Genomic DNA, 57,671 nt, shown 5'->3' with positions numbered 1-57,671 from the left:
TTCGGCGCTCGATTTCAAGACCGATTCGAAATTGCGCGCAGCGCTCGATAAAGAAACCGCAGAGGCGACCGTGCTGCTCATCGGCCAGCGCGTCAGTTCGCTGATGGACGCCGACCGCATCATCGTCCTTGAAAAAGGCCGGATCGCCGGCATGGGAACCCACGACGAACTTTTGCGGACGAATAAAGTCTATAGGGAAATCGCCGAATCCCAGCTGTCAGAGGAGGAAATCGCATGAGCGACATCAAGAAACGACCTCAGCGCGGCGGGCCAGGCTTCGGGCCTCCCGGTGCGAACATGATGATGGCAGGCGAAAAGCCGAAGAATTTCAAAGCGACACTCAAGCGGCTGCTGGCATATTTGAAGCCGCGGCGCGCACGACTGACAGTGGTCTTCGTGGCGGCAATCCTCAGCACGGTCTTCACAATCATCGGACCGATGATCATGGGGATGGCAATTACGGAATTATTCGAAGGCGCATACGGTGAAATCCGCGGTGTGCCGGGCGCCTCGATTGACTTCGATGCGATTGGCCAGCTTTTATTGTTATTGGCAGGGCTGTACGTTTTCAGCAGTGCGTTCATGTACTTGCAGCAATACCTGATGTCAACGGTGGCGCAGGACACGGTCTACGATTTGCGCGAAGACGTCAGCGCCAAGCTCGAACGGCTGCCGCTCAATTATTACGACCAAACGGCAAAAGGCGAAACGCTGAGCCGCGTAACAAACGACATCGACACGATCGGCACAACACTGCAGCAAAGTTTGACGCTGTTCATCACGTCGTTCGTGACAATCATCGGCATCACGGCGATGATGCTGGTCATCAGCCCGATATTGACGGCAATTGCGATTTCCAGCCTTTTGCTGTCGGTGTTCGTCATCCGGCCGATTCTCAAGCGTTCACAGACCCAATTCGCCGACCAGCAGCGCACGCTTGGTGAATTGAACGGCCACATCGAAGAAATGTACACCGGCCACCCGGTCGTCAAAGCGTTCGGACACGAAAAGAAAGCGATCCATAAATTCAATGAAACAAATGAGCAATTATACGAAGCCGGGCGCAAAGCCCAGTTTATGTCCGGCATCATCATGCCGCTCATGCAATTTATCGGTAACTTCAGCTATGTGCTGATCAGCGTCGCGGGCGGCATCCTGGTGACGCAAGGGCGCATCTCGATCGGCGACATCCAGGCGTTCATCACGTATTCACGGCAATTCACGCAGCCAGTGACGCAGACGGCGAACATCGCGAACATTATCCAGTCGACCGTCGCTGCAGCAGAGCGCGTCTTCGAGTTGCTCGATGAACGGGAACAAAGCCAGGAAGCGAAAGATGAGTCATTAGTACGTGCGAACGGAGCAGTCGCGTTCGAGCATGTTGACTTTGGCTACGGCGGCAATCCGTTGATCGAAAACATGAACATCCAAGTCCGGCCCGGGCAGACAGTCGCCATCGTCGGCCCGACCGGCGCAGGCAAAACGACGCTCATCAATCTCTTGATGCGCTTTTACGAATTGGACGCCGGCCGCATCACGATCGATGGCATCGACACCCGGGACTTGCCGCGCGGCGAACTGCGCCGCAATTTCGGTATGGTGCTGCAGGATACATGGCTGTTCAACGGCACGATCAAGGACAATATTGCCTATGGCAAAACGGGTGCGACCGAAGAAGAAATCGTCGCAGCGGCAACAGCGGCGCACGCCGACCATTTCATTCGCACGCTGCCCGACGGCTATGACACGGTATTGAACGAAGAAGCGTCGAACATCTCGCAAGGCCAAAAGCAGCTGTTGACGATTGCACGCGCCATCCTTTCTGACCCGCCGATCATGATTCTCGATGAAGCGACGTCGAGCGTCGACACGCGGACCGAAATCCTCATCCAGAAAGCGATGAATTTATTGATGAAAGGCCGCACCAGTTTTGTCATCGCTCACAGGCTGTCGACGATCCGCGAAGCCGACTTGATCCTCGTCATGGACAAAGGCCGCGTCATCGAACAAGGCACGCACAGCGAGCTGCTCGACCGCAACGGCTTCTACGCCGACCTTTACAACAGCCAATTCGCGAAAACTGCAGCGAGCTGAGCGGAAGTTCAAGAGCATACAATGGAAAAGCCGTTCGCTGATGCGAACGGCTCTTTTTAATGAAATGCCTCCATCTTTGGTTTGAGGCAACAGATTCATCCGTCAACATGAACTAAATCGAAGTTAACATGACTTAGCCAGCCGTTAACATGAAGTGCGGGGAATTCAACATGACCTAGCGTGACGTTAACATGAACTGTTTCGAATTTAACCGGCACTAGCTGAGAAGCATCTTTCCACAACCCAAGTTCAAGTGCATAAAAGGAGCCGTTCGCCTCAGCGAACGGCTCCTTTTAATGAAATGAAAGGACACATTTCGCCGGTGCGAAATGCCAACATCTTAGGATTTTATGAAAAGTTTATTATCGCCTCAAATACCTGGAATGCCGAGAAGGTTGCCAAGAAGAAAACCCGCTACGACGATGCCGAAAGCGATGGTCACATACGTAAGTATGGACCGCTCCCGGTCTTTGCGTATAGCAAGCAGGGCCATGATCGCCCCCGTGATGGCTGCGGCCATGCCGATCAGGCCGAATAAGGTGATGAGCAGCTCCGTGGTGATCACATTGTACAATTCAGCAAAGAAATAAAGTGCAATGAATTCCAGCAGTGCCAGAGCCGCAAGCATCGTGCCGATGCGGCCGCGCAGCGTTGTCGGTAGAAAGTGGATGTCCATACTTTGCACCTCCCTGAGTATTTATTCCGAAAAGATCCGGTCTTCTTTTAACTTGCCTTCCAAGCCTTTGGCCATCCGGGAGATGATAAACAGCAGCAGCGCCAGGCTAGCGAGCAGCACGATGAGGTTCGGCATACTTTTCGTGTAGAGGTCGTTGATGCTGGTCACCATCAGCCATTGCGGGAAAGACGGATTGACGAAACTTTGGTAGACGGCAACGGTGTTGTTGACGATGTGGAGCATAATGGGAATGAGCAAATTGCCGGTCTTCAAATACAAGAGCGAGGCGATGACCGCGAACAGGAATGCACCGAAAAAGTCGATGTGGAACACTCCGAAAATGGCACTCGACAAGCCGAGCCCGTTCCAGAAGCCGAATTTTGAAATCAGCCGGTTCAGGATGAGCCCGCGGAATACGAACTCTTCCGCAATCGGTCCGATAACGGCGACGATAAAGCCGGTCGTGATCAAATACCATAATTCGTCCGGGAGGGGCTGCGGAGAGAGCACGAAATCGACAGCGGCGGGGGCAATCGGCATGAGCGCCCGCAAAAGCAGCCAAATCATGCCGATGGAAAACGCCAACGACAAAACGGTAAGCCCGAAAACAGGAAGCAGCCAGCGTACGGTGCCGCGGAAGAACACGACTTGGCGCAGTTTCACGCCGCGCTTTTTGAAGTGGTAGCTGAAAAACCACGCCGGCACGACGACGTAAAACACAAGCTGGAGCGCGACGTCGATGATGAGCGGATTTTGTGTGACCTGCAGCAGGATGAAAATCGACACGATCGATGCGCCAAACATCCAGCCGAATAAATGCCGTGATTTCATTTCCTCGAACATCCTCAGCACCGCCTTTCGTTTTAGACTAGAGCGTATTGGATCTTTCCTACATGATAACCTAAATTATGAGTTCAAACTATTCAGAAAACTGATAAACTAAGAAGAAAAGGGGTGACGGAATGGAAAAAAAGATGAGAGCCATCATTTTACTTTTATTCGTCCTAATCCTGTCCGCCTGCCAAGACGAGCCGCAGCCCGCGCCAGAAGCGGAGCCGGAAGAAGAAACGGTGCAGGTGTCAGAAGAGCAGATTGCTGCAGAAACGCGGCTCACCGAATTCATCGAGCTGTGGCAGCAAAAAGATTTCGCGCGGATGTACGATGCGTATTTGAATGAAGGCACGAAAGCGGCGTTCGGCAAAGAGCTTTTTGTCGATTGGCAGCAAGAGCTCCATAGCGAGCTGGCCATCCAGAATCTTGCTGTGAATGTTAGCGAGCCTGCGGCAGACGCCGAATGGAGCCGGGAGCTGCCGGCTGATTTCAAGCTGCAATTGGCGATGGACAGCGCAGGCGGTCCGGTCGAGTTCACGAAAACGATGAGCTTGCTGTATGAAAACAGCGATTGGTTCATCGAATGGGACCCGTCATTCATTTTGCCGGGGCTCGAGCGGGGCGATACGGTTTCGGCAGTGAAAGAATTGGCGCCGCGGGCTGATATTGTCGACCGCAACGGCAAAGGCATCGCCGTCAACGCGGTCGGCTATGAAGTGGGCGTCATCCCGGAGAAATTCGATGAGCAACGCATCGCCGACGTTGCCGCATTGCTCGACATCACGCCGGCTGAAATCAACGACAAGCTCGGAAAAAGCTGGGTGCAGCCGAATTTCTATGTGCCGCTTGCCATTATCCGCGAAGACCAGGCTGTGCTGGACCAGCTGTTCGCCATCCCTGGCACGGTGCGCAATAAACTGACCTTGCGCAGCTATCCATATGGCGAGCCGCTGTCGCACATCTCCGGCTTTGTCGGACCGATTACGGCGGAGCAATTGGCCGAGCGCAAAGGCACGGGCTACGAAACCGATGACGTCATCGGCCGCCGCGGCTTGGAGGAAAGCTTCGAAGACGAATTGCGCGGCGTCACCGCCGGCCGTATCCTGATCAAAAAAGCGAACGGCGGCGAAACCGTCACAGCGTCGGAACGGGAAGCGGCGCAAGGCGAAGCCTTGAAGCTGAGCCTCGATGCCGTTCTGCAAAACCGCATTTATAACGCGATGGATGGAAAGTCGGGCGCAGCCGCAGCGATTGATCCGAAAACCGGCGAAGTACTAGCACTCGTCAGCTCGCCGGGCTTCGATCCGAACCTGTTCATTCCGAATATCGCCCAGAGCCGCTACCGGGAGCTCGCGAACGATCCGCGCCTCGTGTTCTTCAACCGTTTCGCCGCGGCCTATACGCCTGGCGCTGCATTGAATCCGCTCCTCACGGCAGCTGGATTAGAAGCGGGCACCGTAGAGCCTGATGCGACGAATAAAACCTTGCGCGCCACCGCGAATAATCTATACGACTCGCAATTGCAGGCGCAAGGGAGCGAAGCATTCGCCAAACGTTTAACGGATTTCGGTTTCGGCGAAGCGATGCCGTTCACCATCGAACTGACACCGTCGACGCTGTCCCTAAACGGCGCGCCAGGTTCTGCAGGCCAGGTGCAGGCAAACATCCTGCATCTCGCAGCTTTGTATACAGCGTTCCAAAATGGCGGTGCTGTCTATGAGCCGACACTCCTTGCAGGCGAAACGCCTAAAGTCTGGATAGATAGCGTCATCAGCGAAGCGAACATCGAGCCGCTTCAAGCCGCAATGCGCGAATCGCTCGACGGCTTCACCGGATCGCTCAGCCTCATCAAAGCGCAAGGCAACGAAAACGGCCTCTTCATCGGCTACCCGACAGAAGAACCGCCATATGTCCTCGCGTTGCTGATTGAAGATGTTGAAAATGAAGATGCTGTAGCACAGAAAGTGGAAGAGATCTTCAACAAGTGATGTCCGTTTAAAGCGCGCGCCTGGAGGGCGCGCTTCTTTTGTGCAAATAGGTTTTCAAACGCGTTGGAAGCGTATTTCTCCGCTAATGGGGCGTATTTCCGCCGTTGCGGAGCGTATTTCTTCTCTATCAGAGCGTATTTTCAATACAATGGGGCGTATTCGGCAAAGATCATAAGAAAAGAAGAAAACGCTGAAGTGTTAGCTGGAGATTTTAATCGCGCGCCTATAAGGCGCGCTTCTTTTGTGCAAATAGGTTTTCAACCGCGCTGGAAGCGTATTTCACCGCTAATGGGGCGTATTTCCGCCGTTGCAGAGCGTATTTCTTCTCTATCAGAGCGTATTCAACTTGCTATGGGGCGTATTCGGCAAACTTCATAAGAAAAGAAGAAAACTCTTAAGGGATAGCTAGAGATTTTAATCGCGCGCCTGCAGGGCGCGCTTCTTTTGTGCAAATAGGTTTTTAACCGCGGTAGAAGCGTATTTCTCCGTTAATGGGGCGTATTTCCTCCGTTGCAGAGCGTATTTCATCCCTATCAGAGCGTATTTCCAACGCAATGGGGCGTATTCCAGCCGCACGCTTAATCGCACGCCCGAAAACCTCAGAATGCCAAAACAAAAACCCGCTCTCGGCACAAAATGCCGAGAGCGGGTTTGCTGTAAAGCTATTCTTTTTCCGTCAGGAACGTGATCACTGCGAACAGCAGGAACGCCAGCAGCAATAGCGTACCGCCGACGATGAACAGCACGAGGACGAGCGTATCGCTCAGATTGAACGGGTTCAAATTGTACATCCACATGCCGGCGGTCAGGCCGACTGCGCCGACCATCGCGAGGATGCTGTGGAAGGCGACGAGCTTTTTGTATTTGATCGTGTAGACGCGGTAGAAAATGCCCCAGGCGAAAACCGAAAGCCAGCCGACCAGTAGAATATGCGCATGGATCGGGCGCAAGGCATAATCCATCTGCCCCGCCATGTGCGATCCAAGATAAGTGCCCAGAAAGCCGAAGATGGCTGAGAACTGGATCAAACGTAAACTCCAAACTTTTTCCATAATTTAAATCCTCCAATTATCTTTTTAAAGGTGTCTGCGGCAAACGTAGCGTGAATACGCTGCCTTCGCCGAGTGTGCTTTCGGCTTCGATCGTGCCGTGGTGCAGCTCGGCGATTTGCTGGACAATCGATAAGCCGAGCCCGGTGCCGTCTTTTTTGCGTGCAGCATCTCCCCGGTAAAAGCGGTCGAATAGCTGCGGCAGGGCGTCTTGTGCAATGCCGGCGCCTGTGTCTTTGAACGACACCACGGCGCCGGACTCGTCCGAACGCAACGAAATCTCGATGCTGCCCCCGGGTTTATTGTATTTAATGGCATTGGTCAATAAATTATCCCAGACGTTTTCCAGCAATTCGGGATCGCCGCGGAAAAGGGTGGGAGCGAGGTGGTAAGATAGGTTGATGTCTTGTTCCTCAAGGCGCCATCGGTATTTCTGGACGGCGCTCTTCAATTGCTCATCGAGACTGAATTTCTTCGTTTTCATGGGATACGCGCCTTGGTCGAGCGATGTCAGCAGCAATAATTGCCGCGTCAGACTCGACAGCCGCTTCGCTTCCTGGTCGATGATCGATGTATAGGACAGGCGATCGGAGTCCGGCAAATCGGGTGATTTCAAGAGATCAGCGTAGCCTTGGATGTTCATGAGCGGCGACTGGAAATCGTGCGATACGTTGCTGATGAACGATTTGCGTGCCAGGTCATTGTGCTTGAGCTGGTTCTGCATCAAGTTGAAGCTTTCCGACAGCTGGCCGATTTCGTCGTTGCGCCGGATGTCCAAAGGATAGCTGTAGTTCTCGCGCGCGATATGCTTCGTCGCTTCGGTCAGCTGGACAATCGGCCGCGTCAATTGGCGCGCCATCCACAGCATGCCGATGATGATGACGAGCGCAATCGCTGCGACAAAGCCGATCAGCACCGAATGGATATCGGTTGCCACGAGCTTCGTGTCCGGCCGGATGAACAAACCGTATTGCTCGCCGCCGAGTTCGAAGGGGACGCCGACCGTGTTGTGCAATTCATTGGTGAAATGGCCGATCATGAAAATCTGGTCCGTGAAATTATCCAAGCCGGTGTAGATGGACCGGTCCGTCAGCACGCGGTTCGCTTCATCTGGAAACGCCGTGTCATCGAATGGTTCGCCGAAGAAGGTCTTGTTGCCGGAGCTGTCGACGAGCGCAATCTGGTAGCCGAGTTTTGCGACAGCTTCCAAATAGCTGTCGAAGCCTGCTTCCGAGTACGGCACCATTTGGAGCGTGCCAACGATTTCTTCAGCGATGGCGACGTTCTGCTTGATGGTTTCGTTTTTCGTCACCGTCAAATAAAAGAAATTCGCCATGGTGAAGCCGACCAGAATGCTGATGAACAGAATAAACAGCGTTGCGACGGTGAATTGCCGGTATAAGGTCTTCATTTCGGGGCCTCGAGCTTATAGCCGATGCCGCGCAGCGTATGGATTTCGACGTTGGCGCCGTAGCGTTTCAGCCGGTCGCGGATGCGGTTGATGTGGGTGTTGAGCGTCATTTCATTGCCTTCGTGCTCTTCGCCCCACACATAATCCATGAGCAGGCTGCGCGGAGTGGCCTGGTTGGCGCGCGACACCAGAAGCGACAGCAATTCGAATTCCTTCAGCGGCAAGATCAGGATTTCATCGCCGATCGCCACTTCGAAGTTCCGGCGGTTGATCGACAAATTGCCAGCTTGCAGGTGCTCCTGGACCGAACGCTCGGAGCGCCGCAGCACCACTTTGACGCGGAACAATAATTCCTTCGGCTCGAACGGCTTGATGACGTAATCCTCGGTGCCCGACAAGAAGCCTTTTTCCTTGTCTTCAAGCTGGTCTTTGGCCGTCAAGAGAATGACCGGGATGCCGAGCTCGCGCGTCAGGACCCGGGTCAGCTCGAAGCCGTCCATGCCGGGCATCATGACGTCGACGATGGCGAGATCGACCATTTCTTCTTCGAGCAGCAGCAGCGCAGCATCCGCGTCGCTTGCCCGCAGCACCTTATAGCCTTCATTTCCTAAATGGATCGCCACCAATTGCTGGATATACAGATCGTCGTCCACGACAAGAATTTTCATGCGGTTTCCTCCCCATCAAAAGGAAGCCTTGAAATGCGGCTTCCCGTTGTCTTTAGTATGCAGGGTTTACTGATCTTTTTCAAAAAACAATATCAACGCCGGCAGCAGCAAGCCGCGCACCAGGAACGTATCGATCAGGATGCCGATCGACACCATGAAACCGAAAATGAACAAATCGGCGATCGGCATCGTCGTCAGCGCCGCAAACGTCGCAGCGAGGATGATGCCGGCGCTTGAAATCACGCCGCCTGTATTGCGGATGGCAATTTCGAGCGCGTCCTTGACCCGCCGCGTTTTCCGTTCTTCGATAAAGCGCGACACCAGAATGATGTTGTAATCGATGCCGAGTGCGACCAGGAAGATGAACGCGTAAACCGGTACGCGGGTGCTGATCGCCTCAAAGCCGAACAACACATCGACCAGGAAAATGCCTAGGCCAAGCGCTGACAAATAGGAGAATAAAATCGTCGCCATCATATAAAATGGCATTTTCCACGAACGCGTCAGTGCAAACAGCAGCACAAGGATCAATAACGTCTCAAGCGCCACAATCTTGTAAATGTCGCTGTTGTTAACGGCGCGTTCATCGGCAAGCTTCGGTGTGATGCCGCCGAAATGCGCTTCACCGTCAATGTCCGCAGCTTGGAGCAGCGAACCGCTGTCGGCGCGCAAGTCTTCCATGAAATCGAGTGCTTCCACTGAATACGGATTGAGCGACAGCGCAATGCTGTATGTCACCGCTTCGCCGTTTTCAGTTTGGTCCGACAAGCGTGCAGAGGCTATTTCGTCATATGCGGTCAGCTCTTCACTTAGAGCCGCAGCCGCTTCTTCTGTAATTGGCTCATCGCTTTCGACGAGTAGGGTGGAAGGGGCGAGTTCGCCTTTGTCGAATTTCGATTCGACGATTTCATAGCCGACGCGGGAAGGCAAATCTTCCGGGAAGGATTTCACCGTATCGAATTCAAATTCCAAGTTGATGATGTTGATGGCCGAAACCAGCAGCAGAATGGCGACAAGGCCACCCGATAACAACGGCTTGTTGACGACGAATTTCGCCACCGGCCCCCAGATGCCGTGCTTCATTTCTTTGGCCTCGCCATATTTCGGGACTTTCGGCCAGAACGCTTTGCGGCCAAAAAGGGTGAACAACGCCGGAATCAGCGTGATGGACGCAATCATGATGACGAAAACAGCTGTGCCGAAAATCGGCGCGAAATTCGAGTAGTCACGGAAATCCGCAAAAAACAGCACGAGCATCGCGGCCAGCACGGTGCCGCCGGCGAAGAATACCGGTTCACCGGTAGCGCGCATGGCGTATTTCATTGCTTCAAATTTGCTTTCGTAATGGTTCAATTCCTCGCGGAAGCGCGAGAACACGAACAACGAATAATCGATGACCGCTGCGAACAGCAGAATGCTCATAATCGATGTCGTCTGGCTCGTCAGCTCCAATCCGCCAGCCCCCATGAAAGCGAGCGTCTGGTTGACGACCTGGTAGACGATAATTGTTGCCAGCAGTGGAATGACCGCCAAGAGCGGCGAGCGATAAATAACAATCAGCAGCACCAAAATGATCAGCACAGTTGCGATCAACAGCACAAAATCCGCTTGCTCGAATAATTTCACGGTGTCGCCCGCAATGCCTGCGGGGCCGGTGATGTAGAATTCCATTCCATCAAAATCAGCGGCGATATCGCGGCCGATTTCCGACGCTTCGTCGTTGATTTCCGCGAAGTCGGCACTGCCGAGCCCTGCTTCGAGCGCCATCGGCACAATCATCGTTGTGCCGTCTTCCGAATAAAAGCCTTCCAAAGCAGGCGGCGGCAATTGGCTGATGTCGACAATCGACTCGACGCCATCAAGCTCAGCTGCCGTGATACCAGCCAGAATTTCCTGGACAGCTTCTAACTGCACATCGCCTTCGGGGTTATGGAACACGAGGATGCCCGGAGTCCCTTGGTCGTTCGGGAAATATTCCTCCAGTTTTTGATCCGCGATGATCGACTGGGCGTCATCCGGCAGCGACTGGAAGTTCGCCACTTTATAATCGTTTAAGGTCGGGCCCATGCTGAGGCCGATCATCAAGACGAACCAGACGATGATCGTAATCCACATGCCCCGTTTCGTGGAGACCCAATCGGTGATCGGGTTTAAGAATTTGTTCATGCGTGACACTCCTTTTTCTCTATTGCTATCGAAATCATCATAGCGGACGAATATAAATTGAATATCAATTTTCAGTGGCGAAGACATTGGCCGAAGTATGCGAGGCCAAGTCTTTGCGACGAAGCAGCGAAGCGATGCAGGAGCAGTAGAATTTACTCGCAGTTTTGCGGCTCAGATTGCGTCCCCGAGCGTATTTCGGCGCTAATGGGGCGTATTTCAGCTCTTGCCGAGCGTATTTCGACCCTTATCGAGCGTATTTCACACGCAATGGGGCGTATTCGTCAGCGCGTGCCTAAAAGGCGCGCTTCTTTTAGGCAAATAAGCTTTTCCGCCCTTAGAAGCTTATTTCAATAGGAGCAAAATGCTATAATGCGAAGTAAATAGAAGATTCAGCCAGAAGAAGATTGAATTTAGTGAAAAGGGGATGTTCGGATGAAGTTGGAGGAAGTTTTGTTTGTCGTATTGGATGAGTATGCGGATTGGGAAGCGGCTTCGCTTGCGGCGGCGTTGAACGAGAAGCCGGAACAAGGCGAGCAGCGCTATTGTGTGAAGACGGTGTCGCTCAGCAAAGAACCGGTGCGTTCGATCGGCGGCTTCCGTACGCTGCCGGATTATGCGCTCGACGAAATCGGCGACGATTTTGCAGGCGTCGTGCTGATCGGCGGCAATTCGTGGCGCAAAGAGGAAAGCAAAGCGGTGATGGAACTCGTGCAAAAAGCGCTCGATGCCAATAAAGTCGTCGGCGCGATTTGCGACGCGTCCGTTTTTCTTGGCATGAACGGCGTGTTGAACGATGTTCGCCATACGAGCAACCAGTTGGCGGAACTGAAAGAGGCATCGGCGGAAAACTATACGGGCGAGTCTGATTACGCGGAGCAGCAAGCGGTGCGCGACGGCAAGATCGTCACGGCGAACGGATCAGCATTTCTCGAGTTCGGCAAAGAGATGATGGAAGCGCTCGAGTCAGCGCCACAAGCAGAAATTGATGAATGGTACGAGTTTTTCAAGAGCGGATATCATGAATTCATGAAAAAGCGTTAAAGAAAAAAACCGCAGTCGAGTGACTGCGGTTTTTGTGTGGGCAAATTAATTGAAGTGGCAGCGGTGCCGGTCTTCTTTTTTTACATAGAAATCGTATTGAACTTTGCTGGCAGAAGAGTTGCTTGCCAAAGGGATGTTGCTTTGCCCGGTAGCACCGAAGCTTGTGTCATTCATCTTCTGCACAAGGTCGTATGGAATTTCTTGTGCATCGAATTGGCTGACAGCCCGGTCGCGCATTTCCTGGCCGAATGCAGTGTGGACCAAATACTTCTTTTTGAGAAACAAAAATCGGAACAACCCCATGTCGGACCAAGCCCCTTTCTAAAACTATTTCCTGCGCAGCTCTTCAGCAATTTCTTTCAAAAGAGCATTGCGTTCTTTCCCTTGTTTCAAAAAAGCGAAAACGATATAAACCCCGACGCCAATAAAAATAAAATTAAATAAGAGCGGAAATAACATTAAAAAATCTCCAGCCATGAATAAACCCCCTTTTCCTGTAATACGGAACAGTAGGGGAAACGTTTCAAAACAGTTTCTATTGCGCCAGCCTATCACCTCGTTTCTTTTGGATTGAATCGCGGAGGGGAGTATTTCAATAGGATTTATTCGTGAACGCACCTGACACCCGAAGTTTCGCACCTCAGGTCGAATAAACGCACCTCGCGAAGGAAGTTTCGCACCTCAGCATCAAAAAAACGCACCTCAAACCAGAAGTTCCGCACCTCGCCCCGGAAGCCACATGACTTCGCCGCCTATAATCCGTTTGCAATTTCTGTAAAAACATTCCCTTTTTTGAAACATTTAGACAAGTCATCCGTATACATACTATAGGCCACAATCTCACACGCAAAGCAGTACATAGCAAGAACCGAGGAGTGGCGTATTGGGGGAACGGCAACTATTCGATCAAAGGGGAGTGGAAGCACGATGGAATCATTAGGCATCATTTCAGTCATTATCGCGTTGCTGATCATTGCAGCGATTGCAGGCGTGGGGTATTTCTTCTGGATGAAAATCCGGTACCGCACCGCCAAATCCAATGAAGCATTGATCATCACGGGACCAAAATTGGGAGACCCGACGAAAGACACGAACATCTTCACAGACGACGAAGGGCGCTCGATGAAAATCATCCGGGGCGGAGGCTATCTGCTGAGACGCTTCCAGACTTCGACGCCTGTCAGCTTGACGTCTTTCCAGCTGAAGCTTGCAACTCCGCGCGTCTACACGAACGCCGGTGTGCCAATCGTTGCGGACGCCGTAGCGATGGTGAAAGTGGCGGATACGCTGAACGGCATCGCCAATTACGCCGAGCAGTTTTTGGGCAAAAAGCAGGAAGAGATCGAGACTGAAATCATCGAAGTGCTCGGTTCCAATTTGCGTGCGATCTTGTCGAAGATGACTGTTGAAGACATCAACAGCGACCGCGAAAAATTCAATACGGATGTCCAGGATATCGCCCAGAAGCAGCTTGACTTGATGGGCTTCAAGATCACCTCACTCGGCTTGACCGATTTGCGCGACGCCGATGAAAACAACGGCTATCTTGAGAATCTGGGACGGCCGCGGATAGCGGAAGTGCGCAAGCTCGCTGAAATCGCCGAGGCGAACACCGAGCGCGAGACACGGATTCACCGTGCGCAAACTGACCAAGAAGCGAAAGAGGAAGAATACAAGCGCCAGATTTCCACGGCGGAATCGAGAAAAGAGAAAGACTTGAAAGACGCTGCTTTCATGGAAGAAACCGAGCGGGCGCGTGCGAAATCCGAGCAATCGTATGAACTGGAAAAAGCCAAGCTCGCGATGGAAATCCAGGAAGAAGAATTGAACATGCAGTTCATGGCGCGGGAACGTGCCGTTAAACTCGAAGAAGAAGAAAGCAAAGTGCGTAAAACAAAAGCCGATGCGACGTTTTACGAAACGACGCGTTCCGCTGAAGGGGATGCCCGCCGAGCGGTCATCGACGGCGAAGCGAAAGCGAAGATCAAGCGCGAAGAAGGTGCGGCAGAGGCCGAAGTCATCCGTGAGCGCGGTAAAGCGGAAGCTGAATCCCGTAAATTGCTTGCAGAAGCGATGGAAGAGCATGGCGATGTCATCATCACTGAAAAACTGATCGATATGCTGCCGGTCTTTGCAGAGAAAGTCGCATTGCCGCTGAGCAACATCGAGTCCGTGAAAATCATTGATTCCGGCAATGGCCAAGGCATTCCGTCGTTCGGCCGGAGCGTTACGAAAACGATGGTCGACATGCAGGAACCGCTGAAGGAAATGACCGGCATCGACATCGGCGATTTGCTGAAGTCCTACGTCAACCGCAACAACCAGCCGGCTGCTCAAGCACCGGTGGCGACAATGCCGGCTGTGCAGGAAGAAGTCGTTTCTTCGAGTGAAGGCGAGTTCACAGAAGACGGGGTTGCTAACACCGAGCGTTAAGAATCTTATGAAGAAAATAAAACCAAAGGCTGCTGCTTGCTAGTAGTTGCCTTTGGTTTTTTTGCTTGCAGTTTCCACTTTTCGGACGCAATTCCCATCATTTTCAAAAACAGTTCACGCAGCCACGTAATTTGCACTAGAGCGTTTCAGCAAACTCCTATAAACTGAAGATACAGAGAAAAATTCTTTGGGTGACCGGATTGATGCTTTAAGAACGGGATTGTCTTTATTGGAAATACGAAGGGGAAGGGGATTTCTGATGTTAGATGAAAAGTACTTGAATTTATTAGCGGAAAAATACGACTGCGAAGAAAAAGTGGCGACTGAAATCATTAACCTGGAAGCGATACTGGATTTGCCGAAAGGGACGGAGCATTTTGTCAGTGACTTGCACGGCGAGTATCAGGCGTTCCAGCATGTGCTGCGCAACGGTTCCGGCAATGTGAAAGTGAAAATCCGGGATCTCTTTGAAGGGGAAATGCCGGAAGAAGAGCTCAACGAATTCGCGACATTGGTGTATTACCCGGAAGAGAAATTGCAATTGATCAAAAGCGAATTCACCAGCAAAACGAAATTGCGGGAATGGTACGTCGAAACCATCGAGCGCCTGTTGAAACTGGTTGCTTATGCATCTTCGAAATACACCCGTTCGAAATTGCGCAAAGCGCTGCCGAATCAATTCTCCTACATCATTGAAGAGCTGCTGTACAAGACGGACGAGTTCACGAACAAGAAGGAATACTACGAGAAAATGGTCGAGCAAATCATCGCCCTGAACCAAACCGATAAGCTGATCATCGGCCTGGCGTATACGACACAGCGATTGGTTGTGGATCATCTTCACGTTGTCGGCGATATTTACGACCGCGGCCCAGATCCGCATAAGATTGTCGATACGCTCATCGATTACCATTCGGTGGACGTCCAGTGGGGGAACCACGACGCCCTGTGGCTTGGTGCTTATGCCGGATCGAAAGTGTGCCTCGCGAACATCGTCCGGATCTGCGCGCGCTACAACAATCTGGACATTATCGAAGACGCCTATGGCATCAACTTGCGGCCGCTTGTGAACCTGGCTGAGAAATACTACGAGGACAATCCGGTTTTTCGTCCGAAGCGGATTTCCGATGAGCCATTGACGGATCAGGAACAGCTGCAGATTACCAAGATCCACCAAGCGATTTCCATCATCCAGTTCAAACTGGAAAGCCCGATCATCAAACGCCGAGCATGCTTTGATATGGAAGACCGCTTGCTGCTGGAGAAGGTTGATTATGCGAATGAAGAAGTCACGCTCAACGGCACCACGTACAAGCTGGAAAACACGTGCTTTGCAACGGTCAACCCGGAGCGGCCGGAAGAATTGTTGGAAGAAGAAGCACAAGTGATGGACAAGCTGCTATTTTCGATTCAGCATTCGGAAAAACTGGCGCGCCATATGAATTTCCTCATGAAAAAAGGCAGCTTGTATACGCGCTATAACGGCAATCTGCTGATCCACGGCTGCATTCCGCTGGAAGAAAACGGCGACATGAAAGAAATGGAGATCGAAGGCAAAACTTACGCGGGCCGCGAGCTGCTCGATGTTTTCGAACATTACCTGCGCTATGCCTTCGCCCATCCGGAAGAAACCGATGATTTTGCGACTGATATGGTGTGGTACCTGTGGACAGGCGAAAATTCCTCGCTCTTCGGCAAACGGGAAATGACAACGTTCGAGCGTTACTTTATCAAAGAAAAAGAAACGCATAAAGAACGGAAAAATCCGTATTACCATTTGCGGGAAGACGAGGGAATGTGCCGCAAGATGCTTGCGGAATTCGATTTGAATCCCGATTACGGACGCATCATTAACGGCCATACACCGGTAAAAGAAATCGACGGTGAAAATCCGATTAAAGCGAACGGCAAAATGATCGTCATCGACGGCGGTTTTTCCAAAGCCTATCAATCCACTACTGGAATCGCGGGCTACACTTTGCTCTATAATTCCTTCGGCATGCAGCTCGTCGCGCACCAGCACTTCAGTTCGAAAAAAGAAGTGTTGAGCAATGAAACCGACGTATTGTCAGTAAAACGGCTGGTTGACGAAGAATTGGAACGGAAAAAAGTGCGGGAAACGAATATCGGGGAAAAGTTATTGCAGGAAATTGCTGACTTAAGAAACTTGAGAAAGCACCGGTATATGAAGTGAATATATAGGAAGTAAAAAGCACAGTCGGCGATTCTTAGCCGACTGTGCTTTTGGTTTGGAATGTTTTTCTGATTCGATGACTGGACAGTAAAGAGCATGGGAAGTTGAATAATGGGTTTATTGGGTAGCTGCGGTGTAAAATATGAATTGTTGGAAATGATCCGAAGCATTTAGATTTTTTTATTTCCCCAAAATAGAAATTCCGCATACGGAAGCGGAACATGAAAGCGAAAGGAGTGGGAACCGTGGACAATCCTGTTATTATTATCGGCGCTGGGCTGAGTGGACTTTATGCAGCCTCGCTGCTGATTGAGCGCGGCATTACATGCAAAGTGCTGGAGGCAAGAGACCGTGTGGGCGGCCGTGTATTGACCGCGCAGGCTGCCGGCAAAGAAGAGCTGGGCCAATTCGATTTGGGCCCGACCTGGTTCTGGCCTCAATACGAGAAAACCATTGCCCGATTAATTGAAAGCCTGAAGCTGGAGACGTTTGACCAGTACGCGGCCGGCGCAATGCTTTCCGAGCGGAACGAGCACGGTCCGCCGGCGCGCTATGTCTTGCCGGAAGGCGCGGCTGAAAAATCTATGCGAATCAAGGGCGGTGTTCAGTCGCTGATTACAGCCATTGAGTCTGCGCTTCCGCCAGGTACGGTTGAGCTGGAAACACGCGCAACAGCTATTCGTATGAATGAAACAGGCTCGATTACAGTTGAAGCAAGTTTCGGTGACGGAGAGCGAAAAGAAATTCCGGCAAGCCAGGTCATATTGGCATTGCCGCCGCGGATTGCCGCGAAGCACATTGAATTCTCCCCTGCACTCCCTGCAGATCTGATGAGGGAGCTCGCCGAAACGCCGACATGGATGGCCGGGCAGGCGAAAGTCATTGCGGTCTATGAGCGTCCTTTTTGGAGAGAATCCGGTCTTTCCGGCTTTGCGACGAGTTGGGTCGGACCTCTGCAGGAAATTCACGATGCTTCTCCTTCCCAAGGAGCCGGCGCGTTATTCGGCTTTTTCGGCATGCCGGCAGAAACGCGGCGCGGACTGGAAGAAGAGCAGCTCTTGGAAATGGTCACGGATCAGCTGGCCCGATTATTTGGTCCGGCTGCCAAAAATGCGACTTCCATCTTGTACAAGGATTGGTCCAGCGACGCGGAAACGGCTGTGAAGGCTGACAGCATTCCACTCCGGGAGTTTCCGGCATATGGAAAGCTGCTGGCGGACGGGGCGTGGAAAAAGAAGCTGATTTTTGCCGGTACGGAAACGAGCGAGCAATTCGGGGGCCATCTTGAAGGTGCACTGCAAGCAGCGGAGCAGGCAGTTTCGGAAATCCAGGAAGAAAAAAGAACGTAGTACATTCGTGAAACATGATGCCGGATAAAATCGGAACAGTGCATGTTGATTTCCCATTAGTGCACGATGAATGTCGCGCAGTGCATGTTGATTTTTCCCGAAGTCATGTTAACTTCAAAATAGCGCTTGTTAACGAAAAATCTGACTATCCAAACCTGCATAACCATTTCCCTATTCAGAAATTCTTTGTACCAGCATCCTGGTGAACCAACCACTCCCTCAACATCCGATTAAACAACTGCTCTTGCTGCACAGGCCAATCATGGTGAGCGCCGGGGATTAGCTTCCCGACGGCAGTTGGCATGAAATGCGGAGCGAGTTCAACGGATTCCAGAATGCCGCGCGATTCTTTATCGCCCGCAGCAAAAAGACAGGGAGCGGCAATATCCGCGTAGGATTCATTCAGGCGAAACTGCATGATTTCTTTCCAGATCGTTTCATAGGTTTTGGGGGTCAATAGCTGGTAATTCGTGATGAAATCAGCGATTTTATCCGGAGGCAAATGGTAATGCTCACGGGCTAGTTTAGCGAGATACCGCTCATTTTGAATGCCTCGCTGAACAAGCCGGGATTGCATTTTCAGCAAGAATTGAAAATGCATGGGTTTGGCGGTGATGCCGCTGATGAAGAGACTGAGGACCTTTTCAGGGTATCGCTTCGCTATTTCCAAAGCCACATGGCCGCCGAGCGAAATTCCGACAATGTGGACCTTTCGGTTTTTAATCACGTGCTTGGCAATTAAATCGGTGGTATCCGCTACACTTTTCCATGGAGTTGAAACACTTTTCCCGTGTCCCGGCAAATCGGCCAGGATGACTTGATAATCCGGGAATGCGGCAACTTGCTGCCACCACATCCAGCGGCTCGCCCCAAGTCCGTGGAGAAAGAGAATGGCATCGGTTCCGTTAAATTCCGTCTCTGTAAAATCAATCATGGCAAAGAACCCCCTAATATGCGTCATCGAAGAACCCTCTGTATTGAATGCGGAGAAGATCTGTATACCAAAAAGCACTGTTTCCGAAAGGGGAAACAGTGCTTTGTTTACATCACGCCGACACTTTCCGTTTTAATGTCCGTGATGAACATATGGCCCGGTGCATGGGTGATCATGAATGGCGGTTTGACATGGGCTGCGACTGCTTGCGGCGTGACGCCGCACGCCCAGAACACAGGAACTTCTCCTTCTTTGACCGTGACGCTGTCGCCGTAATCCGGCTGATCCAGATCGGTGATGCCAATGCTGCTGGGATGGCCGATATGGAGCGGAGCACCGTGGACAGTCGGGAAGCGGCTCGTCACCTGGACTGCGCGCACCAGATCTTTTTCCGCCACCGGCCGCATGCTGACAACCGTCGGCCCTTCGAAGCGGCCGGCTTTCACGGTCGGAATTGAGGTTTTGTACATCGGGACATTGCGGCCTTCCTCATTATGGCGCATGGGGATGCCGTTTTTCACCAGCGCTTCTTCAAACGTGAAGCTGCAGCCAATCAGAAAAGCGACCATGTCATCCTGCCAGAGTTCGGTGATGTCGGTCGGCTTCTCAGTCAATTCCCCGTTCCGGTACACATGGTAGCGGGGGATATCGCTGCGCAGATCGGCAGAAGGCGCGGACAGCGACGGGGTATAGGAACCGGGATCTGTGACATCGATCAGCGGACAGGATTTCGGATTGCGCTGGCAGAACAGCAGAAACTCGAACGCCATGTCTTTTGGAAGGATGACAAGATTCGTTTGAAGAAAGCCGTTTGCCAAGCCGGATGTCGGTTTGTCCCAATTGCCTTGGCGGATTGCCTGGCGGATTTCATCCGTTGTGGCGTTCATCATATCATTCATCATTTATCCTCTCCCATCTCAAAAATTGTCGGTGGAGTACGGCTATCCAGCCCCTACATTACAAGTCCTTAACCATGCTAACTCCATTGGCTGAATATAGTGACAGTTTAACATCTTCTCTTTGCTCTGCCTAGTCTGTGCACGCCAATAGATGTAAGGCGTTTATTGTGCAAAATAATGGACTAGAGCCGACGGCGAATAAAACTTTTGGCGACGGCAAATAATGCTAAACTATTCTCATAACGAGTTAGAGGGGAGGGCAGCTATGGAAAACTTTTTTGATGCAGGGTCCGACTATCCGTTTCAGGTTTTTACCACGAGCCATTTGCTGGCGTTAAGCATAGCCCTCTTTGGTTTCCTATGCATTATTCTGATGAAAGATCGGCTGCCAGTAAAAGCTCACCTGTTCCAGCGGCTGCGCTGGCTATTGTTTTCCATACTTTTAATCTCAGAAGTTTCCTACCAGTATTGGGCCATTACGCAGGACATTTGGAATTTCAGCATCCACATGCCGCTTCATTTGTGTGGGATCGCCTCTCTTACTGCGATGGCGGGGTTGCTGAGCTTGCGGCCATTTTGGATAAAGCTTTCATTTTTCATCGGAATCTTTCCGGCTTTCCTGGCCTTGGTGACGCCCGAAATCCCTTACGATTATCAACATTTTCGGTTTTGGCTATTTTTTATCCAACACACCGCCATTTCCTGGGCTTGCCTGTTTTTAGGCTTGGCTTTTCCCAATATGATCACCATCCGGACGGTGTTTTCGGTATATGCCTTATTGCTTGTTTACGCCGCAATTATCGGTTTTCTGGTGAATCCGCTCACGGAATCCAATTACCTCTACTTGGCTCGCCGGCCATCAACCGCTTCTCCTTTGGATTTTTTCGGAGACGGTGTTTGGTATTATATCAATTTGTGTTTGGCCGCCTTGGTTCTGTTTTTTATGCAGAACTTGCTGTTCCACAAGCTCTTTAAAAAAGCGTAGTTTCTCAAATTCAAGTTGAGAAACTACGCTTTTTTTGATTCTATCCATTATTAAAATCAATCCCCTAAGAAGAATGCATTTCGATTGTCGTCGGCCAGCTAATAAACCTCGATTTGTCCCATCATGCCATTGTCTTCATGCTCTAGGATATGGCAATGGAAAACGAAAACACCTTTTTCAGGGAATGTGACAAGCAACTTGACCTTTTCGCCAGGCTCGACCCGTACGCTATCCTTAAATCCTTGTTCGTTCGGTGCGGGCTCTTTGCCATCGCGTGAAATGATCTTGAACTGGGTGCCGTGGATATGGAAGGGATGGATCATGCCGCCCATCATATCGGGTTCATTGTAAACTTCCCATACTTCCGTAACGCCTTGTTTCTGGCGAAAGTCAATGCGATCCATATCGAATTTCTTCCCGTTGATCGTCACCATTTCCATCATGCCGAACAATTCAATTTCCTTCGTGACCGGCATTGTTCTTTCCTCTTCGGTCAGGAAGGGCTCATCTGCGGTCCACATCTCAGCCGAATCAGCCGGAGCACCATCGAGCGCGACATCAAACGGCAGCAATTCGACGCCTTCGTCATTGATGATGGCAAGGGATTCTTCATCAGCCATCGAAGAAAAATCAATGAGAATTTCAGCGCGCTCCGAAGCGGCTAATGTCAGCGCATCGGTTTCAACCGGTTCATCCAGCAAGCCGCCATCCGAGGCAATCTGCGTGAAGCTTGCGCCATTGCTCAAGCGGAACGTGTAATTTCGTGCATTCGCACCATTCAATAAACGAAAGCGCATGACGGGTTTGGTGACGGTCAGTTTTGGATTGAGCGTGCCGTTGACGATGGAAATATCGCCTAAGGTTCCGTCAGGGTTCATGAGCCGGTTATAGTCTAATTGCTTGTTTTCATCAAATAGGCGGTCCTGGAAAATGAGCGGGATATCATCGACTCCGTATTCATTCGGAAGCTCGGAAGCGGAACCGGATGCCTCATCGATGAGCAGCATCCCGGAAAGGCCTTTGAATACTTGTTCAGCCGTCGAGCCGTGGACATGCGGATGATACCAAAGGGTGGCGGCGGGCTGATCAGCTTCCAACGTGATGATGCGGCTGTCGCCAGGCTGGATCTCGCCGTGTGGTCCGCCATCTATTTCCCCTGGAACTTCGAGGCCGTGCCAATGGAATGTTGTCGGTTCATCCAAGTTGTTTGTGATTTTAACGTCGACACTTTCGCCTTGTTCCAGTTTAAGCGTCGGACCCAGCAAATCGCCGTTATAGCCGAAAGTGTCAGTCGAGATGCCCTCGAAAAATTCAGTGCTGCCTTCCTGCGCGGTAACTTCGTAATCAAAGTCCTGGCCTTGCTGCTTTTCCAATACTGGTGGAATCGGCAGCTCTGTCACACCTTCAGAGGATTCGAGGGTGGGAATATTCCCTTGGCCCATCATGCCGCCGCCCATACCGCCCATGCCTTGATTTCCGTCGTTTCCACCGCCCATATGCCCATCATTCATCGGTGAGTCCTGTTGTGATGGCATGTTATTTTCATTGTCGCTGCAGCCCACTAAGATGAAACTTAAAGCGAATGAGTATAACAGGATCTTTTTCATTGTCTGTCGCTTCCTTTCATTGCACTTATCTTTCATGGAGACTGAAGAGACAGTGCTCTCCAGTCTTCAATCCGCCCCTTCGGCTAGTATGTTTCATTAATTTTCTCATAGAGATGTGCGTTTTTTATGGAGTTTAACAAGGTAGGAGAAATTTTTTTAGCTAAGTCTGTAAATGTTCCGGCAAATGGGAAAGTACCGATGAATTTTCACTCAACTTTCGTTTAACGCGCCTATGATGGGTTTTATAAACGAAAGGTGTGGTGGTTATCATGAAAATATTCAATAACCGTTCAATCAAAAAAGGCATGGCTGCACTTCTTCTGTCGCTGGTACTGGGAAGTTCGGCTGCAGCGATGAACATGGCACAAGCTGGGGGCCACGATGCCGTCGTCACTGATGTATCGATGGCACCCGGGCAGGATGAAACGGAAATGAACTTCTCCTGGTATACGGCCGAAACGGCAACGCCGGGCGTATTGGAAGTTAGACGCGTTGATGCGGAAGAGAGAACTCAAACCGTAACGGCTGAGCTAAAAGAAGGGGCGAGCGGATTTTCCGGCAACGAAGCACAAATTACTGGCCTTGTGGCAGAAGCACAATACGAATACCGCATTGGGGATGGAAAAGGCCATTGGTATGAAACAAGCACCTTTACAACCCGCGATACCGAAAGTTTCAATTTCCTGTTGATGGGAGACCCGCAGATCGGTTCGTCGTGGTTCTTGTCGAAAGACCGCAATAATTGGACGGATACATTGGAAAAGGCCATCAGCAAATATCCGGAAACGAGTTTTATCCAATCTGTCGGAGACCAGGTCGATGATCCGGAATCAGAGAAGGATTACAGCGCATACTTCGCGCCGGCCATCATGAAGCAGCTCCCTGTTGCAACAACCATCGGCAATCACGACAATGCAAAATACTATGGCTACCATTTCAATGTTCCGAACGAGACGGAGCTGGAGGATTCAGGGAATGCGGGCGGCGATTATTCATTCACATACGGCGATGTGTTGTTCATGAACTTGAATACCAATAGCGGGAACATCGAAGAGCATGTGCAGTTTATGGAAAAGGCGGTTGAAGACACAGCAGATCAAGCCATCAAATGGAAAATTGTCGTATTCCACCATTCCATCTACAGCGTCGGCGGGCACGCAGAGGAAGACGAGATTCTGAAGCTGCGGGAAGGGCTTGTGCCAGCAATCGATGCGCTCGATATCGATGCCGTTTTGATGGGCCATGACCATTCCTATGCGAGAACCCATCAAATGAAGAACTTCAAACCGCTGAAAGGTGAAACGGTTAAAGGGGGTGCGGCCAAGTCTCCGGAAGGAACTGTCTACATTACGGCTAATTCATCAAGCGGCAGCAAGTTCTACGATTTGGCGGATGGCAAAGAGCCGTATGTTGCGGTCAAAGCACAATTGGAAGTGCCGACGTTCACCAATGTCGCAATCACGCCGGACAGCCTGTCATTTGAAACATACCGGACCGACACGATGAAAAAAGTGGATGCTTATAAAATCAGTAAAAAATAGTTTGAATTGCATCCACTGGAAAGAAACAATTCCAAACAATTCCAAACAAGTCTGACTATCAAGGACTGCCATATGCAGCGGAAATACATTCCCCGGAACATAAATTTCTGGGGAATGTATTTCCGTTTTTTTATGCCGGCAACCAAATCACGTTGAATGGCATTGCTCATCATGAACTAAGCTTATAAAGCATCAGTTGGAAAGAGAAAAAAGGGTATTCATAATTGCTAAATATGCCGATAAGGTATAATCTGAAACTGAATTTATTCTGAATATTCTGATTTATTTAAAGGTAAAAGATGGACTCCTTCAGCATTCGCCGTTCTGTCATATTATTCCGTATACATAGAATCCAAAACGATGAATTGGAGGGGTTAAAATGAAAAATGATTTTGCCGAAAAAACACCGCTTTTCTATGCCCGGGTTGTGGGTTATAGCTTGGTGCTCCTAGCGTTAATCGCTGTGTATGCGAATTTCTTTGTCCTTGCCGGGCTGATTATTCCGGGAGATGGAGCTGCGACCGCAGCCAACATCACAGCCAATGAGTTGTCCTTCCGTTTAGCTATCGCCAGTTTTGTCATCGTGCTTGTGCTGGATATCATCATTTCGTGGGCACTTTATGTTTTATTGAAACGAGTTGATCAAAACCTTGCTTTGTTAGCGGCGATATTCAGGTTGGTCTATAGCGCGATTTTAGGGGCTGCCATCTTCAATTTTTTGAACGTTTTGCAGTTGTTAAAAGAAGGAGTGGCATTGGAAACGAGCCAATTGCAGACGCAGGTCATGCTGCTGATGGATGCCTTTTCTAACGGTTGGATTATTGGACTCGTTTTTTTTGGCATTCATTTGCTTCTCATCGGATATTTGGTTTTTAAATCCGGCTTTATGCCGAAGGTTCTGGGGATTTTGGTGATGCTGGCAGGCCTGGGTTACATGATTGACAGCTTTGCAAACATTCTGCTGGCCAATTACGCCGATTACGAGATAGTATTTGTGCTCATCGTAGCCATACCAGGAGCCATAGGGGAATTAGCGCTGGGCATCTGGCTATTGCTTAGAGGCAAGAAAATACCTGCAATCGAACCGATAAAAACAATCAATGAAGGAGGAGTTTCTCTATGAAAGCCAGTGTCCACAAAACATACGGTCCGCCTGAAGTGATGGAGCTGAGAGAAGTCGAAAAACCGATCCCGAAAGACGACGAAGTTCTGATAAAAGTGCATGCAACGACGGCAACATCCGGGGACTGCAAAGTGCGAAGGGCAGATCCGTTTGTTGTGCGATTTTTTTGGGGGCTCAAAACGCCAAGAGTCGGGATATTGGGATCTGAGCTTTCTGGAGAAGTGGCAGCGACTGGAAAAGACATAAGCTTATTTGAAAAAGGGGATTTGGTATTTGCCGGAACCGGAACAAGCCTCGGGGCCAATGCGGAATTTATACGCCTAAAAGAAGGAGGGGCAATTGCCTTGAAGCCGGTCAATATGACATTCGAAGAAGCCGCTTCCGTTCCTTTCGGGGCTACGACGTCTTTGTTCTTTCTGAGGGATAAGGGGCATATTCGGGAAGGGCAAACCGTGCTTATTAACGGAGCTTCCGGTGCAGTAGGCACTTATGCGGTGCAGCTTGCCAAATACTTCGGTGCAGAAGTTACTGCTGTATGCAGTACCAAGAATATAGAACTTGTGAAGTCCTTGGGGGCCGATCAGGCTATCGATTACACCAAAGAGGATTTCACCAAAAACGGCAAGTCCTACGATCTCATTTTAGATACCGTTGGCAATAAGTCGTTTTCAAGCTGCAAAAGCTCCCTTAAGGAAAAAGGGATTTATCTGGCTCCAGTAGCGGGGCTTCCGCAATTTGCCCGCATGATGTCGACATCCGTAGGAGACGGCAAGAAATTAAAAGGCGGACTCGCACCGATGCGCAAAGAAGATTTGCTTTTCTTGAAAGGATTAATTGAGGCAGGAAAGATTAAATCGGTAATTGGCAGAAGTTATTCATTGGATCAAATGGCTGCGGCTCATCGTTACGTGGAGACCGGGCATAAACGCGGAAGCGTAGTGATCACCGTGACGCCGCCAGATTGATTGGATAAGAAAATAAGATCAATGGTTGAAGAAGCGGGCAGAACGCCTATCGGCAGCGTCAATAAATGCCGCACTTTCCTTGATAAGCAAAAGCACAATCGGCAATTTTAAGCCGATTGTGCTTTTTTTGTCTGGTAAAGAAAAGTTGAAAGCCTAGAATCTTTTCTATTTACAATTATCCGAAAAAGGAATAAACTATTAAAAAGTTTCCTTTGGGAAAAATAATTCAACTAACAACAAATAATGTCAGGAGGGAATAAAATGGTTTCTGCACTCGTATTAAAAAATGTCCACGTCTCTTACCACGGCAAACCGGCGATTCAAGAAATTGATTTACGGGTTGAACAAGGAAATATATTAGGGATCATCGGACCAAACGGTGCCGGGAAATCGACTCTGTTGAAGGCATTATTGAATCTCGTGCCGATCGACAAAGGCAGCATCGAGATATTGGGAAGCACGTTGAAAGAAAACCGCAAAAAAATCGCGTACGTACCGCAGCGCAGCGAGTTTGACTGGGATTTTCCCATCCACGTTTTGGATACCGTCTTAATCGGCACCTATCCGAACCTGGGGCTATTCAAGCGTCCAAAGAAAAAAGAAAAAGACTGGGCTTACGCGTGTCTGGAACAAGTAGGCATGGAGAAATTTGCAGACCGGCAAATCGGGGAATTATCAGGGGGACAGCAGCAGCGTGTCTTTCTCGCACGAGCGCTGGCGCAAAATGCCGACCTGTTCTTTTTGGATGAACCTTTTGTCGGGATTGACGTTTCCAGCGAAGAAACGATCATCCACCTCTTGAAAAATTTAAAAGATCAAGGGAAAACGGTCGTGGTCATCCATCATGATTTAAGCAAAGCGAATGATTATTTTGATCAATTGCTGCTGCTGAACAAGCAGGTCATTCATTTCGGAAACCCGCAGGAAGTATTGCGTCCGGAAATCATCCTGAAAGCGTACGAACGGGAATTAGCTTTTCTGCATGAAGTCGGGGTGGGTTGATCATGGCTTTTATCGAAGGAATCATCCAATACGACTTTTTGCAAAAGGCCTTGATGACTTCCATCATGGTCGGCGTCATTTGCGGCGTCATCGGCTGTTTTATCATTTTAAGAGGCATGGCGTTGATGGGCGATGCGATTTCACATGCCGTGCTGCCGGGAGTGGCAATCGCTTACGCACTGGGCATTAATTTCTTCTTCGGTGCTGTGTTTACCGGGGTTTTAACCGCAATCGGAATCGGCTTTGTCAGCCAAAACAGCCGCATCAAACAAGATACATCGATCGGCATCATGTTTACAGCTGCGTTTGCGTTAGGCGTCATCCTGATTACGGTACTCGAAAGCAGCACGGATTTGTATCATATTTTGTTCGGCAACGTATTGGCAGTCCGGCCTTCGGATATGTGGATCACGCTCGGCACCGGGGTGCTGGTATTGGTGTCGGTTTATATTTTTTACAAAGAGCTTCTCGTCACTTCTTTTGATCCGACAATGGCAGAAGTTTACGGGCTTCCCGTGCGGCTCATCCATTATTTCTTGATGACGCTGCTGACAATGGTGACCGTCGCATCACTGCAGACAGTCGGGATTGTGCTGGTCGTAGCGATGCTCATCACGCCGGCGGCAACCGCTTATCTGCTGACAGACCGCTTATCGGTGATGGTTTTTCTTTCCGCCGCAATCGGAGCAAGTGCTTCTGTCATCGGACTGTATTTCAGTTTCACTTATAATTTGGCCTCAGGTGCGACGATTGTGCTTGCAGCGACCGCTCTTTTCTTTATGGCTTTCCTGTTCTCCCCTAAACAAGGCGTGATTTGGAGAAAATTGAGTGCCAAGAAAAAGCAGGTCAATGCGCCAACTTAAATTTACAAAAGAGGAGAATAGCGATGAAAAATAATAAAAGGTTTTTGTTTATTAGCCTGTTCTTCCTGCTTATGCTGGCTGGATGCTCAAGCAACGAAAGCAGCTCAGCGAATGAAAAAGGAAGCAAAATACAGGTAGTCACCACTTACTCCATTATTTACGACATAGTCCGCAACGTAGGAGGAGACCGCGTGGAAATTCACAGCCTGGCTCCGATCGGCTCCAATCCGCATGAATACGATCCGCTGCCAATGGATGTCCAAAAAACCACCGATGCCGATGCCGTCTTCTATAACGGCTTAAATCTGGAAGCAGGGAATTCCTGGTTTGAAAAACTCATGGACACCGCGGGCAAATCAGGAGACGAGGCCCCTGTATTTGCATTGAGCAAAGGGGTCGAGCCGATGTTTTTGACGACTGAAGGCAAAGAAGGCGAAGAAGATCCCCATGCCTGGCTGGATGTGCAAAACGGCATCAAGTATGCAGAAAATGCACGGGATGCTTTCGTCAAAATAGATCCGGAACATGCAGCAGAATACGAGCAGAATGCGGAAGCCTATATCAGTGAATTAGAAGCGCTCCATCAAGATGCCATTGACCGGTATAGTGAAATTCCGGCAGACAAACGCATTTTTGTCACGAGCGAAGGCGCATTCAAGTATTTCAGCAAAGCGTACGATTTCCAGGCAGAATACATTTGGGAAATCAATCAGGAAAACCAAGGAACGCCTAAGCAGATTACGCGCGTATTGGATATCATCGAAGCACAGAACATCGAAGGCTTATTTTTAGAAACCAGCATCGATCCACGCAGCATGGAAATGGTATCAAGGGAAACGGGCGTGGAGATCAAAGGGAAAGTGTTCACCGATTCAATCGGCAAGCCAGGAGAAGATGGCGATACGTATATCAAAATGATGGAATGGAATATCGATACGATTTTGAATGGGCTGACTAACTAAAAGAGGAATTTCAGAGGTTATATAAGTTGAACTAAAGAAGTTAATAGTTATATGCCGCTCCGGCCGCTTTGGGCATGACTCACGCAATAAGCCGAGAAGAACACTCGTCTCATTGCTCCGTCTAGCCCGTTGACGCGCCTCCACTAAGATACCTTTCTATATGGATTAAAAAGAGCAGTGAAAACATTACTGCTCTTACAGCGTTCCGAGGAAATCCATTTCCTCGGAGCGCTGTTTTGTTTTCTATATACTTTTGGAATATGCGGGTCTCTGGGGGATAATCAATTACTTAAATAGTTAAAATAATACAGAAATATTTCATAAATAGTAAAAATTGATACACGGCTGTAATCTGAGGCGGAGGTTTAGCTGATATACTTAGTGGGTTAAAGGTTTGGAAAATGAATTCTGACATAAAATCAATCCTATGCCAATTAATAGATTTCCATACATAAGAAATAGATTTCGACATGATCGTCAATCATATGGAGCAGCATCAGAAAGATCTTGGAAGGGGAACAGATACTTGATTTCGAAATGGATGGTGACCAGTTTATCTTCAGTATTAGCCTTATCGATTTTAATCCCTACGGCTAATGCGGAGAACCTGGATAAATTAGAAGAGAAAAAGCAAGAAGCGCAGCAGCAGCAAAGCGAACTGAATTCAGGCATCAATGAAAAAGAGGGGCAGCTCAATCAGAATGCTACGAAATTGGAACAGCTTGCCGCGAAAATAGCGAATTTGAATACCCAAATCAATGAAACAGAAGCAAAGATCAATCAGGTGCAATCCCAAATTGATCAAACAAAATCCGAAATCGATGAATTGAGAAAGTCGATTGAAGAGCTTGAACAAAAGATTGCTGAGCGGACAGAATTGCTCAAGGAACGGGCGCGTGCCATCCAATTAAGCGGGGGATCAGTCGATTATCTCGACGTCCTGCTGGGCGCGAATAGTTTCGTTGATTTCATTGACCGTTTTTCTGCAGTCAACACGCTGATCGATGCGGATCGTGAGATTATGCAAAACCAGGCAGATGACAAAAAAGCATTAGCCGAACAAAAAGCGCAAGTTGAAAGCAAGCTTAAGGAGCAGGAAATACGCCGTTCGGAACTGGTCGGGTTAAAAGCTTCGTTTGATGGACAGAAAAAAGAGCAAGCTGGCCTGGTCAATGAGCTGGAAGCCGAACAACAAAGATTAGCAACAGAAAAAGGCAGCCTAGAGATTAAATTCAGTGAAGTGATCGAAATCAGCGAAGACTTGGAAAAGCAAATCGCTGATGAGCAAGCCCGCTTGGCTGAAATTGCAAGAAAAGCGGAAGAAGAACGCCTGCGTAAAATAGCCGCTGAAAAAGCTGCTGCAGAAGCACGGGCACAAGCTGCGGCGGCAGAGGCACGCGCAAAAGCTGTTGCAGAAGCACGAGCACAAGCAGCTGCAGAAGCGCGCGCTCAAGCGACAGCAAAAGATGAAGCAGAGGCACTCGCTCAAGCGGCAGAAGAAGAGGCGTTAGCGAAGGCTGCGGCTGAAGAAGCCCGCGCTGCAGAGGCTCGGGAAGCTGCCAACAGATCCAAGGCTTCAGCTGCTCCCGCACCGAAAGCAACAAGCCCTTCGGCAAGCCCAGCCCCGGAAGCTGCAGTTGCACCTGCACCATCTTCTAATGCGATGTTTATCAGACCGGTTGCCGGGCGTTATTCATCCGGCTACGGTGGACGGGACATCGGAGAAGGGGCTGAATCGCATTTAGGGCAAGATATTGCGAATGCTACCGGCACACCGATTTCCGCGTCAGCGTCAGGCTATGTTTCTTTTGCCGGCGTGATGGGTGGATACGGAAACGTCGTCATTCTTACCCATTCGATCAATGGCCAATCTTATGCGACTGTTTACGCTCACATGAGTGCCATCAGCGTATCCGCTGGCCAAGCCGTTTCACAAGGGCAAACGGTCGGTTTGCTTGGTTCGACAGGGCGCTCGACCGGTCCGCATCTACATTTTGAAATTCATATTGGGTCATGGAACGGGGCGCGGTCAAATGCGGTCAATCCGATGAATTACCTGCAATAATAGAGAAAACAGCGTGCTTGAATTCAAAGCATGCTGTTTTTTTCTTTTACTTGGGATATTCGGAACTGAATTAGGCTTGTATAGAAAGGTTCTAATATCTTCAGACGGAGGGCTATAAACTTGTCTTGGCGCCATCGGAATCTTTTTCAAACCTTGATTGTAAAAGAACCAGAAAATGTGTTGTGGAAAGAAGAGAAACAAATGAATAAATTTAGTTTTCTACACATTTCCTACATAATTATCTGATAAATTGAAATACATACAATTTTAATCGGATGAAAGGAGAAATACTTTTAAAATAAAGATTATTTGTGGATTCTGCAGCAGCAAAGTCAAATTTCTTCCCAGAGGAATTGAGCAAGTCCATGCACTTCGAGAAATGAAAAAACAGATAATAGATAAACTCGAAAAATGGATTTGCAGATACTTTCGATTTTGAATTGGGTTGCACATGCAAAATGATGGCAATTGAATTACGTTAATGGTTTTCAATTTGATTATTAGATAGGCTTTTGAAAACCGACAGGCGTTTAAAACTCTTGCATAAAAAATATGGAGGTGTTCTGGTTGGAGAAGTATGGATTTGTGGAGAGCGAACAAGCACGCGAAATGAACCAAACCTATGTAGAGGTCGATTACACAGATGGTCTTTTGAACCTTCGAGTTCGAGATGCCAGGAATAACAGGGTACAGTTATTGAAGGGGCATGAAAAGAATCTGCAGCTGATTATCGTCACCGCTAATTTAAACACCTTTTTCCATGTTCATCCGATTGAAACACTAGCCGGAGATTTTGAGATGAAAATAGAACTCGTCCCAGGCAATTACCTGATTTTTGCTGATATGCTTCCAGTAAGCTTGGCTTACATCATTGAACCGATACCGTTAACGGTCGGTGAGCCTGCAGAAATTCCTGCTATTAATTGGTCCGCGCTGGCTCAAAACGACAGTTTGACCAAAGAATGGAATGGAAAGACCGTCACGCTCCAGCATACGGAACTGACCGCAGGAAAAACGGTTGCCTTGTCGTTTGATCTGCATGGTGAGACATCAGTACTTTATTTAGGGGCATCGGGGCATGTAGTGGTATTGGACAAACAAGGTAAACAGTTTCTTCCGGTGTATACTCCGTCAAGACTCCAGCCGGAATTTCACGTTCAATTTCCAGAAGCCGGTATATACAAACTATGGGCTGAGTTTAACTTTGCCGATACAGGAATTCTTGCCTTCCCGTTCATCGTTGAAGTTAAATGACATTTTTCAACAGAATTTGTTTAAGCACAAAGTATGTGTAGAAGCGATTTCAATTACTATATGACTTCTTTTTTTTCTGTAAACATATATTTTAAGAACGTTTATTGAACAGAGAAATTTTTATGAATAAAAAAGGATTATTTTATAATTAAATTATATAAGAAGGGAACTGCACTGGAATTGTATGACCTCAATCTAAACGTGAATACTGACACATTTTAGCTTCTATATTTACTTTTGAGTGGAATTTAATATAGAGCTTCAATGTCAATAATGCCATCTTTCTTAATACTGAGATTCAGAGACAGGACACAAGATTTTAGACCATGAAAGTTAATTTGCGGAAAATAGACAACTGTTCTACATCAAAAAAATTTGGCTTCTCCTATATAATTAAATATTCACAATATTCAGTGTTATAATAATGATAAAGAAAACATCTGAATTGGAACGGCTTGCAGCTGCCTCAAATCATCTAAGGCTAAGGTTTTTGAAAAAGGATGAGTACGGTTAAATACATCATGAAAGGAGCAAAACAGCAATGTGGAATTATGGAATGCATAATGGGAGTTGGGGTAATATGTTCTTTTGGGCGATTTTCTTGCTAGTAGTTGTTGTTTTAGCCGTGGTGCTTGTGGTCTATTTCATGCGAAAAACCCCACCTGCAGAAATTGGGAACCGTTCTTCGTCCAGTGCCTTGGACCTTCTGAAAGAGCGCTACGCACGCGGGGAAATCAGCACAGAAGAATACAGGGAGCGCTTGCGAGAACTAGAGGGATACGACATTAAAAAATAAGGGGTACATTAACGGCACTAGTTTCATTTTTGAAATAGCAAGAAATCCCCTTTTATCGATTGTCATGTAGCCAGTTGTCGGTATTTCACCAGTGATTGATTAGTTTTTTCTGGATGCGAAAATGATTAAAGTAATCACTCAAGTATTCTTTAATGATTCAAATGACAGAACCATTAATCATGGTTTGTATTCAGTAGATGTAAAGTATCGATTCGGGAATTATAAGTGGGCGTGCCTTTACAGGGCATGCTCATGATGATTCCTTTTTCTTTTATGGTTTTCTATTATTTGATATGACCTATCCTCTGAAAGACGACCTCAAAACTCACCCCTTCTTTTTAATCCAAAAAGAAGAATTTTCATGTTGCAAAAGAAGCGCTTATATATAGCGAATCGATGAGAAATAACTAAGCTTCTATACATATGAGAGGAGGAAAATAAATGACGGTAAGACTTGCTATTAATGGGTTTGGACGTGTAGGCAGAACAACGTTGAGAAGATTATTAGACACGGATTCGGAACTGGAACTGGTTGCGGTTAATGATTTAGCCAGCACTGAAAACTTGGCTTATTTATTGGAATTCGACACAACTTATGGCCGGTTAAAACATGATGTGGAGGTACATGAGAATGTTCTAGTTGCGGGTGGCAAGGAAATTAAATGTTATCAGGAAGCTGATGCAAGAAATCTACCATGGGAGAAACTACAAATTGATATCGTGCTGGAAGCAACCGGTTTGTATACCACTGCCGATAAGGCTCAAGTACATCTTGAGGCAGGCGCTAAAAGAGTAATTATAACGGCTCCGGCAGATCAGGAAACAAAAATAATCGTTTACGGGGTTAATGAGGGTATTATTACAAAAGATGATTTGATAATTTCATCAGCTTCGTGTACAACCAATGATCTAGCTCCTGTTGCAAAAGTGCTGCAGGATAACTTTGGGATTGTAACGGGTTATATGACAACGATTAAAGCTTATACACCTTCGCAAAAACTGCATGACAGTCCCAAGTCGGATATGAGACGCGGACGGGCAGGAGCGATGAATGCAATTCCGACATCTACCGGTGCAGCAAAAGCTGTCGGAAGAGTAATTCCGGAACTAAAGGGAATTGTTAATGGAACAGCGGTTAGGGTACCACTTTTAGGTGGGGCAATCGTGGAGTTTTATACGAATTTAGAAAGAAAAGTAACAATTGAAGAAGTAAATAAAGCTATGAAAGAAGCTGCGAATCCATCATTTGAATACTCTGAAAAACTAATTGTGTCTTCTGACGTTATTGGAACTTCAGCAGGTGCTGTTTTTGATGCAACATTAACCGATATTATTGAAAATGGAGACAAGCAGCTTGTTAAAACTGTTTCTTGGTACGATAGCGAATATGGATTCGTATCTAACCTGGTTCGTTTGACTGAACATTTTGCAAGAATCATTAAATAAAAGTCGAAAAAGATAGTGGGCTTTGAATCTTTTAGAAAAGGGAGGTGGAGAAATATGCAAACAAAAACTTTAGATGTTAAAGGAATGACTTGTGGCCACTGTAAAACGTAAGTAGAAGGTGCATTAAAAGGTTTAGAAGGAGTTTCTGCTGTAGAGGTAGATTTGAACTCCGGTAAAGTTGACGTTACCTACGACGAATCAAAAGTTTCCTCAGAGAACATGAAAGAAGCTGTCGAGGATCAAGGCTATAAAGTAACATAAAAATAATTGAAAAAAGTTGAGTTCCTTTAATTGAAATCAAAAAGTGTCCTCCTTTTTTGTTCTATTTTTGCCCTGCCGCTTCTTCTTGTGATAATCAAAAATGCCTTTCTGTGCTTTCCATAAACTTCTGGAGTGTCCGATCGCTTGCTGCAAGGTATATATTGTTAAGAGATAGGAGGATCAGATTATGCAGGGAAGTCACTTCTTAAATTTCAGCAATTACGACGAGTTTCTGGCGGCTTTCCACAAAAATGAGCATCCTTTCTACACCGTCGCCCATCGTGGGATATGGGGTCCGGCTCCGGAAAATTCCCTTTCCGCTATCCAGAATTGCATCGAAGAAGGAATTTACTTGGTTGAATTGGATTTCCAGAAAACGAAAGACGGCCACCTGGTCCTCCTGCATGACAGCAGCGTTGATCGCATGACAAATGGAACCGGCGAAGTGTCTTCCTTTGACCTCGTGAATCTCCAGTCCTTGTCGCTTAAAGAAGGAAGCGGAGGACCGCATGCACATCTTACTGGTGAGAAAATCCCCACCTTTTTGGAAGCGCTATCCCTGATGAAAGGCAAAGCGATGATGAATGCGGATAAATCATGGGATTTCCGCCACGAAATATATGAAATCATGGTCGAAGCAGATGCCTTTCACGAAGTTCTTTTGAAGAGCCGAGAACCGGTCGGTAAAGTGCTTGAATTTTTCCAGACGCATAAAAGAATGTTGCACTATATGCACTTGATTGATGACAGCAATCTTTCCCAGCTTGATGAACTGCTGGCAAACTGCCCGCTTTCTGCCATCGAAGTGCTTTTCCATTCGGAATATGACAAAGCCATTTCCAAAGAAACTGTCCAGAAGATAAGAACCCACACAAACGTCTGGTGCAACGCCCTGGACGACGGGGCAAATGCCGGACACGACGATTCGATGTCCTTACTGGACCCGGACCAAGGCTGGGGATGGCTGCTTGAACGTGGCGTCAATATCATCCAGACCGATCATGCAGCAAAAGTGACGGAGTATTTTGCAATGCGGCAAAAAAGCGGAAGGTGACCTACACTTCCGCCTTTTCCTCCTGTTTCTCCACTCATCCCCTCCATATGATCTGCTTCAATCGCCGCTTGGCTGCCCACTTCATGAGTCGGATTTTCTGCCTCTTTTAAACAACCTGGAATTCCTCCTGAGCCAGAATGGTTCATCCCTTCCATATCCATATCTTCTTCAGAATCAGTATTCAGATCTTCGCTTGAATCCATTTCCGTTTGATTTCGGCTTTCGGTCGAATTCATTCCTTCGTCGTCATTATTGCAGGCACCTAGTGTAAATGCGGCTAAAAGCGCGATAACTCCCGCCTTGAATTTCTTTTTTATCATTACTTTTTCTTCTTTCTTTTATGGAGCTTTTCACTTTGCCCATTAAATATGCATATCTAGTACATGAAAGATGGGGTTTATTTGACTGAAACACAATTGGGAAGAGTATTAGAAGAATCTGCACAGAAAATCGAAAGTTTTTAGGTAAGCTAAAGAATAATAGGGCAGGAAAAACATTGTAAGGAAAAATAGAGAATTGTAGATTGTTATATTACGTCGAACGGTTAGAAAATAAAGAGCAACTCAATTGAGAAGCCAGTAGTTAACGCGAATCAACTAAGGAATATCTGTTCCTGAGGTATGCCCATCGCGTAACTTAGGAACGTTTGTAAATCGAGCGTTATTGCCTGGAAGAAACATCGCCAGTTTCCTGTGTTAGGCTAGTTGTCATAAGAAGCTCTCCTGTTATAATTTAGCTCTTAGCTGGAGACATTTGGCATGAAGAAGGCAAAAACGTAAGGAAGATAGGAGGATTCCATTGTACGGGTTTTTCAGTCAAATGAGTAATACCATGATGCAGCCTTTTATCACTCTTTCAAATAGTTTTATGGGTACTCCTCTCCTTTTTGCTTTTTTGCTCGGGATTGTAGGAGCCATGGCTCCATGTCAGTTTACAGGGAATATTGGTGCCATTACCCTGTATGGGAATAAGTCCCTGCAAAAGGAAACCGCTTGGGTTGAAGTTGTCTTTTTTGCATTAGGAAAGATTACAGTATTTACAGGACTGGGACTACTGGTATGGTTGTTGGGAAATGAATTTGAGTCCCGGCTCACAATATACTTCCCTTGGTTCAGAAAAGTGGTGGGGCCCTTATTTATTGTGGTAGGTATTTTCATGCTCGGAATTTTTAAGATAAAAGGGACTTTAACATTCTTTGAGTTGCCAAAGAAGTTTTTTAAAAAGAGGAAAATAGGCTCCTTTTTACTGGGTGTCAGTTTTTCGCTAGGTTTTTGCCCGACGATGTTTGTGCTGTTCTTTGTAACGTTAATGCCTGTGGTTCTTACCACATCCTATGGAGTGGTATTGCCGAGTTTATTCGCCATCGGAACTTCCGTGCCATTATTCATTGCTATTTTTCTGATTTGGTATTACGGAGCTAGTGGCGCTGTGATGAAGAAGGGAAGAAAACTGGGCTGGTACATGCAAAAGGGTTCTGGAGTAATTTTAATTGGTTTAGGCATATTGGACACCATTACTTACTGGAGTATTTAAGTGGCATAATTTACGTGGAATTTTCAGAATAAAAGTAAAATAGTAGAGAAAACGATTTTGATTAAGCCGAGTAAAAAAGGGAGTAGATACATCAAATTTTAGCGTCAATAGACTCTGTTGTGTATTCACACGGAAACATCGATGTTCGCTGATACCGTGTCATTATTGCCGTAAGAATTACTATTGCTTTTTGTTCGACCATTAATGGATTTGTATCCAACCTGATTCGTTTGACAGAACATTTAGCTAAAATTATTAAATAAGCATCAACTGAAATAGTTGGTTTAAAATCTCTTGAAAAGGATGTCGAGAAAATATGCAAACAAAAACTTTAGATGTTAAAGGAATGACTTGTGGCCACTGCAAAATGTCAGTAGAAGGTGCATTAAAAGGTTTAGAAGGAGTTTCTGCTGTAGAGGTAGATTTGAACTCCGGCAAAGTGGACGTTACCTACGACGAATCAAAAGTTTCCTCAGAGAACATGAAAGAAGCTGTCGAGGATCAAGGCTATAAAGTAACATAAAGATAAAAGGAAAAACTTAGGTTCCTTGAATTGGAATCAAAAAGGGAGGACACTTTATTAAGAGTGTCCTCCCTTTTTGCGGTACCATTCTTTACTTCAGTATGGTTTTCAATGTTTCCAAATTCTTTTCCATCAGAGTGAAGTAGGTCTCGTTGTTCTCAATGTCTTCTAGAGTCAAGACACCCAGGCTATGCATTTGAACAGCTTCTGCACCGACCTCGTATTGAATGACTTCTGCTAATTTTGAAGAAATGTTCTGTTCAAAAGCGATGTATTTGATGTTCTTCTCTTTAGCAAGATCCACGACTTCCGTCAGTTCCTTCTGAGAGGGTTTGCTTGGCTGTTTAACTCAGCAACTGGAACTTGTTCAAACCCATACGTATTCGCAATGTACCCGAAAGCATCATGTGAAACGGAGAAAGTCTTGTTTTCTACTTGATTTGCTAAATCAATGAACGATTGATCTAGCTGTTCCAGTGCTATGGAATATAACGTTATGATTACCATTTGCATTCGAGGGGATTTAGAGGTAAATAGAGCCAATATATGGAGACTAAAGTTTTAAGCAAAGTCTAAAGCGATTACCTATGTTTCAAAAAGACCGCCTTATTGAATCCTTTTCCACACAATTAAAAAGGCCAAAAAAAACGGCTCTTATCTCGAATGATCAGAGTGAGAAGAACAGTATTGTACCTTTACGTTCCTAAGAAAAATCAGCTAAAATTCATTAATAATATTCTTGGGATTTAAGTCTTTATTATTCCATAAATAAGGTGTACTGAATTTTATATTACTGTGAGGTATGAAAAAAGATGAAAGTGAAATTGAAAGAAATTCATAAAGGACAAGAAAAAAGACCAATTATTCTTTTATTGCTAATGGCTGCTCTCTTTATGATTTTGCTTACAGGTATCTTCACAGGGGTGAGTGGAATAACCCCCGATAAAGTATTAGAAAAATTAACAAATCAGCTGTTTGAACCAGAAATACCTAAAGAATACATTCCGCTATATCAAGAAGCTGCGGATGAGTATAAAATCCCTTGGACTTTACTAGCTGCGCATCATCGTGTTGAGACAAGATTTTCTAGCATGGATCCACTTTTATCGCCGGTTGGTGCAGAGGGACATCTACAATTTATGCCATGCACATTTGTTGGTTGGGAACATCCAAGCTGTACAGGACTAGGGCAAGGAAATATCAATAAGAGCGAAAAAACAAATCCCTCTATAATTCGTAAATACGGGGGGTATGGTATTGATGGAAACAAAGACGGAATTGCTGATCCATACAATTTAACTGATGCTTTGTACAGTGCCGCTAATTATTTATCTCAAAATGGAGCAGCAACAGGAGATTTAGAGCATGCTATTTTCGATTACAATCAAAGCGATGAATATGTAGAGGAAGTACTCTTTTTCTATAATAAATATGAAAAGCAACTTCGCCCGTAGTTATATGGATTAAAAATTGAATTTTAAAAAACTCCGGCAACATAGATCAATGTGATACATTCACGGTAGTTTTCTATAGGTTTGAGTTCTACATTTTTGCACTGTTCATGGAACAAGAACAATCAACAATTAATCATGTAATTACTTCGAAAATCAATAAACCCCGGATTCTCATTTTACGAGAATCCGGGGTTTGTTGATTTTATTTAGCCGAAAGTTCACTTTCGGTTAACCATTTATGATTGACCACTTCTTCTCCACCAGCCGTTGGTGTGAAATCGACCATATACACGGTTGTTTCTTCTGCAGAATCAATTTCTGCAATCGCACCATCCATGCCTTCCATATGATCTGCTTCAATAACAGCCTCGGCGCCAGGTTCCAACGCTTCTTCTCCAGCGTCTTTGAGTTCTTCATGGATTACCCATTTGTGATTTTCAACCGGTTCACCACCTGTAGTTGGTGTAAAGGAAACAGCATATGCAGTAGTATCGAAAGCACCTACAATTGTTGCTTCTGCTCCACTCATGCCCTCCATATGATCCGCTTCAATCACCGCTTGGCTGCCCACTTCATAAGTCGGATTTTCTGCCTCTTCTAAACCATCTGGAATTTCTCCTGAGCCAGAGTGGTTCATCCCATCCATACCTTCTCCAGAATCATCATTCGTGCCTTCATCAGAATCCATATCCATATCTTCTTCAGAATCAGTATTCATATCTCCGCTAGAATCCATTTCCGTTTGATCTCCGCTTCCGGCCGGATTCATTTCTTCGTCAGCATTATTGCAGGCTGCTAGTGTAAATGCGGTTAAAAGAGACATAGTCCCCAGCATAAATTTCTTTTTAATCATTATTTTTCCTTCTTTCTTTTTATGAGTCTTTATACTTTACCCACCAAGTATGCAAATCCAGTGCATGAAAGATGGCGTTTATTTGAATGAAATACTATTGGCCTCAGAATTAGAAGAATCTGCACACATAATGGAAGACAAAAATATAACTTCAAAGAAATTTTTTCCATTTAAGTTTCTCGATAGTTTCTCCATAAGTTTCACTTATTATAAGTTAGAGCTAAAATGGAAAATCCCAAAAAATATTGATTTGAATTTAGAACTTCCCTTTTAAATGAGAGTCGAACAAATGGCAGAATCAAATATGAAAGTAGAGCCATCTGGAAAAATGAAGTGATGTTCTAAGCTTAAGTTCATTGAAATTTACAATTGAATAGTTGCAAGAGTATTAAAAAATGAGGATTTACTACATAGAAAGTATTGATTGATAACTAAGAAGAAAAATCTGTAATCTCAAGAAAAACAACTAAGGAATGCGCATCTGGAAGGGGAATTTGAAATTGGATTTGAAGTCGAAATGGATGGTGACAGGTGTTTCAACTGTAATGGCCATCAATATGTATTTGCCGGCAACAAGCGCAAATACATTAAATGAACTTGAAAAAAAGCAACAGGATACTGAACAGAACAAAAGTGAATTAAATTCCGGGATTAAAGAAAAAACAAATGCTATCAGCAAAAACCAAACGAAATTAACTCGCATTATGACGAAAATTTCAGTACTGCATAACAAGATCACAGAAACTGAACAAAAAGTTGCCAGTGTTCAAGAAGAAATTGATCAAACAAAAATTGAAATTGCTGAGCTGGAAAAATCAATTGAAGAGCTTGAATTTAAAATTTTGGAACGAACGGAATTACTGAAAGAGCGTGCCCGTGCGATTCAATTAAGTGGCGGATCGGTTGATTACATAGATGTCTTACTTGGTGCGAATAGCTTTATTGACTTTATTGATCGTTTTTCTGCTGTAAATACAATAATCGAAGCAGACCGGGAAATCATGCTGCAACAAGCTGAAGACAAAGAGCTTTTAGCAGAGCAAAGAACTGCAGTAGAGACCAAGCTCGCCGAACAAAAAGAACGCCAAACAGAGCTTAATATACTTAAAAATTCACTCGATGCTCAAAAGAAAGAGCAAAATGGATTGGTTAAAGAGTTGACAGCGGAGCAGGAAAGATTGGCAAGTGCAAAATCGGAATTGGAAAATCGGTTTGAAGAAGAAATTGAAATCAGTATCGATTTGGAGAAACAAATCGTGGCCGAGCAATCCCGTCTTGCTGAATTGGCAAGGATTGCTGAACAAGAGCGCCAACGAAAATTAGCAGCTGAAGCCGAACAAGAACGCCAGCGCAAAGCAGCAGTAGAAGCTGAAAAGCAACGCCTAGCAACCAATGAAAAAAAAGCGGAAGAAGCTCGTGTGGCTGCTGGCCGAAAGGCAGCAAGTACAGCTGAAAAAGTTGAAAAGAAAAAGGCTCCAAGCATAGTAAGCACCGAAGTAGAGCCCGAATCCATTGAGCCAGCACCAACAGCCTCGATAAGTTCGCCCTTTATCAGACCAGCATCAGGCCGGCATACATCTGGATTTGGCGGCCGAGACATTGGGGATGGAGCCGAAACGCATTTGGGATATGACATTGCTAATGTGACGGGGACACCTATCGCGGCATCAGCAGCGGGTTATGTATCCTTTGCGGGCGTCATGGGCGGGTATGGGAATGTTGTGATTCTAGCACATTCCATTAATGGACAGACCCATGCTACAGTTTACGCTCATATGAGTTCCATCAATGTATCGGTTGGCCAGTCTGTGGAACAAGGACAACAAGTAGGTGGAATGGGGAACACTGGACGTTCTACAGGAACTCATCTGCATTTTGAAATTCATGTAGGACCATGGAACGGTGCACGTTCAAATGCTGTAAATCCAGCCCAATATATTAGGTGATTCCGAAAAAAGTTGGCATTATTCTCATGCCAATTTTTTTTACTACTATAAATTAATAGACTTTTCTTACTATCGTGAAAGAACAAGGATAAAAACTGGAATTCAAATCTGTCAGTTTGTTCGGAAATCATCAAATAACCGAACCACTTGCCGACGTGTTCACCGAATATTATTGGCATGGAGAAAAGTAGAATGTTTGCTTTCAATTCATAAAGTATTTTTAGAGGAGAAGATACAATGAAAAGTATATTGGTAGTTGAAGATGAAAAGTTAATGTGTGAGCTCATCAGTATTCATTTGGAAGACCAATTCGAACTTGCTTTCGTCCATGATGGTGCTAAAGCGTTGGCACTCGTAAAACAAGAACTATTTGATTTGATGATATTGGACGTCATGGTTCCTTATATAAATGGATTTGACGTCTGCAAGGAGATTAGGGGAGCTTCCAACGTTCCAATTCTGATGCTGACGGCTCGGTCATCCGTTGAAGACCGTGTAAAGGGGCTTCAAATTGGCGCTGATGATTATTTGGTGAAACCATTCGACTTTGAAGAATTGAAGGCGCGGATAGACGCACTGCTTAGGCGCACTAATCAACCAAATGATTTTGACTTTAGGAATTCCAGGATTGTGTCAAAAGACAAAAAACTGATCGTTAATAAGCTGAATAAGCAAGTGATATTTTGCGGAAATAAGCTGGAACTAACTTCAAAGGAATATTCCATTATCGAACTGCTCGCAGGATCTCCAAACAAAATTTTTACGCGAGAGGAAATTCTTTTCTTAGCCTGGGATTACTCGGAAATTCTGGATGTTCGGGCCATAGATTCGCATATTAAAAACATCAGGCTGAAATTCAGAAAACTTCAATCTGATGGCTCGATTATTAAAACAGTCTGGGGAATCGGTTATCAGTTTGAGATGAAGGGTTCAGAAAATGAAGCGTAACGGAATTGTTTTAAAGTTTGGCCTGTTGATCATGGCTCTTTTCTTAAGTATATTGATTCCTTTTGCATTTATGATTGATCAGATTTTGCTTAATGTCTATACCATCTATTTAAATGATAACGTTAAATCCATTGCAGAAAGCCTGGAAGTAGAATTGGTGGAAAAGGAACAATCTCCAGAAGAAATTTATGAACACCTTGATTTGTTTTTTGACCATAAAGTCCTGTTTTTCAATTTCGATGGATATATAACGCATGGAGATTTTATGGGGTTCAGTCAAGGGTTCCATCTTCCATCGAATTGGGTGTCTCGTCTGCGAAATGGGGAAACATTAGAGGGAGAAAGGTTTAATGAAAGTAATCAGGAAAATTTCTATTTCGTTGTGCAACCGATTTTCGATGATAACGAATTTGATGGAGGAGTCATAATTTTTTCTTCCATCGATGAACTGCACGAAAAAATGCATACAGTGAAAGACTGGTTGATAAGAGTGATTGTCGCGACTATATTGATTGCAGTCGGATATGCATTTTTCATCGTCTGGTTTTTATCAAGGCCGCTAGTAAAAATGGAAAAGGCGACACGCGAGATTGCCAAAGGCAACTTAAATACATTAGTGGATGTGAAAAGCCGCGACGAACTTGGATCTTTGGGTAGTGCAATCAATGATTTGAGTGTTGAGCTGAATAATTACCGGAAAAACCGCAGCGAATTTTTGGCGAATATTTCGCATGAACTGAGAACGCCTACTTCCTATTTAAGCGGGTATGCGAAATTGATAAAGGAAGAAAAGTACGCGACTCTGGAGGAACTCAATCGATACGCAACGATTATTGATGGAGAGGCTTCAAGACTCGCCCAACTGATTCAGGAACTGTTTGAGCTTTCTAAAATGGAGGAAGGGGAATATACCCTTAGTATTCAAGAAATCGATATAGAAGATTTTATCAATACGCTGCTTGAAAAAGTGAATTTAAAAGTTCTTAGTAAAGGACTTTCAATTGAAGTCAGTTTGGATCTAAGCGCAAAGGCTTTCTTTACAGATGGCATGAAGCTGGAGCAAATTCTGATCAACTTGTTGGAAAATGCGATAAACTATACGTCTCAAGGGAAGGTAGGTCTCTATATCCTTATGAAAGAACAAAAAATTGAATTTACCGTGATGGATACCGGCGAAGGAATTCCGAAAAGCGATCAGCCTTTCATATTTGAAAGATTTTACCGGGTGGACAAATCACGTTCTCGTGCGACTGGTGGAACAGGATTAGGGCTCGCTATTTCAGTGGAACTGGTTAAACAACTTTCAGGAACTATCCATATGCAAAGTGCAGAAAACGAAGGAACTAATTTCACGGTGGAATTTCCCTATACCATCGATAATCAAAGAGATGCAGATGTACCTGTAATAGATGAAGTAAAATAGTTCTTTAATATCAGTCTCCATATCTTCTCCATAAATCATTTCTATACTCATTTTAAGATGATGCAGAAATGAGGAGATATTAGATGTGTGGATTTATTGGTTGTATTCATGGTTCCCAAGAAATGAAAAATGAAAAGATACTGAAAGAAATGCTAGGTACCATTACTCACAGAGGACCGGACGATCAGTCCACTTACATCGATGATAAGGTATCCCTTGGGTTTTCAAGATTAAGCGTTTTGGATTTAAGAAGTGCAGCCAATCAACCTTTGGTGGATGAAGGGGTAATCCTTGTATTCAATGGAGAAATTTATAATTACCGTGATATCCGAGCGGAACTGATGGAATTGGGTTTTAAATTTTCTACGACTTCTGATACTGAGGTGCTGTTAAAAGGCTACTTGCATTTTGGTGAAAAAATTATTGAAAAGTTGCGAGGTATGTTTGCATTTCTTATATGGGACAAACCGAACGAAAAATTCATTGTAGCGAGGGATCCATTCGGCATTAAACCCCTCTATTACACGAAGTTACTCGATGAATCTTATCTTTTTGGCTCTGAAATCAAATCATTCCTGAAGCATCCTGGATTTGTAAAGGAATTGAATAAGCGAGCCTTAAAGCCTTATTTAACTTTCCAGTACTCTGTTTTGGACGAAACATTTTTCAAAGGTGTGTATCGTGTTCATCCTGGAACCTATATGGTAAGAGAAAAAGATGAAGACTTTCGGACTGTTCCGTATTTTTCCAGAGAGTTCAAAGAACAGAAAAAAAGCTATGCGGAATATATCAGGGATATCCAAGAAGCCGTTGCTGAATCTGTAGAAGTACATCGAGTCAGTGATGTTCCAGTGGGGTCATTTTTATCCGGGGGAATTGATTCCAGCTATATCACGTCTTTGCTTAAACCACAAAAGGCATTTACGATTGGGTTCAAAGAATATGAAGAGATGTTTGACGAGACTAAACTTGCTATAGATCTAGCAGGGCAGTTGGACGTTGAAATAAAGCAGCGGTATGTCAGTGCACAAGAGAGTTTTGATGTTTTCCCAGCGATTCAGTGGCATATGGATGAACCACATTCCGATCCTTCCATTATTCCTTTATACTTTTTAAATGAAATGGCAAGTAAGGAAGTCACCGTGATTCTTTCAGGAGAAGGGGCAGATGAGCTTTTCGGGGGCTATGAATGGTATCAGCCATCAAAAAAACTGAAGCAATACCGGAAGCTGCCAAAAGCCATCCAACATTCAGCAGCACAATTCTCTAACGTATTGCCACCGGCGAATCCATTCAGAAAATTCTTCCAGAAGGCGATTCAGCCTATTGAAGAACGCTTTATCGGCCATGCAATGGTTTGGAGCGAAAAAGATGCACTGGGCATTCTTAAAGAGGGATATCAAATTGGCCCTTCTGTTCAAGAGGTTGTAAATCCATATTATTTAAACATGGATTATCATTCCGAAACCGATAAAATGCAGACGCTGGACTTGGAGCTGTGGTTGCCTCGAGCTATTCTTCTTAAAGCGGATAAGATGAGCATGGCCCACTCGATTGAATTGCGGGTACCTTTCCTTGACAAGAAAGTTTTTGAAACCGCAAAACAGCTGCCTGAAAATATGAGAGTCGATTACGGGAAGTCCAAAGTCGCTTTGCGAGATGCTGCCATAAGAAATCTTCCGGAAGATTGGGCAAAACGAAAAAAACTGGGGTTTCCCGTTCCTATTCGCCATTGGATAAGAGAAGAAAAGTATTACAAAAAAATTCAATCAACATTTCAGCAAGGTTATGTAAAAGAGTTCTTTGATCAGCCTAAACTATTGGGCTATCTGGAGCAGCATTATCAGAATGAAGAAAACTATGCACGATATATATGGACAATTTATAGCTTTTGCGTTTGGTATGAGCAGTATTTCTTGAAAGATGAAAACGTTACTGAAGTTTTTGAGATTACAGCACAAGAGCGCGAGTATTTAATATCCCTATAATGGCATCAGGGTATATTTGCAATTCACATTATGGATGTGGAAAGTTCTTGATCTTCGAGTTTGCAGTACATCTTATTTTATAAAGACAGCAAAAGCACCGCCAATTAAAAGGCGGTGCTTTTGTTATTGCAGCATCTATTCCTAAGTTTGGAGGTTATTTTCAGCCAAATCGAAGTAAGTCTAATCATTATTTAAAATCGATATGCTCAATTCAAATATCTTTGCTGGTTATTCACTGATTTTTGATTCTCTCTTGTCAGAATAAGTGAAAGCAAAAAAGTGAATTATGCATTATGGAATTTTATGATTTTGTTTCATCAAATTTTTATCGGGTGGGGCAAAGGTGCTTTTGGGATGTAAATAACTGAATCGGGCCATGCCAATTATCTTTTTGGACTTCTAGGAAGTTGTTGTCGGTATACTCAGAAATAACTTTCCGCCAAAATCTTTGTGCGGGAAGATTAGTCTCAATTTCCGCGACTTCCCAAGCGCCAGGGAAGAAATCGAATAAATAAAATGCAGATTTTTTACCAATGCCCTCTTTCCGGTATTTTTTCATAATGAAAAACTCGCAAATTTTAAAATAGGATGAACTATGTGTGTCCGATGAAGCGATTTCTCTTACCAATGCAAATCCTGCCAGGTTCCCATCAACTTTAATCAGAAATGGAAAGTGGCCGGGAGTAGTCCAGTAATTGTTCAAATGCCTATATCCGTATACACCATCTTCATTTACATCTTCATTTTCAAATTCTGAAAAATCATATTGGTACAACTCCATCAAATTTCGAAGAATGTATTTTTGATCGACAGTAGGTTGTAAGATTTCCAGTTTCATCGTCCATCCTCCGTTCAAATTATATAATAATTTACTATAGCGTTAAGTTATGTAGAAAAAATGGAGAACCGTGTGATGGAACAACTATCATCCTTTGAGTAGTAAATCGGCAGGAGTCTATAACAGAACTAATACGCTAAAGAAATAATGATAAAAATAGATTCGAGTTTCGAAACCCTTCTAGAAAGAAGTTGTTAGCTTAGCCTAACTATAAAGCGCGAAAGTGAAATATAAGTGAAAATCACTGATTCAAATATTTATTTCAGGAAATAAAGAATTCACTATTTTAGGTTTTAAAAGAAAAAGGCAGCAGCGAATTTCGCTATCTGCCTCTTAGGTACTAATACATTTCAATTTGTCTCATCATGCCATTATCTCCATGCTCCAAATAAATTTGGACCTTCACGCTGTCCTCAACCCCTTGTTCGTTGGGTTAGAGAGATCCATGCCATCAGATGAAATATTCTTGAACTGGATGCCGTGAATATGAGAGAGGTGAATTATTCCAAACATGCCTTGATTCGCGCCTTTTTGCTGCTCATCTGCGCATTATTCATCGGCTAGTCCGGCTGTAATTGCAAACCGACTAAAGTAAAAGCGCCAATACGATTTTAGTGCCGACTGAAATAAGAGGCTTCTCTTTTTGTTCTTCATTCACTTTTCTAAAGTTAGCTTCTTTCAGCAACTTTTACGATAAATGGGAAATCAATAACGCCGGTATCGGCAAATTTAAATTCTACCCATAGTTTATAAAATCCAGGAGATGGAAACTGAGCTTCAAATACGGTTTGATCTTCAGAAACCGGGTGGACGTGGATGAATCGGGTTCCTTGCTCATCTACTACAACAACATGTCCTAACGCTCCTAAATATGGAAGAGGACGTTCTCCGTTTAAATCGAAAGTTAAAGTGGCCGGTTCCCCTACAACCAATTCGGGATGTTGAAACGTAACGGTTTTTCCTTTTGCCTCTTTTGTCGAGCTATCGCTTTCTTCTAGAATTCCCCAATCGATTGGCGGGAGGGCGGTTGCCTCACCAACGGTTATTGAAAGGGGTTCAATGACATAAGCCATATCAACAGGATTGATGTCTACAAAAGCCACATACTGCCCCGGAAGCAGCTCTAGTGCGGCTTCAAAATCTTCAGAGTGGTTTTCGATAGGGTGGGCATGTAGAAAGGTTTCCAAATCTGCTCTAATAATTACAAGGTGCATTTTTTTCCCATGGCTTTTTGCTAAGGGTACTGACTTGTTATTTTTATCTCGAACTTTAATGGTAACCTTTCCCGAAGTGTAGGCCGCGTTAACAACTACTTCAGATTTTTCCTCATTTTTTTGATGATGGTGAGAATGTTCGTGTTTCAAAAGAAACGCCTCCTTTTTTAATAGTTATTAGAATTTCTAGACAGATTTTCCTTGGTAGTTTGAGGGTCGCATAGTGATTCGGGATCAGGAGCTTTTTCAAGCGCCATCCATTTCCCTCGCTCGAATTGAATCACCAGCACTACTGCACGAAAAGCAATATCGATGCCAATAGCAATCCAGACGCCAGCCAGCCCCCAGCCAAGTTGTATTCCTAATAAGTAAACAAGCAACGTACGAATAGCCCACATGCCAAAAGCGGTCAAGTACATTGGGAATTTGGTATTGTTTGCGCCTTGGAAGGCCCCAGTCAAAACCATTAAAACAGCAAGAAAAGGTTGGAATATCCCTGATATTTTCAAAGCAACCCCAATGTCACTGATTACTTCAGGGTCTTCTGTAAAGAAGGAAGCGGCCCATTCTCCAAAGAAGAACAAAATCGCACCTAACAGCGTCATGCATACAACCGTGAATTGAGTAGAAAGCTTCGCATATTTTTTTGCTTCATCCAGGTTGCCGGCGCCGACTTGTTGACCCACGAGAATAGTTGCGGCTGTAGCAAAGCCATATCCGATCATGTAAGAAAACACTTCCACATTTCCGGCGATTTGGTGTGCTGCAAAAGCATTAGTTCCAAGGGCGACAACAAAACCAAAATAAACGATTTGGCCGGCTCTCATAACCAGCCGTTCCCCTGCAGCAGGGGCTCCTAGGGTGGAAAGTTCCAACAAATGGTCTTTAGCTAGATGCCAATAATCCCTTCTGAATGCAAGTGCTTTTTCTTTGTTGACATAATAAATGAGAGCTATACTTCCTATTAACCGGGAAATTACTGTCGCCATTGCGGCTCCGGCAATGCCCAGTTCAGGAATGAATAGGAAGCCGAATATTAATACATAATCGAGAATTGCATTCAAAACATTAATTACGATACTAATTTTCATGGGGGTTTTCGTGTCGCCAGCCCCCCGCAGAATGGCACTCATGACGAACATCAGCGACATGACTACGGAAGGAATTCCGACAATCCGAAAATACAACGCACCTAATTCAAGCACTTCTTCCTCAATACCCATGAGGCGAAGCAGCGGTTCAGCGAAAACCAAAGTCGCCAAGCCCGTAAGGAGACCAAAAAGAACAGCTAGAATAATGGATTGTTGTGAGATATGCCTTGCTTTTTCTGGCTGGTTGGCACCTAAAAAGTTAGCAATTCGGACATTGGCTGCAACACCGATCGCCATAAAAAGAGCAAAGTAAACGGCGAGAATTGCATTTGTAATGCCCACTGCTGAAACGGCCGCCAGACTGATTTGAGAAACAAAGTATGTATCCACAAAACCCAATAATGTCTGAAAAAAATTATCTATTACTGCGGGTATGGCTAACAGGATGATTACCAATAACCGGTCTCGATATGTCTTCGGTTGAAGTGGGGAATCTATCAGCGGTTGTTCTTTCATTGGATTTCTCCTTTCCAACGTTAAAATTTATGCTCTTCTGGAGGAAATTCCATCTTTTGCCTTAAGGCATAAGGGTGAAGCAAAATAAAGTTGTCCTGCCTTGATATTTGCAGTGAAATAGTTGAAAGGAATTTTAAGGGCTATACAAATTTCTACCCACCTTATTTCTTGTTAAACTCCATATAAAATGCACATCCAAAATCTGAATGATGAGGGTGTATTTTTGTGAGAACATACTTATCTGCTGCTGAAAAAAAAACTGATTGAAACTTTCTGAGTAAGGCTATCTTAATTGTAGTAGGATTGGTAATAACAAAAACATGAAAACCTCCACATTAAATCCGTCTAACGATAAAGAACAATTAGTTTAGCGGTTCTGGCAAAGGGAGGAAATTCGGATGCTGAAAATGAAACATAAAACCCTGCTGCTCGTTTCGGTGTTGATCGCGTTGATGGCTGGTATTTCCTCTTGGGGCGGGCTGTTCGTTGAAGGGCTTTACCGGGACAATGAGCTCGTTGTTGCTGCTTGGCAAGGCAACGATCTTGTGACTTTGTTTCTCATGGTGCCCATGCTGCTGGTTTCGCTGTTTTATTCGTTGCGTGCTTCTAAAAGAGGCCGGCTCTTCTGGATGGGATCGTTGTGGTATATGATCTACAACTACATGTTCTATCTTTTCGGCGCTGTCTTTAATGTGTTCTTTTTGCTCTACGCAGCGTTGTTCGTGTTTTCAATATACGCACTTGTTTTGGCGTTGCTCCAAACCGATGTGCAGGAATGGAGTCGAAGCTTCAGTGAAAAGCTCCCGTATAAAACCGTAAGCGTATTTATGTTGATGTTTGCGGCATTGCTCGGGGGCATGTGGATTGCATTGTCGCTCAGTTTTGTCTTTACCGGGCAGGTGCACGAAAGCATTTTGCAAACGGATCATCCAACGGCGGTGGTGTTTGCTGTCGATTTGACGCTGTTAACCCCTTCCATGATTGTTGGCGGTCTATTGTTATGGCGAAAAAACCGCTGGGGACCGGTAGTGGGTTCGGTGGTGCTCGTAAAAGCCACAGCTTATGGATTGGCGTTAATCATCATGACGGTGATCAGTTACCGGAATATAGGAGTGTTAGATCCGTTTATTCCGTTGTGGATCACATTGACGTTAGGCTGTTCCATTGCGTTGGTTTTCTTGCTGCGGAATATAGGGGATCAATAAATACACGCCTTTAGAAAAAGAGCAGCTAAAAAATCCATTCCCGAGGACAACTGGTCCAATGGAATGGATTTTTTAGGTGGAAGCGGAATTGCTGAAAATGGATGTGCTTGCAACGGAAAGTTAAAAGATACCGAAAAAATCAGTGGAAAATACGACAATCACAAGAAGCGTGGCGAAAACCATTTGTGAGACGGTATAAAGATAGGCATTCGGATTCTTCGCATATTTCCGCTCCATGACCGCCCGGATTGTTTCAGTGATGAAGACCAGTACAAACAATAGGAACCAGGTTTCCAAGAACAAATAAGTCTCTTCATCAAGCCTTGTTGCATTGATAAAACCGCCGATCAGCATCAGGAAAATGAACAAAATCCGGATGCTCCAGTCGATTTTCTTGTGTGTATCGTTCACATGGTTATGGGAGAACGCTTTTGGCCGCTCCACTTTCAAGAGTTTGCGCATGAGTGCATTGAATAGGAACATCGCTAAAGACATAACGGCAATTAAAAAGAACAGCTTTAACCAAAACGATGATTCAATTGCATACAGGATCATTCACCTCCGCTGTCATTACAGATTCTATAGCTTGACTTTAACATATAATTCCAAATAATGTGATTAAATTGGAGTGTTTAAAGCAGCCTGCAGTTAAGGGGAAATTGAATTTATGGGTATTATTGGTATGATTGAAGTTGAAAGAAATCAGAGCTCAGGAAGGTGATTGTATTTTTTATCCGTATAATTTATATACAGGGATAATTGCAGCGATCATGTATTGTTTTGTTTTTTGGAAGCTGAGCAATCTGGGGAGATACCGAATTCCTTTGTTCATTTATGCGGTGGTGATGCAATCGGCTTTTCTCATTTCATATGTTTGGTTTACACATTATTTTAGAACGGCTGAAAGTGTGGATCGGGATTACTTTGATGTGTTTGCAAATGGCATCTTCGTTTTTTATTTCTTGTTGATGATCCCGCTGGTGGCGGCGTTGTGCATTCATACTTATAAGGGGATTCAGAAACTAGCAATTGGAAAAGCGTCGAAAATAATCATGATGATTTTGTTTGTTTTTCTATGTTTAGTGATTTCAGTATTTGGTGTTTACGCGCACTTCTTTTTCTATTATGGATTTGCCCCTTAATGGTTTTGAATACCACCTAATATGAATAGTACCTCTCCTCGAAACAGCTCCAACAATTTCAAAAAATCAATTTCTTTGCCAAAAAAGGTTTGACAGCATTTGGAATGTCCTTTACTATTGAATCCAAGCCAACACACAACTTCATATGGAACATTATCAAGAGAGACCGAGGGACAGGCCCGATGACGTCCAGCAACCCCCAGCACGAGCTGGGAAGGTGCTAAATCCTGCAGAATGATTTCATTCTGAAAGATAAACCAATTCCATTTACGGTGCTTCTTTCTCTATGAAAGGGGCACTTTTTTATTGGCAGGAAAGAGGAGGGCCATCATGATCCGCATACAGAACTTATCAAAAGACTACAAAACAAAAAATGGCCTGGTGACCGGCGTCGACAACGTCACGCTGGCCATCAACGAAGGCGAAATTTTCGGCATCGTCGGCTACTCGGGAGCAGGGAAAAGCTCGCTGCTGCGCTGCATGAATTTATTGGAACAGCCGACAAGCGGCGATATTGAAGTTGACGGCTTGAACCTGACCCATCTTCGCGGCGAAAAGCTGCGCCAGGCGCGGCTGAAAATCGGCATGATCTTCCAGCATTTCTATTTGATCAGCCAAAAGACGGTCGGCGAAAACGTCGCATTTGCGCTGAAAGCGGCGAAGCGGCCAAAAGAAGAGTCGGCGAAACGGGTTGACGAACTGCTGGACATGGTCGGGCTGGCGGATAAGAAAGACGTTTATCCGGCACAGCTGAGCGGCGGGCAAAAGCAGCGCGTCGGCATTGCACGGGCGCTGGCGAACAACCCGTCGGTCCTGCTTTGCGACGAAGCGACATCCGCGCTGGACCCGAACACGACGCTGTCGATCCTGCGGCTGTTGAAAAAGATCAACCGGGAACTGAATATCACGATTGTCCTCATCACCCACGAAATGAACGTCGTCAAAGAAATCTGCGACCGCATGGCGGTCATGCAGGACGGCAAGGTCATCGAGGAAGGGGAAGTCTACGACATCTTCTCAGATCCCAAAACCGATTTGACGAAAGAGTTCATTTCTTCGGTCGTGTCGTTTGATGTGCCGCAGCCGATTCTCGATGCGTGTACAGGCAGCATCATCAAAGTGCAGTTCAAGGGAGCGGTGGCCGGAGAAGGCGTCATCACCGATACCGTCCAGCATTTTGACGTCAAAGGGAATTTTCTCCACGGCACGATTGAATATATACAGGAAAAGCCGCTCGGTTTGTTCTTGATGGAGATTGAAGGGCATCCCGACAACATCCGGAGGGCCATTACGTATATGGAAGGCCGTGGCGCAAAAGTGGAGGTGATTCAAAATGGGCTTTGATTTTCAGCATATGATCGAATTATGGCCGGATATTTCCAAAGCGTTCGGCGAAACCTTATACATGATCGGCGTGTCGCTCGCGATTGCCATTGTCGTCGGCTTGCCGCTCGGCATCGTGCTGTTCGTCACCGACAAAGGCTTGTTTCTGGAAAACCGGGCAATCAAGTCGATTCTCGGCTTTATCGTCAACATGGTGCGGTCGATTCCGTTCATCATCCTGCTCGTCGCATTGATTCCATTGACGAAGCTATTGGTGGACTCGACAATCGGACCAGCGGCAGCAAGCGTATCGCTATCGGTCGCTGCCATCCCGTTTTTTGCCCGCATCGTTGAAACCTCGCTGCGGGAAATCGACAAAGGCGTCATTGAAGCGGCAGTTGCGGTCGGCGCCACGCCGTGGATGATCATCAAAGATGTGTTGTTGCCGGAAGCGAAGCCGGGCATCATCCAAGGCGTCACGATCACCATCATCTCGTTGGTCGCCTATTCCGCGATGGCGGGAGTCGTCGGCGGGGGCGGCATCGGCGATTTGGCGATCCGCTTCGGTTATTACCGCTACGACAATACCATCATGATCGTCACCGTCGTCATCTTGATCGTTCTCGTCCAAATTCTTCAGCAACTTGGAGACTGGACGTCCAAAGCAATAGATAAACGATAATAAAAGGAGAGAAACCCACATGAAAAAAATCATCTTACCAGCTATCCTGCTCGTCCTGCTTGCCTTGCTTACCGCTTGCGGCGGTGGTGAAGAATCGAACACCGACGACAGCAAATCCATCAAACTCGGCGGAACGGCCGGCCCTTATAGCGACATGCTGAACGAAGCATTCAAACCAGCTCTTGAAGAAAAAGGCTACGAAGTGGAAATCGTGGAATTCAGCGATTACATTCAGCCGAATAACGCCTTGGACAACGGCGACCTCGATGCCAACTTGTTCCAGCACTCGATTTACCTGGAAAACTTCTCGAAAGAAAACGGCATGGACCTGACAGGTTTAATCACTGTGCCAACAGCACCAATGGGCATTTATTCCAACGAATTTACATCAATCGAAGAAATCAAAGACGGCGCAACGATCGCCATCCCGAACGACCCGGTCAACGCGGCACGGACGTTCCTGGTGTTGCAGGACCACGGCTTGATCACGTTGGATCCGGCAGCGGAAGAATTGACGGTTTCTGAAAAAGACATCGCTGAAAACACGAAAAACCTCGTGTTCCAGCCAATCGAAGCAGGCGGCTTGCCGCGTGCCGTTGAAAGCTCGGACTTGGCAGCTGTTCCAGGAAACTTTGCACTGGCAGCCGAAATGGATCTGCTGGATGCGTTGGTGCTAGAGGACATGCCGGACCAATACCGCAATTTGGTTGCGGTCAAGACAGAAAACAAAGACACGCAATTAGCGAAAGACTTGGTGGAAATCGTGGAGTCCCCGGAATTTGAAGCGTTGATCGATTCCGATTTCGAAGGCTTCGGCAAACCGGAATGGATGGAATCCCGCTAATCAAGGAGGGGACAGCATGGAAGAAATCATCGTAAAAGGCGCACCGGCTGAATATAGCTGCAATGCTGGTGTGCTCGACTGGCTCGAAGATAAATTGATAAAGAGGAAGATCAAGAAAGTGCTGATCCTGACCGGTACGAAATCGTGGCAAGCGCTGCGCCCCTTTTTTCCAGACCTGGATGGAGTCGAAGCTGCATTTGAACTGTACCGGGGCGAAAGTTCGCTCGCGGAAATCGACCGAGTTGCTGAAATCGCTCAGTCATTAGGAGCCGATGCAATCATTGGAGCTGGCGGCGGGAAAGTCCTGGATATCGCGAAAGGCGTCGCTCACGAAACTGGCATCCAGTCGGTGCTGATTCCGACGCTGGCATCGAATTGCGCACCGTGGACCCCGCTCAGCGTCATCTACACAGAAGAAGGGACGATGACCCATTACACGGTCTTCCCCGGAAGCGTCGACTTGCTTTTGGTCGAACCCCGGGTCTTGATTGATGCACCGGTTGCGATGCTCGTCGCCGGAATTGGCGACACCATCGCGAAATGGTTCGAGGCGGACGTCCAGATCAGCCGCTTCGAAGACCCGCCGATCGCCTTGAAGATCGCCCATCACACTGCGAAACTCTGTGCGGATGAAATGTTTGAACATGCGGAAGCCGCCATTGCCGATGCCAAGCAGCGAAAGCTGTCCAATGCATTCATTAAAGTGGCCGAAACGATCATCATGCTTGGCGGCATGGTCGGCGGATTCGGCGATAAATACGGCCGCGTTGCAGGTGCGCATGCCATCCACAACGCCATGACCATCGCACCCGAATCGCACAAGGCGCTGCACGGCGACAAAGTGGCATACGGCGTGCTCGTGCAATTGCTGCTGGAAGGCAAAGCGGCAGAAGCGGAGGAGTTGAAAGGCTTCTATCAAAAAATCGGGTTGCCGGCGTCACTCAAGGATCTGGGCATACCAAGCCGCTGGATCGATGACATTGCCGTCCAGTCGGTTCGGGAAGGCGAAACGATTCATGTGTTGAAAGAGGAGCCGATTCGGGCGGATGAAGTGGCAGCGGTGATGAGAGAGCTTGAGGAGCAAGCGGTTTTAAAGAAAATAAGATCCTTTTAAAAACAGTTTCTTAACTTCGCTTTTATAGTTGAAACACTCTTAATGGAGTCCGTGGAAGTATAAGTAAAAAGAAGAACGTTCGTAAAGTGCGCTTGCACTTTTGCGAACGTTTTTTCATTTAAAGTGAATTTAATCCATAGGGCGTTGTAAAACGATGTACATTGTTATACGATGTAATAAAGAAGTGAACGAAAGGGTGAGTTGATGGATAAGGAAATTATGAAAGGGAGCATTGATATTTTGCTTCTTTCGTTAATGAACAAACGGGATATGTATGGCTATGAAATGGTCAAGGAATTAAAAGAAAGCAGCGAAGAACTTTACAGTATGAGCGAGGGCACGTTATACCCTGCTTTAAAAAGATTGGAAACAAAGAATTTTCTCGAATCGTATTGGGAAGAATCAGTTACAGGGACAAGGCGGAAATATTATCGAATTACAAAAGGCGGAACAAAAGAGCTTGATCGAAAACTGAAAGAATGGAAAAAAGTCAGCGAGCTGATCAATAGGTCTACGGAGGGGAAACTATGGGACAAGACATCAACGCCTATCTTGAACGAATCGTAAAGGGATTAAATTGCAGTGATAAAGAAAAACAAGATATAACGGAAGAATTGGCTGGTCATTTATCCATGTTGGTTCTTGAGTATGAAGAAAAAGGTTTTACTCAAGAGCAAGCAGTTAAACGGGCTTTACGAGAATTCGGTGAGGTCGAAACGATCAGCTCAGGCCTGCAAGATTCCATAGTGCCCCAGAAGAATTTTCTTCATAAGGCAGGATGGGTATTTTTTGGATTATATTCCGCCGTTGTTCTATGGCAGTTGCTTATAGTTAGGCTGCTGGATCGCTTGATAAATCAAGATCCATACAACCGTTATTTTTTTATATACCATTCAGACGATTTCTTCAGTGCAAAAACATGGAGTTTAAACTCCAATATCATTCCGTTCAAAAATACATATCATTATATAATAGAGTCACAACATTTCAATTTGGATATTGTTCTTCAGAATACATTAGGAAATATAGCCATTTTTATTCCATTAGGAATTTTCCTGGCCCTGTTGTTTAAACGCTTTCAAAGCGCCGCTAAAGTCGCCATGCTTGGCTTCACTATAACGGCCGTGGTTGAACTTTCGCAGTTCTTTCTGCAAGTCGGCCAGTTTGATGTGGATGATATTCTTTTAAATACGATGGGTGCTATCGTAGGCTATTATGCGTTCAAAGGCTATATTAAAATATCGAAACTTATGCATTCTTCAAAATCCGAAAAAAGCACCACATAAAGAAAGTGGAGTTGGATTAAAATCTAAACTATATAAAATACCGCTTCAGGGAATCAACGTTCCTTGGAGCGGTATTCTGCTTTTCTTTAGT

The 57,671-nt window shown here is 46.0% G+C and carries 52 protein-coding genes, 2 pseudogenes and 1 riboswitch (1 of these 55 running past the window's edge); of the genes and pseudogenes, 36 read left to right on the top strand and 18 right to left on the bottom strand.

Translation table 11 applies throughout. The features are described from left to right. On the top strand, window positions 1-238 hold the end of the coding sequence (locus tag QMA09_RS04650) for an ABC transporter ATP-binding protein (RefSeq protein ID WP_290212203.1). Its footprint begins 1,487 nt before the window's first position; only the last 238 of its 1,725 coding nucleotides appear in the window; its start codon lies off the left edge, out of view; the stop codon is at window positions 236-238. Next, complete coding sequence (locus QMA09_RS04645) at window positions 235-2,094, top strand: ABC transporter ATP-binding protein (RefSeq protein WP_290212202.1); 1,860 nt, start codon at window positions 235-237, stop codon at window positions 2,092-2,094. Before QMA09_RS04650 ends, QMA09_RS04645 begins: the two co-directional genes overlap by 4 nt. 370 nt (window positions 2,095-2,464) lie before the next feature. Here QMA09_RS04645 and QMA09_RS04640 read toward each other — a convergent pair whose 3' ends face one another. Both QMA09_RS04640 and QMA09_RS04635 read right to left on the bottom strand, forming a co-directional pair. Next, window positions 2,465-2,770 (bottom strand): hypothetical protein, encoded by a 306-nt coding sequence (locus QMA09_RS04640; RefSeq protein ID WP_290212201.1) that lies wholly within the window; start codon window positions 2,768-2,770, stop codon window positions 2,465-2,467. Window positions 2,771-2,791: 21 nt separating this feature from the next. Beyond that, window positions 2,792-3,613: a CPBP family intramembrane glutamic endopeptidase gene (locus QMA09_RS04635; protein ID WP_290212200.1), complete on the bottom strand. Its 822-nt coding sequence runs from the start codon at window positions 3,611-3,613 to the stop codon at window positions 2,792-2,794. Between the two features lie 119 nt (window positions 3,614-3,732). Between QMA09_RS04635 and QMA09_RS04630 the strand changes: the two genes are divergently transcribed. Both QMA09_RS04630 and QMA09_RS04625 read left to right on the top strand, forming a co-directional pair. Next, complete coding sequence (locus QMA09_RS04630; RefSeq protein WP_290212199.1) at window positions 3,733-5,589, top strand: penicillin-binding transpeptidase domain-containing protein; 1,857 nt, start codon at window positions 3,733-3,735, stop codon at window positions 5,587-5,589. A 63-nt stretch (window positions 5,590-5,652) separates the two neighbouring features. Continuing rightward, window positions 5,653-5,967 carry a hypothetical protein gene (locus tag QMA09_RS04625; RefSeq protein WP_290212198.1) on the top strand — a complete coding sequence of 105 codons (315 nt, stop codon included), beginning with the start codon at window positions 5,653-5,655 and terminating at the stop codon, window positions 5,965-5,967. A 284-nt stretch (window positions 5,968-6,251) separates the two neighbouring features. Here QMA09_RS04625 and QMA09_RS04620 read toward each other — a convergent pair whose 3' ends face one another. The 4 genes from QMA09_RS04620 to QMA09_RS04605 all read right to left on the bottom strand — a co-directional run bounded on the left by QMA09_RS04620 (window position 6,252) and on the right by QMA09_RS04605 (window position 10,883). Then, entirely contained in the window at window positions 6,252-6,641 is a 390-nt protein-coding gene (locus tag QMA09_RS04620) for a hypothetical protein (protein WP_135504051.1), read from the bottom strand. Between the two features lie 16 nt (window positions 6,642-6,657). Then, a complete protein-coding gene (locus QMA09_RS04615) occupies window positions 6,658-8,049 on the bottom strand; it encodes a sensor histidine kinase (RefSeq protein WP_290212197.1) in 1,392 nt (463 codons plus the stop codon). Continuing rightward, the gene (locus QMA09_RS04610; RefSeq protein ID WP_290212196.1) at window positions 8,046-8,717 is read right to left on the bottom strand and encodes a response regulator transcription factor; all 672 of its coding nucleotides are present in this window, start codon (window positions 8,715-8,717) and stop codon (window positions 8,046-8,048) included. The genes QMA09_RS04615 and QMA09_RS04610 overlap by 4 nt, the downstream gene beginning before the upstream one ends. Before the next feature lie 66 nt (window positions 8,718-8,783). Next, entirely contained in the window at window positions 8,784-10,883 is a 2,100-nt protein-coding gene (locus QMA09_RS04605) for an MMPL family transporter (RefSeq protein ID WP_290212195.1), read from the bottom strand. Between the two features lie 432 nt (window positions 10,884-11,315). On the opposite strand from QMA09_RS04605, the gene QMA09_RS04600 reads away from it, so the two are divergent. Further along, window positions 11,316-11,924, top strand: a complete 609-nt coding sequence (locus QMA09_RS04600) for a type 1 glutamine amidotransferase family protein (protein ID WP_290212194.1) — start codon at window positions 11,316-11,318, stop codon at window positions 11,922-11,924. Window positions 11,925-11,969: 45 nt separating this feature from the next. Here QMA09_RS04600 and QMA09_RS04595 read toward each other — a convergent pair whose 3' ends face one another. Next, window positions 11,970-12,227 (bottom strand): hypothetical protein, encoded by a 258-nt coding sequence (locus QMA09_RS04595; protein WP_290212193.1) that lies wholly within the window; start codon window positions 12,225-12,227, stop codon window positions 11,970-11,972. 24 nt (window positions 12,228-12,251) lie between these two features. Continuing rightward, window positions 12,252-12,401, bottom strand: coding sequence for a hypothetical protein (locus QMA09_RS04590; protein ID WP_290212192.1), 150 nt, complete (start codon window positions 12,399-12,401; stop codon window positions 12,252-12,254). Window positions 12,402-12,851: 450 nt separating this feature from the next. Here QMA09_RS04590 and QMA09_RS04585 point away from each other — a divergent pair, with 450 nt between their 5' ends. The 3 genes from QMA09_RS04585 (at window position 12,852) to QMA09_RS04575 (ending at window position 17,900) form a co-directional block, all read left to right on the top strand. After that, on the top strand, window positions 12,852-14,357 hold the full coding sequence (locus QMA09_RS04585; RefSeq protein ID WP_290212191.1) for a flotillin family protein: 1,506 nt from the start codon (window positions 12,852-12,854) through the stop codon (window positions 14,355-14,357). A gap of 259 nt (window positions 14,358-14,616) precedes the next feature. After that, entirely contained in the window at window positions 14,617-16,551 is a 1,935-nt protein-coding gene (locus QMA09_RS04580; RefSeq protein WP_290212190.1) for a fructose-1,6-bisphosphatase, read from the top strand. A 245-nt stretch (window positions 16,552-16,796) separates the two neighbouring features. Continuing rightward, the gene (locus QMA09_RS04575) at window positions 16,797-17,900 is read left to right on the top strand and encodes a flavin monoamine oxidase family protein (protein ID WP_290212189.1); all 1,104 of its coding nucleotides are present in this window, start codon (window positions 16,797-16,799) and stop codon (window positions 17,898-17,900) included. 175 nt (window positions 17,901-18,075) lie between these two features. Here the strand turns inward: QMA09_RS04575 and QMA09_RS04570 are convergent, their stop codons facing one another. Beyond that, window positions 18,076-18,834 carry an alpha/beta fold hydrolase gene (locus QMA09_RS04570; protein ID WP_290212188.1) on the bottom strand — a complete coding sequence of 253 codons (759 nt, stop codon included), beginning with the start codon at window positions 18,832-18,834 and terminating at the stop codon, window positions 18,076-18,078. Between the two features lie 107 nt (window positions 18,835-18,941). Next, a complete protein-coding gene (locus tag QMA09_RS04565) occupies window positions 18,942-19,733 on the bottom strand; it encodes a putative hydro-lyase (RefSeq protein WP_290212294.1) in 792 nt (263 codons plus the stop codon). Between the two features lie 265 nt (window positions 19,734-19,998). On the opposite strand from QMA09_RS04565, the gene QMA09_RS04560 reads away from it, so the two are divergent. Then, window positions 19,999-20,718 carry a YwaF family protein gene (locus QMA09_RS04560; RefSeq protein WP_290212187.1) on the top strand — a complete coding sequence of 240 codons (720 nt, stop codon included), beginning with the start codon at window positions 19,999-20,001 and terminating at the stop codon, window positions 20,716-20,718. A 98-nt stretch (window positions 20,719-20,816) separates the two neighbouring features. On the opposite strand, the gene QMA09_RS04555 is transcribed toward QMA09_RS04560, so the two are convergent. After that, window positions 20,817-22,325 carry a multicopper oxidase family protein gene (locus QMA09_RS04555; protein ID WP_290212186.1) on the bottom strand — a complete coding sequence of 503 codons (1,509 nt, stop codon included), beginning with the start codon at window positions 22,323-22,325 and terminating at the stop codon, window positions 20,817-20,819. Between the two features lie 269 nt (window positions 22,326-22,594). On the opposite strand from QMA09_RS04555, the gene QMA09_RS04550 reads away from it, so the two are divergent. From QMA09_RS04550 to QMA09_RS04495, 12 genes and pseudogenes are all read left to right on the top strand, one after another. Beyond that, the gene (locus QMA09_RS04550) at window positions 22,595-23,866 is read left to right on the top strand and encodes a purple acid phosphatase family protein (protein WP_290212185.1); all 1,272 of its coding nucleotides are present in this window, start codon (window positions 22,595-22,597) and stop codon (window positions 23,864-23,866) included. Window positions 23,867-24,245: 379 nt separating this feature from the next. After that, complete coding sequence (locus tag QMA09_RS04545) at window positions 24,246-24,989, top strand: DUF4386 domain-containing protein (protein WP_290212184.1); 744 nt, start codon at window positions 24,246-24,248, stop codon at window positions 24,987-24,989. Continuing rightward, window positions 24,986-25,954 (top strand): NAD(P)-dependent alcohol dehydrogenase, encoded by a 969-nt coding sequence (locus tag QMA09_RS04540; RefSeq protein ID WP_290212183.1) that lies wholly within the window; start codon window positions 24,986-24,988, stop codon window positions 25,952-25,954. Before QMA09_RS04545 ends, QMA09_RS04540 begins: the two co-directional genes overlap by 4 nt. A gap of 261 nt (window positions 25,955-26,215) precedes the next feature. Continuing rightward, the gene (locus tag QMA09_RS04535) at window positions 26,216-26,956 is read left to right on the top strand and encodes a metal ABC transporter ATP-binding protein (protein ID WP_290212182.1); all 741 of its coding nucleotides are present in this window, start codon (window positions 26,216-26,218) and stop codon (window positions 26,954-26,956) included. A gap of 2 nt (window positions 26,957-26,958) precedes the next feature. Further along, complete coding sequence (locus tag QMA09_RS04530) at window positions 26,959-27,819, top strand: metal ABC transporter permease (protein WP_290212181.1); 861 nt, start codon at window positions 26,959-26,961, stop codon at window positions 27,817-27,819. 23 nt (window positions 27,820-27,842) lie between these two features. Then, window positions 27,843-28,781: a metal ABC transporter substrate-binding protein gene (locus tag QMA09_RS04525; RefSeq protein WP_290212180.1), complete on the top strand. Its 939-nt coding sequence runs from the start codon at window positions 27,843-27,845 to the stop codon at window positions 28,779-28,781. 526 nt (window positions 28,782-29,307) lie between these two features. Continuing rightward, on the top strand, window positions 29,308-30,846 hold the full coding sequence (locus tag QMA09_RS04520; protein ID WP_290212179.1) for a murein hydrolase activator EnvC family protein: 1,539 nt from the start codon (window positions 29,308-29,310) through the stop codon (window positions 30,844-30,846). A gap of 567 nt (window positions 30,847-31,413) precedes the next feature. Continuing rightward, window positions 31,414-32,100, top strand: a complete 687-nt coding sequence (locus QMA09_RS04515; RefSeq protein ID WP_290212178.1) for a hypothetical protein — start codon at window positions 31,414-31,416, stop codon at window positions 32,098-32,100. Between the two features lie 541 nt (window positions 32,101-32,641). After that, a complete protein-coding gene (locus QMA09_RS04510) occupies window positions 32,642-32,896 on the top strand; it encodes an SHOCT domain-containing protein (RefSeq protein WP_290212177.1) in 255 nt (84 codons plus the stop codon). 441 nt (window positions 32,897-33,337) lie between these two features. Continuing rightward, window positions 33,338-34,342 carry a type I glyceraldehyde-3-phosphate dehydrogenase gene (gap, locus tag QMA09_RS04505; protein ID WP_290212176.1) on the top strand — a complete coding sequence of 335 codons (1,005 nt, stop codon included), beginning with the start codon at window positions 33,338-33,340 and terminating at the stop codon, window positions 34,340-34,342. 123 nt (window positions 34,343-34,465) lie between these two features. Continuing rightward, a pseudogene (locus QMA09_RS04500) lies at window positions 34,466-34,603 on the top strand (cation transporter); the annotation flags it as partial. A 187-nt stretch (window positions 34,604-34,790) separates the two neighbouring features. Next, the gene (locus QMA09_RS04495) at window positions 34,791-35,657 is read left to right on the top strand and encodes a glycerophosphodiester phosphodiesterase family protein (RefSeq protein ID WP_290212175.1); all 867 of its coding nucleotides are present in this window, start codon (window positions 34,791-34,793) and stop codon (window positions 35,655-35,657) included. Here QMA09_RS04495 and QMA09_RS04490 read toward each other — a convergent pair. Next, the gene (locus QMA09_RS04490; RefSeq protein WP_290212174.1) at window positions 35,603-35,977 is read right to left on the bottom strand and encodes a hypothetical protein; all 375 of its coding nucleotides are present in this window, start codon (window positions 35,975-35,977) and stop codon (window positions 35,603-35,605) included. The genes QMA09_RS04495 and QMA09_RS04490 overlap by 55 nt on opposite strands. Window positions 35,978-36,455: 478 nt before the next feature. On the opposite strand from QMA09_RS04490, the gene QMA09_RS04485 reads away from it, so the two are divergent. Both QMA09_RS04485 and copZ read left to right on the top strand, forming a co-directional pair. Beyond that, complete coding sequence (locus QMA09_RS04485) at window positions 36,456-37,190, top strand: urease accessory protein UreH domain-containing protein (protein ID WP_290212173.1); 735 nt, start codon at window positions 36,456-36,458, stop codon at window positions 37,188-37,190. Window positions 37,191-37,506: 316 nt separating this feature from the next. Further along, complete coding sequence (gene copZ, locus QMA09_RS04480) at window positions 37,507-37,713, top strand: copper chaperone CopZ (protein ID WP_290212172.1); 207 nt, start codon at window positions 37,507-37,509, stop codon at window positions 37,711-37,713. A gap of 91 nt (window positions 37,714-37,804) precedes the next feature. On the opposite strand, the pseudogene QMA09_RS04475 reads toward copZ, so the two are convergent. Further along, window positions 37,805-38,220: pseudogene (locus QMA09_RS04475) on the bottom strand (metal ABC transporter solute-binding protein, Zn/Mn family). A gap of 305 nt (window positions 38,221-38,525) precedes the next feature. On the opposite strand from QMA09_RS04475, the gene QMA09_RS04470 reads away from it, so the two are divergent. Next, window positions 38,526-39,167: a lytic transglycosylase domain-containing protein gene (locus QMA09_RS04470; RefSeq protein ID WP_290212171.1), complete on the top strand. Its 642-nt coding sequence runs from the start codon at window positions 38,526-38,528 to the stop codon at window positions 39,165-39,167. Between the two features lie 202 nt (window positions 39,168-39,369). Here QMA09_RS04470 and QMA09_RS04465 read toward each other — a convergent pair whose 3' ends face one another. Then, entirely contained in the window at window positions 39,370-40,020 is a 651-nt protein-coding gene (locus tag QMA09_RS04465) for a YdhK family protein (protein WP_290212170.1), read from the bottom strand. Between the two features lie 500 nt (window positions 40,021-40,520). On the opposite strand from QMA09_RS04465, the gene QMA09_RS04460 reads away from it, so the two are divergent. The 4 genes from QMA09_RS04460 (at window position 40,521) to asnB (ending at window position 46,325) form a co-directional block, all read left to right on the top strand. Further along, window positions 40,521-41,966, top strand: a complete 1,446-nt coding sequence (locus tag QMA09_RS04460) for a peptidoglycan DD-metalloendopeptidase family protein (protein WP_290212169.1) — start codon at window positions 40,521-40,523, stop codon at window positions 41,964-41,966. Window positions 41,967-42,203: 237 nt separating this feature from the next. Then, window positions 42,204-42,914, top strand: coding sequence for a response regulator transcription factor (locus QMA09_RS04455; protein WP_290212168.1), 711 nt, complete (start codon window positions 42,204-42,206; stop codon window positions 42,912-42,914). Continuing rightward, window positions 42,904-44,337 (top strand): sensor histidine kinase, encoded by a 1,434-nt coding sequence (locus QMA09_RS04450; protein ID WP_290212167.1) that lies wholly within the window; start codon window positions 42,904-42,906, stop codon window positions 44,335-44,337. The genes QMA09_RS04455 and QMA09_RS04450 overlap by 11 nt, the downstream gene beginning before the upstream one ends. Window positions 44,338-44,420: 83 nt before the next feature. Then, entirely contained in the window at window positions 44,421-46,325 is a 1,905-nt protein-coding gene (gene asnB, locus QMA09_RS04445) for an asparagine synthase (glutamine-hydrolyzing) (protein ID WP_290212166.1), read from the top strand. Between the two features lie 325 nt (window positions 46,326-46,650). Here asnB and QMA09_RS04440 read toward each other — a convergent pair whose 3' ends face one another. The 3 genes from QMA09_RS04440 to QMA09_RS04430 form a co-directional block, all read right to left on the bottom strand. Next, a complete protein-coding gene (locus tag QMA09_RS04440; RefSeq protein WP_290212165.1) occupies window positions 46,651-47,163 on the bottom strand; it encodes a GNAT family N-acetyltransferase in 513 nt (170 codons plus the stop codon). Window positions 47,164-47,831: 668 nt separating this feature from the next. Next, entirely contained in the window at window positions 47,832-48,527 is a 696-nt protein-coding gene (locus QMA09_RS04435; RefSeq protein WP_290212164.1) for a hypothetical protein, read from the bottom strand. Between the two features lie 17 nt (window positions 48,528-48,544). Continuing rightward, a complete protein-coding gene (locus QMA09_RS04430; protein WP_290212163.1) occupies window positions 48,545-49,984 on the bottom strand; it encodes an MATE family efflux transporter in 1,440 nt (479 codons plus the stop codon). Between the two features lie 398 nt (window positions 49,985-50,382). On the opposite strand from QMA09_RS04430, the gene QMA09_RS04425 reads away from it, so the two are divergent. Next, entirely contained in the window at window positions 50,383-51,189 is an 807-nt protein-coding gene (locus QMA09_RS04425) for a hypothetical protein (RefSeq protein ID WP_290212162.1), read from the top strand. 120 nt (window positions 51,190-51,309) lie between these two features. Here the strand turns inward: QMA09_RS04425 and QMA09_RS04420 are convergent, their stop codons facing one another. Continuing rightward, window positions 51,310-51,744: a DUF4181 domain-containing protein gene (locus QMA09_RS04420; RefSeq protein ID WP_290212161.1), complete on the bottom strand. Its 435-nt coding sequence runs from the start codon at window positions 51,742-51,744 to the stop codon at window positions 51,310-51,312. Between the two features lie 137 nt (window positions 51,745-51,881). On the opposite strand from QMA09_RS04420, the gene QMA09_RS04415 reads away from it, so the two are divergent. From QMA09_RS04415 to QMA09_RS04385, 7 genes are all read left to right on the top strand, one after another. Beyond that, complete coding sequence (locus tag QMA09_RS04415) at window positions 51,882-52,331, top strand: hypothetical protein (RefSeq protein ID WP_290212160.1); 450 nt, start codon at window positions 51,882-51,884, stop codon at window positions 52,329-52,331. 150 nt (window positions 52,332-52,481) lie between these two features. Next, a riboswitch (SAM riboswitch) is annotated at window positions 52,482-52,590 on the top strand. Between the two features lie 71 nt (window positions 52,591-52,661). Beyond that, window positions 52,662-53,675: a methionine ABC transporter ATP-binding protein gene (locus tag QMA09_RS04410; RefSeq protein ID WP_290212159.1), complete on the top strand. Its 1,014-nt coding sequence runs from the start codon at window positions 52,662-52,664 to the stop codon at window positions 53,673-53,675. Next, complete coding sequence (locus QMA09_RS04405; protein WP_290212158.1) at window positions 53,665-54,336, top strand: methionine ABC transporter permease; 672 nt, start codon at window positions 53,665-53,667, stop codon at window positions 54,334-54,336. Before QMA09_RS04410 ends, QMA09_RS04405 begins: the two co-directional genes overlap by 11 nt. A gap of 19 nt (window positions 54,337-54,355) precedes the next feature. Next, complete coding sequence (locus QMA09_RS04400; RefSeq protein ID WP_290212157.1) at window positions 54,356-55,180, top strand: MetQ/NlpA family ABC transporter substrate-binding protein; 825 nt, start codon at window positions 54,356-54,358, stop codon at window positions 55,178-55,180. 16 nt (window positions 55,181-55,196) lie between these two features. After that, window positions 55,197-56,294, top strand: a complete 1,098-nt coding sequence (locus QMA09_RS04395; RefSeq protein ID WP_290212156.1) for an iron-containing alcohol dehydrogenase family protein — start codon at window positions 55,197-55,199, stop codon at window positions 56,292-56,294. A gap of 204 nt (window positions 56,295-56,498) precedes the next feature. Next, window positions 56,499-56,861, top strand: coding sequence for a PadR family transcriptional regulator (locus QMA09_RS04390; protein WP_290212155.1), 363 nt, complete (start codon window positions 56,499-56,501; stop codon window positions 56,859-56,861). Then, window positions 56,822-57,580 carry a VanZ family protein gene (locus QMA09_RS04385; protein WP_290212154.1) on the top strand — a complete coding sequence of 253 codons (759 nt, stop codon included), beginning with the start codon at window positions 56,822-56,824 and terminating at the stop codon, window positions 57,578-57,580. The genes QMA09_RS04390 and QMA09_RS04385 overlap by 40 nt, the downstream gene beginning before the upstream one ends. Window positions 57,581-57,671 lie beyond the last annotated feature (91 nt).

The sequence above is a fragment of the Planococcus sp. APC 3906 genome, from assembly GCF_030407685.1.
In the GTDB taxonomy this organism is placed as follows: domain Bacteria; phylum Bacillota; class Bacilli; order Bacillales_A; family Planococcaceae; genus Planococcus; species Planococcus koreensis.
The sequence above is the reverse complement of the archived record's forward strand: the minus strand, read 5'-3'. Positions and strand labels throughout refer to the sequence as shown.

Excerpts from the sequence above, each read along its gene's own strand:
- QMA09_RS04645 (WP_290212202.1), top strand. The coding sequence starts at position 235 with ATGAGCGACATCAAGAAACGACCTCAGCGCGGCGGGCCAGGCTTCGGG.
- QMA09_RS04640 (WP_290212201.1), bottom strand. The coding sequence starts at position 2,770 with ATGGACATCCACTTTCTACCGACAACGCTGCGCGGCCGCATCGGCACG.
- QMA09_RS04635 (WP_290212200.1), bottom strand. The coding sequence starts at position 3,613 with ATGTTCGAGGAAATGAAATCACGGCATTTATTCGGCTGGATGTTTGGC.
- QMA09_RS04630 (WP_290212199.1), top strand. The coding sequence starts at position 3,733 with ATGGAAAAAAAGATGAGAGCCATCATTTTACTTTTATTCGTCCTAATC.
- QMA09_RS04620 (WP_135504051.1), bottom strand. The coding sequence starts at position 6,641 with ATGGAAAAAGTTTGGAGTTTACGTTTGATCCAGTTCTCAGCCATCTTC.
- QMA09_RS04615 (WP_290212197.1), bottom strand. The coding sequence starts at position 8,049 with ATGAAGACCTTATACCGGCAATTCACCGTCGCAACGCTGTTTATTCTG.
- QMA09_RS04610 (WP_290212196.1), bottom strand. The coding sequence starts at position 8,717 with ATGAAAATTCTTGTCGTGGACGACGATCTGTATATCCAGCAATTGGTG.
- QMA09_RS04605 (WP_290212195.1), bottom strand. The coding sequence starts at position 10,883 with ATGAACAAATTCTTAAACCCGATCACCGATTGGGTCTCCACGAAACGG.
- QMA09_RS04600 (WP_290212194.1), top strand. The coding sequence starts at position 11,316 with ATGAAGTTGGAGGAAGTTTTGTTTGTCGTATTGGATGAGTATGCGGAT.
- QMA09_RS04595 (WP_290212193.1), bottom strand. The coding sequence starts at position 12,227 with ATGGGGTTGTTCCGATTTTTGTTTCTCAAAAAGAAGTATTTGGTCCAC.
- QMA09_RS04590 (WP_290212192.1), bottom strand. The coding sequence starts at position 12,401 with ATGGCTGGAGATTTTTTAATGTTATTTCCGCTCTTATTTAATTTTATT.
- QMA09_RS04585 (WP_290212191.1), top strand. The coding sequence starts at position 12,852 with ATGGAATCATTAGGCATCATTTCAGTCATTATCGCGTTGCTGATCATT.
- QMA09_RS04580 (WP_290212190.1), top strand. The coding sequence starts at position 14,617 with ATGTTAGATGAAAAGTACTTGAATTTATTAGCGGAAAAATACGACTGC.
- QMA09_RS04570 (WP_290212188.1), bottom strand. The coding sequence starts at position 18,834 with ATGATTGATTTTACAGAGACGGAATTTAACGGAACCGATGCCATTCTC.
- QMA09_RS04565 (WP_290212294.1), bottom strand. The coding sequence starts at position 19,733 with ATGAATGATATGATGAACGCCACAACGGATGAAATCCGCCAGGCAATC.
- QMA09_RS04560 (WP_290212187.1), top strand. The coding sequence starts at position 19,999 with ATGGAAAACTTTTTTGATGCAGGGTCCGACTATCCGTTTCAGGTTTTT.
- QMA09_RS04555 (WP_290212186.1), bottom strand. The coding sequence starts at position 22,325 with ATGAAAAAGATCCTGTTATACTCATTCGCTTTAAGTTTCATCTTAGTG.
- QMA09_RS04550 (WP_290212185.1), top strand. The coding sequence starts at position 22,595 with ATGAAAATATTCAATAACCGTTCAATCAAAAAAGGCATGGCTGCACTT.
- QMA09_RS04545 (WP_290212184.1), top strand. The coding sequence starts at position 24,246 with ATGAAAAATGATTTTGCCGAAAAAACACCGCTTTTCTATGCCCGGGTT.
- QMA09_RS04540 (WP_290212183.1), top strand. The coding sequence starts at position 24,986 with ATGAAAGCCAGTGTCCACAAAACATACGGTCCGCCTGAAGTGATGGAG.
- QMA09_RS04535 (WP_290212182.1), top strand. The coding sequence starts at position 26,216 with ATGGTTTCTGCACTCGTATTAAAAAATGTCCACGTCTCTTACCACGGC.
- QMA09_RS04530 (WP_290212181.1), top strand. The coding sequence starts at position 26,959 with ATGGCTTTTATCGAAGGAATCATCCAATACGACTTTTTGCAAAAGGCC.
- QMA09_RS04525 (WP_290212180.1), top strand. The coding sequence starts at position 27,843 with ATGAAAAATAATAAAAGGTTTTTGTTTATTAGCCTGTTCTTCCTGCTT.
- QMA09_RS04510 (WP_290212177.1), top strand. The coding sequence starts at position 32,642 with ATGTGGAATTATGGAATGCATAATGGGAGTTGGGGTAATATGTTCTTT.
- gap (WP_290212176.1), top strand. The coding sequence starts at position 33,338 with ATGACGGTAAGACTTGCTATTAATGGGTTTGGACGTGTAGGCAGAACA.
- QMA09_RS04495 (WP_290212175.1), top strand. The coding sequence starts at position 34,791 with ATGCAGGGAAGTCACTTCTTAAATTTCAGCAATTACGACGAGTTTCTG.
- QMA09_RS04490 (WP_290212174.1), bottom strand. The coding sequence starts at position 35,977 with ATGATAAAAAAGAAATTCAAGGCGGGAGTTATCGCGCTTTTAGCCGCA.
- copZ (WP_290212172.1), top strand. The coding sequence starts at position 37,507 with ATGCAAACAAAAACTTTAGATGTTAAAGGAATGACTTGTGGCCACTGC.
- QMA09_RS04470 (WP_290212171.1), top strand. The coding sequence starts at position 38,526 with ATGAAAGTGAAATTGAAAGAAATTCATAAAGGACAAGAAAAAAGACCA.
- QMA09_RS04465 (WP_290212170.1), bottom strand. The coding sequence starts at position 40,020 with ATGATTAAAAAGAAATTTATGCTGGGGACTATGTCTCTTTTAACCGCA.
- QMA09_RS04455 (WP_290212168.1), top strand. The coding sequence starts at position 42,204 with ATGAAAAGTATATTGGTAGTTGAAGATGAAAAGTTAATGTGTGAGCTC.
- QMA09_RS04450 (WP_290212167.1), top strand. The coding sequence starts at position 42,904 with ATGAAGCGTAACGGAATTGTTTTAAAGTTTGGCCTGTTGATCATGGCT.
- asnB (WP_290212166.1), top strand. The coding sequence starts at position 44,421 with ATGTGTGGATTTATTGGTTGTATTCATGGTTCCCAAGAAATGAAAAAT.
- QMA09_RS04440 (WP_290212165.1), bottom strand. The coding sequence starts at position 47,163 with ATGAAACTGGAAATCTTACAACCTACTGTCGATCAAAAATACATTCTT.
- QMA09_RS04430 (WP_290212163.1), bottom strand. The coding sequence starts at position 49,984 with ATGAAAGAACAACCGCTGATAGATTCCCCACTTCAACCGAAGACATAT.
- QMA09_RS04425 (WP_290212162.1), top strand. The coding sequence starts at position 50,383 with ATGCTGAAAATGAAACATAAAACCCTGCTGCTCGTTTCGGTGTTGATC.
- QMA09_RS04420 (WP_290212161.1), bottom strand. The coding sequence starts at position 51,744 with ATGATCCTGTATGCAATTGAATCATCGTTTTGGTTAAAGCTGTTCTTT.
- QMA09_RS04410 (WP_290212159.1), top strand. The coding sequence starts at position 52,662 with ATGATCCGCATACAGAACTTATCAAAAGACTACAAAACAAAAAATGGC.
- QMA09_RS04405 (WP_290212158.1), top strand. The coding sequence starts at position 53,665 with ATGGGCTTTGATTTTCAGCATATGATCGAATTATGGCCGGATATTTCC.
- QMA09_RS04400 (WP_290212157.1), top strand. The coding sequence starts at position 54,356 with ATGAAAAAAATCATCTTACCAGCTATCCTGCTCGTCCTGCTTGCCTTG.
- QMA09_RS04395 (WP_290212156.1), top strand. The coding sequence starts at position 55,197 with ATGGAAGAAATCATCGTAAAAGGCGCACCGGCTGAATATAGCTGCAAT.
- QMA09_RS04390 (WP_290212155.1), top strand. The coding sequence starts at position 56,499 with ATGGATAAGGAAATTATGAAAGGGAGCATTGATATTTTGCTTCTTTCG.
- QMA09_RS04385 (WP_290212154.1), top strand. The coding sequence starts at position 56,822 with ATGGGACAAGACATCAACGCCTATCTTGAACGAATCGTAAAGGGATTA.